52 protein-coding genes and 1 riboswitch (2 of these 53 cut by a window edge) are annotated in these 55979 nt (G+C 72.5%); of the genes, 24 read left to right on the forward strand and 28 right to left on the reverse strand.

Going from position 1 to position 55979, the window contains the following annotated elements:
• Nucleotides 1-311, forward strand: partial view of a carbon-nitrogen family hydrolase gene (locus ACZ66S_RS19065; protein ID WP_469902670.1) — the end only. 463 nt of this gene lie to the left of the window's left edge; only the last 311 of its 774 coding nucleotides appear in the window; its start codon lies beyond the left edge, outside the window; it ends in the stop codon at nucleotides 309-311.
• Nucleotides 312-327: 16 nt separating this feature from the next.
• Here ACZ66S_RS19065 and ACZ66S_RS19070 read toward each other — a convergent pair whose 3' ends face one another.
• Together ACZ66S_RS19070 and ACZ66S_RS19075 are read right to left on the reverse strand one after the other, a co-directional pair.
• Nucleotides 328-825, reverse strand: coding sequence for an LURP-one-related/scramblase family protein (locus ACZ66S_RS19070; protein WP_469902671.1), 498 nt, complete (start codon nucleotides 823-825; stop codon nucleotides 328-330).
• Nucleotides 822-1829, reverse strand: a complete 1008-nt coding sequence (locus tag ACZ66S_RS19075; protein WP_469902672.1) for a GlxA family transcriptional regulator — start codon at nucleotides 1827-1829, stop codon at nucleotides 822-824. The genes ACZ66S_RS19070 and ACZ66S_RS19075 overlap by 4 nt, the downstream gene beginning before the upstream one ends.
• Nucleotides 1830-1881: 52 nt before the next feature.
• On the opposite strand from ACZ66S_RS19075, the gene ACZ66S_RS19080 reads away from it, so the two are divergent.
• Both ACZ66S_RS19080 and ACZ66S_RS19085 read left to right on the forward strand, forming a co-directional pair.
• A complete protein-coding gene (locus ACZ66S_RS19080; RefSeq protein WP_469902673.1) occupies nucleotides 1882-2274 on the forward strand; it encodes a cupin domain-containing protein in 393 nt (130 codons plus the stop codon).
• 29 nt (nucleotides 2275-2303) lie between these two features.
• Nucleotides 2304-4142 (forward strand): NHL domain-containing thioredoxin family protein, encoded by a 1839-nt coding sequence (locus ACZ66S_RS19085; RefSeq protein WP_469902674.1) that lies wholly within the window; start codon nucleotides 2304-2306, stop codon nucleotides 4140-4142.
• Between the two features lie 3 nt (nucleotides 4143-4145).
• On the opposite strand, the gene ACZ66S_RS19090 is transcribed toward ACZ66S_RS19085, so the two are convergent.
• The 6 genes from ACZ66S_RS19090 to ACZ66S_RS19115 form a co-directional block, all read right to left on the reverse strand.
• Nucleotides 4146-4304: a hypothetical protein gene (locus ACZ66S_RS19090; RefSeq protein ID WP_469902675.1), complete on the reverse strand. Its 159-nt coding sequence runs from the start codon at nucleotides 4302-4304 to the stop codon at nucleotides 4146-4148.
• Nucleotides 4305-4347: 43 nt separating this feature from the next.
• Nucleotides 4348-5388 carry a glycosyltransferase family 2 protein gene (locus ACZ66S_RS19095; RefSeq protein WP_469903020.1) on the reverse strand — a complete coding sequence of 347 codons (1041 nt, stop codon included), beginning with the start codon at nucleotides 5386-5388 and terminating at the stop codon, nucleotides 4348-4350.
• A gap of 304 nt (nucleotides 5389-5692) precedes the next feature.
• Entirely contained in the window at nucleotides 5693-5935 is a 243-nt protein-coding gene (locus ACZ66S_RS19100) for a DUF6458 family protein (protein WP_469902676.1), read from the reverse strand.
• 68 nt (nucleotides 5936-6003) lie between these two features.
• Nucleotides 6004-7299: a M18 family aminopeptidase gene (locus ACZ66S_RS19105; protein ID WP_469902677.1), complete on the reverse strand. Its 1296-nt coding sequence runs from the start codon at nucleotides 7297-7299 to the stop codon at nucleotides 6004-6006.
• A gap of 133 nt (nucleotides 7300-7432) precedes the next feature.
• Nucleotides 7433-9259, reverse strand: a complete 1827-nt coding sequence (locus tag ACZ66S_RS19110; protein ID WP_469902678.1) for an acyl-CoA dehydrogenase — start codon at nucleotides 9257-9259, stop codon at nucleotides 7433-7435.
• A gap of 129 nt (nucleotides 9260-9388) precedes the next feature.
• Nucleotides 9389-10180: an intradiol ring-cleavage dioxygenase gene (locus ACZ66S_RS19115; RefSeq protein ID WP_469902679.1), complete on the reverse strand. Its 792-nt coding sequence runs from the start codon at nucleotides 10178-10180 to the stop codon at nucleotides 9389-9391.
• 122 nt (nucleotides 10181-10302) lie between these two features.
• Here ACZ66S_RS19115 and ACZ66S_RS19120 point away from each other — a divergent pair, with 122 nt between their 5' ends.
• From ACZ66S_RS19120 to ACZ66S_RS19130, 3 genes are all read left to right on the forward strand, one after another.
• A complete protein-coding gene (locus ACZ66S_RS19120) occupies nucleotides 10303-10779 on the forward strand; it encodes an SseB family protein (RefSeq protein WP_330265677.1) in 477 nt (158 codons plus the stop codon).
• A gap of 170 nt (nucleotides 10780-10949) precedes the next feature.
• Nucleotides 10950-12896, forward strand: coding sequence for an Ig-like domain repeat protein (locus ACZ66S_RS19125; RefSeq protein ID WP_469902680.1), 1947 nt, complete (start codon nucleotides 10950-10952; stop codon nucleotides 12894-12896).
• 113 nt (nucleotides 12897-13009) lie between these two features.
• Nucleotides 13010-13981, forward strand: a complete 972-nt coding sequence (locus ACZ66S_RS19130; RefSeq protein WP_469902681.1) for a pirin family protein — start codon at nucleotides 13010-13012, stop codon at nucleotides 13979-13981.
• A 16-nt stretch (nucleotides 13982-13997) separates the two neighbouring features.
• Here the strand turns inward: ACZ66S_RS19130 and ACZ66S_RS19135 are convergent, their stop codons facing one another.
• The gene (locus ACZ66S_RS19135) at nucleotides 13998-14723 is read right to left on the reverse strand and encodes a hypothetical protein (protein WP_469902682.1); all 726 of its coding nucleotides are present in this window, start codon (nucleotides 14721-14723) and stop codon (nucleotides 13998-14000) included.
• 176 nt (nucleotides 14724-14899) lie between these two features.
• On the reverse strand, nucleotides 14900-17044 hold the full coding sequence (locus ACZ66S_RS19140; RefSeq protein ID WP_469902683.1) for a SpoIIE family protein phosphatase: 2145 nt from the start codon (nucleotides 17042-17044) through the stop codon (nucleotides 14900-14902).
• 145 nt (nucleotides 17045-17189) lie between these two features.
• Here ACZ66S_RS19140 and aspS point away from each other — a divergent pair, with 145 nt between their 5' ends.
• The 3 genes from aspS to ACZ66S_RS19155 all read left to right on the forward strand — a co-directional run bounded on the left by aspS (nucleotide 17190) and on the right by ACZ66S_RS19155 (nucleotide 20979).
• On the forward strand, nucleotides 17190-18953 hold the full coding sequence (gene aspS, locus ACZ66S_RS19145) for an aspartate--tRNA ligase (RefSeq protein ID WP_469902684.1): 1764 nt from the start codon (nucleotides 17190-17192) through the stop codon (nucleotides 18951-18953).
• Between the two features lie 120 nt (nucleotides 18954-19073).
• Nucleotides 19074-19958 carry an intradiol ring-cleavage dioxygenase gene (locus ACZ66S_RS19150; RefSeq protein WP_469902685.1) on the forward strand — a complete coding sequence of 295 codons (885 nt, stop codon included), beginning with the start codon at nucleotides 19074-19076 and terminating at the stop codon, nucleotides 19956-19958.
• 85 nt (nucleotides 19959-20043) lie between these two features.
• Nucleotides 20044-20979: an intradiol ring-cleavage dioxygenase gene (locus ACZ66S_RS19155; protein ID WP_469902686.1), complete on the forward strand. Its 936-nt coding sequence runs from the start codon at nucleotides 20044-20046 to the stop codon at nucleotides 20977-20979.
• Between the two features lie 75 nt (nucleotides 20980-21054).
• Here ACZ66S_RS19155 and ACZ66S_RS19160 read toward each other — a convergent pair whose 3' ends face one another.
• The 3 genes from ACZ66S_RS19160 to ACZ66S_RS19170 all read right to left on the reverse strand — a co-directional run bounded on the left by ACZ66S_RS19160 (nucleotide 21055) and on the right by ACZ66S_RS19170 (nucleotide 24992).
• Nucleotides 21055-21531, reverse strand: coding sequence for a hypothetical protein (locus tag ACZ66S_RS19160; protein ID WP_469902687.1), 477 nt, complete (start codon nucleotides 21529-21531; stop codon nucleotides 21055-21057).
• A 96-nt stretch (nucleotides 21532-21627) separates the two neighbouring features.
• Nucleotides 21628-23343 carry a methionine--tRNA ligase gene (gene metG, locus ACZ66S_RS19165; protein WP_469902688.1) on the reverse strand — a complete coding sequence of 572 codons (1716 nt, stop codon included), beginning with the start codon at nucleotides 23341-23343 and terminating at the stop codon, nucleotides 21628-21630.
• A gap of 143 nt (nucleotides 23344-23486) precedes the next feature.
• Nucleotides 23487-24992 carry a VWA domain-containing protein gene (locus tag ACZ66S_RS19170; protein WP_469903021.1) on the reverse strand — a complete coding sequence of 502 codons (1506 nt, stop codon included), beginning with the start codon at nucleotides 24990-24992 and terminating at the stop codon, nucleotides 23487-23489.
• Nucleotides 24993-25978: 986 nt separating this feature from the next.
• On the opposite strand from ACZ66S_RS19170, the gene ACZ66S_RS19175 reads away from it, so the two are divergent.
• Nucleotides 25979-28078: a PhoX family protein gene (locus tag ACZ66S_RS19175; RefSeq protein ID WP_469902689.1), complete on the forward strand. Its 2100-nt coding sequence runs from the start codon at nucleotides 25979-25981 to the stop codon at nucleotides 28076-28078.
• Between the two features lie 25 nt (nucleotides 28079-28103).
• Here the strand turns inward: ACZ66S_RS19175 and ACZ66S_RS19180 are convergent, their stop codons facing one another.
• Nucleotides 28104-29054, reverse strand: coding sequence for a LysR family transcriptional regulator (locus ACZ66S_RS19180; protein ID WP_469902690.1), 951 nt, complete (start codon nucleotides 29052-29054; stop codon nucleotides 28104-28106).
• A 148-nt stretch (nucleotides 29055-29202) separates the two neighbouring features.
• On the opposite strand from ACZ66S_RS19180, the gene snpA reads away from it, so the two are divergent.
• Nucleotides 29203-29865, forward strand: coding sequence for a snapalysin (gene snpA / locus ACZ66S_RS19185; protein WP_469902691.1), 663 nt, complete (start codon nucleotides 29203-29205; stop codon nucleotides 29863-29865).
• A gap of 74 nt (nucleotides 29866-29939) precedes the next feature.
• Here snpA and ACZ66S_RS19190 read toward each other — a convergent pair whose 3' ends face one another.
• Genes ACZ66S_RS19190 through ACZ66S_RS19200 form a run of 3 tightly spaced genes read right to left on the reverse strand, consistent with a single transcriptional unit; the run spans nucleotide 29940 to nucleotide 33595 of the window.
• Complete coding sequence (locus ACZ66S_RS19190; RefSeq protein WP_469902692.1) at nucleotides 29940-31865, reverse strand: FUSC family protein; 1926 nt, start codon at nucleotides 31863-31865, stop codon at nucleotides 29940-29942.
• Between the two features lie 22 nt (nucleotides 31866-31887).
• On the reverse strand, nucleotides 31888-32838 hold the full coding sequence (locus tag ACZ66S_RS19195; protein WP_469902693.1) for an endonuclease/exonuclease/phosphatase family protein: 951 nt from the start codon (nucleotides 32836-32838) through the stop codon (nucleotides 31888-31890).
• 10 nt (nucleotides 32839-32848) lie between these two features.
• Complete coding sequence (locus tag ACZ66S_RS19200; RefSeq protein ID WP_469902694.1) at nucleotides 32849-33595, reverse strand: alpha/beta fold hydrolase; 747 nt, start codon at nucleotides 33593-33595, stop codon at nucleotides 32849-32851.
• A gap of 103 nt (nucleotides 33596-33698) precedes the next feature.
• Between ACZ66S_RS19200 and ACZ66S_RS19205 the strand changes: the two genes are divergently transcribed.
• Complete coding sequence (locus ACZ66S_RS19205; RefSeq protein WP_469903022.1) at nucleotides 33699-35027, forward strand: aminotransferase-like domain-containing protein; 1329 nt, start codon at nucleotides 33699-33701, stop codon at nucleotides 35025-35027.
• On the opposite strand, the gene ACZ66S_RS19210 is transcribed toward ACZ66S_RS19205, so the two are convergent.
• Nucleotides 34936-35766, reverse strand: a complete 831-nt coding sequence (locus ACZ66S_RS19210) for a hypothetical protein (RefSeq protein WP_469902695.1) — start codon at nucleotides 35764-35766, stop codon at nucleotides 34936-34938. The two genes, ACZ66S_RS19205 and ACZ66S_RS19210, sit on opposite strands and share 92 nt — an antisense overlap.
• Before the next feature lie 127 nt (nucleotides 35767-35893).
• A complete protein-coding gene (locus tag ACZ66S_RS19215; RefSeq protein WP_469902696.1) occupies nucleotides 35894-36322 on the reverse strand; it encodes a hypothetical protein in 429 nt (142 codons plus the stop codon).
• A gap of 113 nt (nucleotides 36323-36435) precedes the next feature.
• Between ACZ66S_RS19215 and ACZ66S_RS19220 the strand changes: the two genes are divergently transcribed.
• A complete protein-coding gene (locus tag ACZ66S_RS19220) occupies nucleotides 36436-37581 on the forward strand; it encodes a PP2C family protein-serine/threonine phosphatase (protein WP_469902697.1) in 1146 nt (381 codons plus the stop codon).
• Nucleotides 37582-37651: 70 nt separating this feature from the next.
• On the forward strand, nucleotides 37652-38920 hold the full coding sequence (locus tag ACZ66S_RS19225) for a hypothetical protein (protein ID WP_469902698.1): 1269 nt from the start codon (nucleotides 37652-37654) through the stop codon (nucleotides 38918-38920).
• On the opposite strand, the gene ACZ66S_RS19230 is transcribed toward ACZ66S_RS19225, so the two are convergent.
• Nucleotides 38917-40152 carry an amidohydrolase gene (locus ACZ66S_RS19230; protein ID WP_469902699.1) on the reverse strand — a complete coding sequence of 412 codons (1236 nt, stop codon included), beginning with the start codon at nucleotides 40150-40152 and terminating at the stop codon, nucleotides 38917-38919. The two genes, ACZ66S_RS19225 and ACZ66S_RS19230, sit on opposite strands and share 4 nt — an antisense overlap.
• Nucleotides 40153-40280: 128 nt before the next feature.
• Here ACZ66S_RS19230 and ACZ66S_RS19235 point away from each other — a divergent pair, with 128 nt between their 5' ends.
• Entirely contained in the window at nucleotides 40281-40832 is a 552-nt protein-coding gene (locus tag ACZ66S_RS19235; RefSeq protein WP_469902700.1) for a tellurite resistance TerB family protein, read from the forward strand.
• Between the two features lie 26 nt (nucleotides 40833-40858).
• On the opposite strand, the gene ACZ66S_RS19240 is transcribed toward ACZ66S_RS19235, so the two are convergent.
• Nucleotides 40859-41029, reverse strand: coding sequence for a hypothetical protein (locus ACZ66S_RS19240; RefSeq protein ID WP_469902701.1), 171 nt, complete (start codon nucleotides 41027-41029; stop codon nucleotides 40859-40861).
• A 124-nt stretch (nucleotides 41030-41153) separates the two neighbouring features.
• On the opposite strand from ACZ66S_RS19240, the gene ACZ66S_RS19245 reads away from it, so the two are divergent.
• The 4 genes from ACZ66S_RS19245 (at nucleotide 41154) to ACZ66S_RS19260 (ending at nucleotide 45811) form a co-directional block, all read left to right on the forward strand.
• Entirely contained in the window at nucleotides 41154-42500 is a 1347-nt protein-coding gene (locus ACZ66S_RS19245) for a helix-turn-helix domain-containing protein (protein WP_469902702.1), read from the forward strand.
• Between the two features lie 71 nt (nucleotides 42501-42571).
• Nucleotides 42572-43615 (forward strand): permease, encoded by a 1044-nt coding sequence (locus ACZ66S_RS19250; RefSeq protein WP_469902703.1) that lies wholly within the window; start codon nucleotides 42572-42574, stop codon nucleotides 43613-43615.
• Nucleotides 43612-44370: a TIGR03943 family putative permease subunit gene (locus tag ACZ66S_RS19255; protein ID WP_469903023.1), complete on the forward strand. Its 759-nt coding sequence runs from the start codon at nucleotides 43612-43614 to the stop codon at nucleotides 44368-44370. The genes ACZ66S_RS19250 and ACZ66S_RS19255 overlap by 4 nt, the downstream gene beginning before the upstream one ends.
• Nucleotides 44371-44851: 481 nt before the next feature.
• Complete coding sequence (locus ACZ66S_RS19260) at nucleotides 44852-45811, forward strand: GAF and ANTAR domain-containing protein (protein ID WP_469902704.1); 960 nt, start codon at nucleotides 44852-44854, stop codon at nucleotides 45809-45811.
• A gap of 26 nt (nucleotides 45812-45837) precedes the next feature.
• On the opposite strand, the gene ACZ66S_RS19265 is transcribed toward ACZ66S_RS19260, so the two are convergent.
• Both ACZ66S_RS19265 and ACZ66S_RS19270 read right to left on the reverse strand, forming a co-directional pair.
• The gene (locus ACZ66S_RS19265) at nucleotides 45838-46623 is read right to left on the reverse strand and encodes a hypothetical protein (RefSeq protein WP_469902705.1); all 786 of its coding nucleotides are present in this window, start codon (nucleotides 46621-46623) and stop codon (nucleotides 45838-45840) included.
• A gap of 70 nt (nucleotides 46624-46693) precedes the next feature.
• Nucleotides 46694-47041, reverse strand: a complete 348-nt coding sequence (locus ACZ66S_RS19270) for an ArsR/SmtB family transcription factor (protein WP_469902706.1) — start codon at nucleotides 47039-47041, stop codon at nucleotides 46694-46696.
• An 81-nt stretch (nucleotides 47042-47122) separates the two neighbouring features.
• Nucleotides 47123-47328, forward strand: a riboswitch (cobalamin riboswitch).
• A gap of 29 nt (nucleotides 47329-47357) precedes the next feature.
• On the opposite strand from ACZ66S_RS19270, the gene nicT reads away from it, so the two are divergent.
• Nucleotides 47358-48449 carry a Nickel transporter NicT gene (gene nicT, locus ACZ66S_RS19275; RefSeq protein WP_469902707.1) on the forward strand — a complete coding sequence of 364 codons (1092 nt, stop codon included), beginning with the start codon at nucleotides 47358-47360 and terminating at the stop codon, nucleotides 48447-48449.
• On the opposite strand, the gene ACZ66S_RS19280 is transcribed toward nicT, so the two are convergent.
• The 5 genes from ACZ66S_RS19280 to ACZ66S_RS19300 all read right to left on the reverse strand — a co-directional run bounded on the left by ACZ66S_RS19280 (nucleotide 48436) and on the right by ACZ66S_RS19300 (nucleotide 53462).
• On the reverse strand, nucleotides 48436-48927 hold the full coding sequence (locus ACZ66S_RS19280) for a hypothetical protein (protein WP_469902708.1): 492 nt from the start codon (nucleotides 48925-48927) through the stop codon (nucleotides 48436-48438). The genes nicT and ACZ66S_RS19280 overlap by 14 nt on opposite strands.
• A gap of 92 nt (nucleotides 48928-49019) precedes the next feature.
• A complete protein-coding gene (locus ACZ66S_RS19285) occupies nucleotides 49020-50012 on the reverse strand; it encodes an ArsR/SmtB family transcription factor (RefSeq protein WP_469902709.1) in 993 nt (330 codons plus the stop codon).
• Between the two features lie 106 nt (nucleotides 50013-50118).
• Entirely contained in the window at nucleotides 50119-51081 is a 963-nt protein-coding gene (locus tag ACZ66S_RS19290; RefSeq protein ID WP_469902710.1) for a nucleoside hydrolase, read from the reverse strand.
• A gap of 38 nt (nucleotides 51082-51119) precedes the next feature.
• The gene (gene thrS, locus ACZ66S_RS19295) at nucleotides 51120-52346 is read right to left on the reverse strand and encodes a threonine--tRNA ligase (RefSeq protein ID WP_469902711.1); all 1227 of its coding nucleotides are present in this window, start codon (nucleotides 52344-52346) and stop codon (nucleotides 51120-51122) included.
• 222 nt (nucleotides 52347-52568) lie between these two features.
• Nucleotides 52569-53462, reverse strand: a complete 894-nt coding sequence (locus tag ACZ66S_RS19300) for a DMT family transporter (protein ID WP_469903024.1) — start codon at nucleotides 53460-53462, stop codon at nucleotides 52569-52571.
• Between the two features lie 114 nt (nucleotides 53463-53576).
• Here ACZ66S_RS19300 and ACZ66S_RS19305 point away from each other — a divergent pair, with 114 nt between their 5' ends.
• From ACZ66S_RS19305 to ACZ66S_RS19320, 4 genes are all read left to right on the forward strand, one after another.
• On the forward strand, nucleotides 53577-54113 hold the full coding sequence (locus ACZ66S_RS19305) for a TetR/AcrR family transcriptional regulator (protein WP_469903025.1): 537 nt from the start codon (nucleotides 53577-53579) through the stop codon (nucleotides 54111-54113).
• Nucleotides 54114-54209: 96 nt separating this feature from the next.
• Nucleotides 54210-54794 carry an ECF RNA polymerase sigma factor SigK gene (gene sigK, locus ACZ66S_RS19310; RefSeq protein ID WP_469902712.1) on the forward strand — a complete coding sequence of 195 codons (585 nt, stop codon included), beginning with the start codon at nucleotides 54210-54212 and terminating at the stop codon, nucleotides 54792-54794.
• Nucleotides 54791-55543: an anti-sigma factor gene (locus ACZ66S_RS19315; RefSeq protein ID WP_469902713.1), complete on the forward strand. Its 753-nt coding sequence runs from the start codon at nucleotides 54791-54793 to the stop codon at nucleotides 55541-55543. The genes sigK and ACZ66S_RS19315 overlap by 4 nt, the downstream gene beginning before the upstream one ends.
• A gap of 71 nt (nucleotides 55544-55614) precedes the next feature.
• Nucleotides 55615-55979 carry the beginning of a molybdopterin-dependent oxidoreductase gene (locus ACZ66S_RS19320; protein ID WP_469902714.1) on the forward strand. The gene runs 1651 nt beyond the window's last position, so the window shows 365 of its 2016 coding nt (coding positions 1-365); it begins with the start codon at nucleotides 55615-55617; the stop codon falls past the right edge of the window.

Here is a 55979-nt window from a genome sequence, read left to right on the forward strand (position 1 = left end):
TCCGCGGCCTCGTCGACGCCGGCGCCGAGACCCTGGTGATCCCGGCGGGCTGGCCGGAGCGCCGCCGCGACCACTGGACGCTGCTGGCCCGCGCACGGGCGGTCGAGAACCAGGCGTTCGTGCTCGCTTGTGGAACGGCCGGGACACACGCCCGGGTTCCGCAGGCGGGTCACTCGATCGTGGTGGATCCCTGGGGCCAGGTCCTCGCCGAGGCGGGCGCCGGCGAGGAGGTCCTCACGGTGGAGTTCGACCCCGGCAAGGTGGCCCTGACGAGGGAGCAGTTCCCGGCGCTCAAGGACCGCGTGCTCTGAGCCGCCGGACGCCCCGTCAGTCGTCCTCGCGGTCCTTCTCGGCGAGATGGATCACGCACACCGCCACCGCGATGAGCAGCGCCGGATCCGCGTCCTCCCGGACGATGTCGACGCCGTAGGTCTCCCGGACGTGCAGCCAACGCCGTGAGACCACCGCGAGCAGCTCACCGTCGTACTCGACGGCGAACTCCCGGTCGAGGATCTTGCCGCTGACGTCGAGTTCGGTGCTGCGGTCGGCGAGGGACACCCGGTAGTGGTTGCGCAGCAGCGACAGGCGTTTCCGCCTGATCGTCGCCAGCGGTTCGCCGTCCCGCTCGATCACCATCGTGTCGCGCAGGGCGAACATCTTCTGGTGGATGTCGATCAGGACGCGTCCGTGGGTGTCCTTCAGCTCGAAGGTGTCCCGGACCCGCATGGCCTTGCCGTCGACGAGGAAGACCTTGTTGCCCTGGTCGTCCTCGATCCAGTAGTCGTCACCGAAGCCGAGCAGCCGGTCGCGTACGAGGAATCTCATGCCGTTACCGCTTCCCCGGCGCCCGCTCCGAAACGCCGCCGGTAGGCCGACGGGCTGAGTCCCGTCTCGCGCCGCACCCGCGCGCGGAGGTTCGCGGCCGACCCCAGCCCGCTCCGCGCGGCCACCACGTCCAGCCGCTCCTCACCGCGCTCGATGAGCCGGCACGCCAGGGCCACCCGCTCGCCCGTCAACCAGGCCAGCGGGGTCGTGCCGAGCTGCGCCTGGAAACGGCGGTGCAGGGTCGCGGGGGAGACCGCCGCGCGGGCCGCCAGGTCGGCGACGGTCAGCGGCTCCCCCAGCCGTTCCTGCGCCCACGCGAGCAGCGGGCCCAGCGACTCGTCCCGTACGTCGGGCACGGGCCGCTCCACGAACTGCCGCTGCCCGCCGTCGCGATGGGCGGCGAAGACGAGCCTGCGGGACACCGCGTTGGCCACCTCGGCGCCGTGGTCGCGCCGGACCAGGTACAGCCCGAGATCCAGCGCGGCCGCACTGCCCGCCGCCGTCAGGACGTCACCCTCGTCGACGAACAGCACGTCCGGCTCCAGCCGCACCCGCGGGTGCAGCGCGCGGAAGGCGTCGGCCCACATCCAGTGCGTGGTGGCCCGCCGCCCGTCCAGCAGCCCGGCCTCGGCGAGCGCGAAGCTGCCGGTGCACAGGCTGACCACCCGGGCGCCACGCGCGTGCGTGCGGCGGATCGCCTCGCGTACGGCCGCCCCGCGCGGGACGACGTTGTCCGGCCGTCCGGGCACGACGAGGGTGTCGGCGTCGTCCACGGCGTCCAGCCCGGGCACCCCGGTCAGCGTGAAGAAGCCGTGGTTCATCCGGATCTCGGGAGCGGGCGCGCACAGCGTCACCTCGTACAGCGGCCCCGGCCGCCCCAGCTCGGGCCGCGGCAGCCCGAACAGCTCGGTGGCGACGCCCACCTCGAAGGGGTTGGTGCCCTCGTCGACGATCACCGCGACCTGGTGCGGACGGGGACGCGGCTGAGAGGATTCTTGCGGCATACGCGATTCCTAGCACTCGCGGGCCGTCCCGGCCACCCCGCACGATGACGCCATGGCAACCGAACCCGTCTCCCTGCCCAGCGCCCTGGCCTCCTTCACCGACCGCTGGAGCCCCCGCATCGTCACCGCCGTCAACGACTACGACGTCCGCGTCACGCACGTCGAGGGCGAGCACCTGTGGCACGTGCACGACGACACCGACGAGTTCTTCCTGGTCCTCGACGGCGAACTGCACATCTCCCTGCGCGAGCCGGCCGGCGAACGCACGGTCGTCCTGCCCCGGCTGTCCGTCTTCACCGTCCCGCGAGGCGTCGAGCACAAGCCGTACGCCCCCGTCCCCACCGACATCCTGCTCCTCGAACCCACCGGCACCTCCACGGTCGGCGACCGGCACGAGGAGATCCCGGCCCATGTGGACGTGACGACGGGACGGGCGCTGGGGTGACTGTCGGTGCCGGGTGGCACCCTTGATCCATGACCGATTCCGCACCCCGTCGCGTCCGGGTCCGCGCCCCCGAGCTGATCGGCAAGGGCGGCTGGCTGAACACGGGCGAGAAGCAGTACACCCTCGCCGACCTGCGGGGTCGCATCGTCATCCTCGACTTCTGGACCTTCTGCTGTGTGAACTGCCTGCACGTCATCGACGAGCTCAGGGAGTTGGAGGAGAAGCACTCCGACACCGTCGTGGTGGTCGGGGTGCATTCGCCGAAGTTCGTGCACGAGGCCGAGCACGGAGCGGTCGCCGACGCGGTCGAGCGGTACGGGGTCGCGCATCCCGTCCTCGACGACCCGGAGCTCGCGACCTGGAAGCAGTACGCGGTGCGTGCCTGGCCGACGCTCGTCGTCATCGACCCGGAGGGCTACGTGGTCGCGCAGCACGCCGGTGAGGGGCACGTGCACGCGATCGAGCGGCTGGTGACGGAGCTGGAGGCCGAGCACGGGGCCAAGGGCACCCTGCGGCGCGGCGACGGGCCGTACGTGGCGCCCGAGCCCGAGCCGACCACCCTGCGCTTCCCGGGCAAGGCGCTCCTGCTGCCGTCCGGGAACCTCCTGGTCAGCGACACCACCCGGCACCGGCTCGTGGAGTTCACCGCGGACGGGGAGAGCGTCGTACGGCGGATCGGCTCCGGTGTGCGGGGCTTCGCCGACGGTCCGGCGGAGTCGGCCGCGTTCAACGAGCCGCAGGGGCTGGCCCTGCTCGACGAGGGCGCCGTGATCGTCGCCGACACCGTCAACCACGCCCTGCGCCGCCTCGACCTGGCCACCGGCGAGGTCAGCACGCCGGCCGGCACCGGACGCCAGTGGTGGCGGGGCTCCCCCACCGCGGGCCCCGCGCGCGGGACCGACCTGTCCTCCCCGTGGGACGTCGCGGTGTGGCACGGCCTGGTGTGGATCGCGATGGCGGGCGTCCACCAACTGTGGGCGTACGACCCGGGCGACAGCACGGTCGCGGCCGTGGCCGGCACCGGCAACGAGGGACTGGTCGACGGGCCGGGCGCCGAGGCCTGGTTCGCCCAGCCCTCCGGCCTCGCCGTGTCGGCGGACGGCGAGCGCCTGTGGGTCGCCGACTCAGAGACCTCCGCCCTGCGCTGGGTGGATCTCGACGGAACCGTCCACACCGCGGTCGGCACCGGCCTCTTCGACTTCGGGCACCGCGACGGCACCGCCGACCAGGCCCTGCTCCAGCACCCCTTGGGGGTCACCGCGCTGCCCGACGGCTCGGTCGCGGTCAGCGACACCTACAACCACGCGCTGCGCCGCTACGACCCGGCGACCGGCGAGGTCACCACCCTCGCCACGGATCTGCGGGAGCCCAGCGACGCGGTCCTGGTCGGTGCGGAGATCGTGGTCGTCGAGTCGGCCCGGCACCGCCTGACCCGGCTCAAGCTGCCCGAGGAGGCCGTACGCGTCGAGTCGACGGCTCACCGCACGCGGCGCGAGGTCCTCGAAGTGGCGCCCGGCGGGCTCCGGTTGGAGGTGGTCTTCCAGGCCCCGGCGGGCCAGAAACCGGACACCAGGTACGGCCCGTCGACACGGCTGCTGGTCTCCGCCACCCCGCCCGAGCTGCTGACGGACGGCGAGGGTGCGGGAACAGATCTGTCCCGCACCCTCGAACTGAACCCCGCGATCGAGCAGGGCGTCCTGCATGTCTCGGCCATGGCCGCGTCCTGCGACGCACCGTCCGAGGACGGCTCCGCCGCGTTCCCGGCCTGTCACGTCCACCAGCAGGACTGGGGAGTTCCGGTCCGCCTGACCCGGACCGGAACGGACCGGCTGCCGCTGATCCTCGCCGGGACGGCCGAGGACGCGTAGGTCCTACCGCCGGCGCGGGACCAGCTTGAACACCGCGACCCCCGCGGCGACCAGCGTCGTCGCGGTCACCAGCATGGCCATGCTGTTCAGCCACAGCCCGGTCGCGGCCAGCGTGGCGCCTCCGGCCCCGGTCGTGCCGGCGCCGATCACTCTTCCGTACATGCGCTTTTCTCCTATGCGGGATGGAATCCGAGGGTTTCGAGGGTTACGTCGCCACCCACTTCTCCTCGCTGCGGCGCAACAGGCCCCACAGCGAGGTGAAGTAGACGGCGTGCTGGAAAAGGTCGTAGAGCATCTCCGGCACCATGAGCGCCGCCACCAGTACGGCGCGCGGTCCCGCCCGGCGCACGGAGACCGTCTTCTCGACCACGAAGAGGAGTCCGATCGCGGTCCAGAAGGGCGAGAAGCCGGGCCAGCCGTACAGCGTGGTGTAGGTGACCATGTAGGTCAGGTAGACCAGGAAGGACAGGGCGCCGAAGCCCATGAGGAACTGCTGCACGAAGTAACGGGCGGTGACACGTGTCCAGCCGTAGTCGCGCAGGTTCTCCAGGGCGCCGCGCTGCCAGCGCAGCCGCTGGTGCCACAGCTTGCCGAGGGTGGGCATGACCTCGGTGGTGACCTCGCAGCCGGCCGGGGACATGGCCCGGTAGCCGAGGGTCTTGACCGCCTTGGTCATCTCGTCGTCCTCGGTGAGGGAGGCGAGGCTGTAGTAGGCGTGGCCGCCGCCGATCAGTCCGTCGCGGCGGGCGGCGCGCACCTCGCGCAGGACGCGGGCGCGGAACATGGTGCCGGTGCCGGTGAGCACCTGGGCCTTGCCGCCGGTGCGTTCCAGTTCCCAGGCGTAGCGGTGGAACTCCATGCGCTGGAGGAGGCCGAGCAGGCCGCCGCCGGCCTCGCCGTAGAAGACGCCGCCGACGGCGCCGACCTTGCGGTTGAAGGTGCCGATCGCCGTCTCGCTGAACCAGGGGTTGAGCACGGTGTCGGCGTCCTGCACCAACAGCAGGTCGCGGTCCTCGAGATGGGGCAGGACCCAGGCGATGGCCTGGTTGAGGGCGCCGGCCTTCTTGTGCGTGTTGCCCTCGGTGGCGAAGACCTGGGCGCCGTGCGCGACGGCGATCTCGGCGGTGGCGTCGGTGCAGTTGTCGGCGACCACGACGATCAGGTCGGGGCGCCGGGTCTGCCGCCACAGCCCCTGGATCGCGTCGGCGATGCGGTCCTGTTCGTTGTGGGCCGGTATCAGCGCCACCAGGCGCGGCGGGCCGTCGAGTTCGTCGGGGGCGGCGTGGGCGCGCCGGGCGGCGTGCCGGTGCGGACGCGCCGGTTCCGGATCGGGCTGCGGGCGTGGCGGCGCGTCGAGGGTGGTGGTGGAGTGGAGCACGGGGAGCCCCCGGGTGTGCTGGTGGTTCACGCCCGGCACTGCTGACCCCCCGGGCTCTCAAGGAACCCGAGTTTTCACTATTTCCACACAAGCGGACAAGACAACCCTGATTACGGATTGCTCACGGTTGTCTGTGCTCGCCCTGAGCGTCCTTCGATCTGCTCGATGTCCCTTACACGCCGTATCCGTCGGAGTATCCGTCGTGGCGTCGCTCCTCGACGACCGTCGACGTGGTGGGCGGTACCACCACACGCCGGCGCCGGGCGATGCTGCTGAACGTCGTCACGCCGATCAGTCCCACGATCATCAGGATCACACCGACCAGGTCGAGGTTGACCCCCTGCATGTGCCAGTCGGTGGCGAACGTGAGGATTGCTCCCGCGGCGATGAGGATGATGCACCCGCCGAGGCCCATGAGTGTCGCCTCCCTGTCCGGTCCGGTCGTTCCGGTCCGGACTTCCGGGTACCCCCACTTCCCGCGAACTACCCCTCCAGGAACGCCACCAGAGCGTTCGCCAGCAGATGCGGGTCGTCCGTGCCGCACAACTCCCGGACGCTGTGCATCGAAAGGATCGCCACCCCGATGTCTACGGTCTTGATGCCGTGCCGGGCCGCGGTGATCGGTCCGATCGTCGTGCCGCAGGGCATGGAGTTGTTGGAGACGAACGACTGGAACGGCACGTCCGCCCGCTCGCAGGCGGCGGCCCACACCGCGCGGCCCGAACCGTCGGTGGCATAGCGGTTGTTGACGTTGACCTTGAGGATCGGGCCGCCGTTGACGCGCGGGTGGTGCGTCGGGTCGTGCCGCTCCGCGTAGTTGGGGTGCACCGCGTGCCCGGTGTCCGAGGACAGGCAGACCGTGCCCGCGAAGGCCCGCGCCCGGTCCTCGTACGACCCGCCGCGCGCGAACACCGAGCGCTCCAGCACCCCGCCGAGCAGCGGCCCGTCCGCGCCGGTGTCCGACTGCGAACCGTTCTCCTCGTGGTCGAACGCGGCGAGGACCGGGATGTACGACGGCCCGGAGCCGCCCGAGACCGCGGTCAGGGCGGCCACCCCGGCGTGCACGGACAGCAGGTTGTCCATCCGCGGTCCGGCCAGCAGCTCCTTGTCCCGGCCCAGGTAGGCGGGTGCCTCCACGGAGTGCGTCATCAGGTCCCAGCCGGTCACCTCGCCCGCGCCGAGCCCGAGTTCCTCCTCCAGGAAGGCGATCAGGTCGCCGTCGCGCACGTCGTTGCCCAGACCCCAGATGGGCTGGAGGTGCCGCTGCTTGTCGAGCTTGAGGCCGTCCGAGGAGACCGCGCGGTCCAGGTGGATGGCGAGCTGGGGCACCCTCAGCAGCGGCCGGTCCACGTTCACCAGGCGCGTCGAGCCGTCCCGCAGGGTCAGCCGGCCGGCCAGCCCCAGGTCGCGGTCCAGCCAGGAGTTCATCAGCGGACCGCCGTAGATCTCCACGGCGACCTGGCGCCAGCCGTGCGCCCCGGTGTCCGGCAGCGGCTTGACCCGCAGGTTGGGGGAGTCGGTGTGCGCGCCGACGATGCGGTACGGCGTGTGGGGCGCCGCGTCCTCGGGGACGTACCAGGCGATGATCGCGCCGCCGCGCAGCACGTACTTGCCGCCGCTCGTCCCGTCCCAGGCGTCCGTCTCCGAGACCTGGCGGAAGCCTGCCTTCTCCAGCCTCTCGGCGGCGTTCGCCACCGCGTGGTACGGCGTGGGGCTCGCCGCCAGGAAGGTCATGAGGTCGTCGGTGTGGCCGCGGTCGAAGCGGTGGGGTGCGCTCATGGGGTTCACCTTAACGACGTACGAGAGCCCGCTCCCGGGGATGGGGAGCGGGCTCTGGTGAGGAGGGTGTGTAGCTGTACAGGTGTGTCCTAGAACGCGGCTTCGCCGGGACCGGGACGCGACCCCGCCGGGACTAGAACGCGGCCTCGTCCAGCTCCATGAGGTCGAGCTCGACGCCCTCGGCGACCTTGCGGGCCAGGGTCACACCGGGCAGGACGTCGGCCGCGAAGAACTTCGCTGCGGCGATCTTGCCGGTGTAGAAGGCCTTGTCCTTGGCGGAGGCTGTCTCCAGCTTCTCGGCGGCGATCGCGGCGCCCTTGAGGAGCAGGTAGCCGACGACGACGTCACCGGAGGCCATCAGCAGGCGGGTGGTGTTCAGGCCCACCTTGTAGATGTTCTTGACGTCCTGCTCGGTGGCCGCGAGGTCGGTCAGCATCAGGCCGACGATCGCCTCCAGCTCGACGGCCGCCTTGGCCAGGTGCTCACGGGCGCCCGCGAGCTCCTCGCCGCCGGTGCCGAGCGCCAGGAACTTCTTGATGTCCTCGGCGAGGGAGTTGAGGGCGGCGCCCTGGTTGCGGACGATCTTCCGGAAGAAGAAGTCCTGGCCCTGGATCGCGGTGGTGCCCTCGTACAGGGTGTCGATCTTGGCGTCGCGGATGTACTGCTCGATCGGGTACTCCTGCAGGAAGCCGGAGCCGCCGAAGGTCTGCAGCGACTGGGCGAGCTGCTCGTAGCCCTTCTCGGAGCCGTAGCCCTTGACGATCGGCAGGAGCAGGTCGTTCAGCGCCTCCAGTGCCTTGACGTCCTCGCCCGCCGCCTCCTTGACCTGGATCTCGTCCTGGATGGAGGCCGTGTACAGCACCAGGGCGCGCATGCCCTCCGCGTACGCCTTCTGCGTGATCAGCGCGCGGCGCACGTCGGGGTGGTGGGTGATGGTGACCTTGGGGGCGGTCTTGTCCATGAAGTTCGCCAGGTCGGGGCCCTGGACGCGCTCCTTGGCGTACTCCAGCGCGTTCAGGTAACCCGTCGACAGCGTGGAGATCGCCTTCGTGCCGACCATCATCCGCGCGAACTCGATGATGCGGAACATCTGGCGGATGCCGTCGTGCTTGTCACCGATCAGCCAGCCCTTGGCGGGGTGGCGGTCGCCGAAGGTCATCTCGCAGGTGTTGGAGGCCTTCAGGCCCATCTTGTGCTCGACGTTGGTGGCGTAAACGCCGTTGCGCTCGCCCAGCTCGCCGGTCTCGAAGTCGAAGAGGTACTTCGGGACCAGGAAGAGGGACAGGCCCTTGGTGCCCGGACCGGCGCCCTCGGGGCGCGCGAGGACGTAGTGGAGGATGTTCTCCTCCATGTCGTGCTCACCCGAGGTGATGAAGCGCTTGACGCCCTCGATGTGCCAGGAGCCGTCCTCCTGCTGGACCGCCTTGGTGCGGCCGGCGCCGACGTCGGAGCCCGCGTCGGGCTCGGTGAGGACCATCGTGGAGCCCCACCGCTTCTCCACGGCGACCTTGGCGATGTGCTTCTGGACCTCGTTGCCCTCCTCGAAGAGGATGCCGGCGAACGCGGGGCCCGAGGAGTACATCCAGACGGCCGGGTTGGCGCCCAGGATCAGCTCGGCGAAGGCCCAGATCAGGGAGCGGGGAGAGGTGGTGCCGCCGATCTCCTCGGGCAGGCCCAGCCGCCAGTACTCGGAGTCCATGAAGGCCTTGTAGCTCTTCTTGAAGGACGCCGGGACCGGCGCGGTGTTCGTCTCGGGGTCGAAGACCGGCGGGTTGCGGTCGGCGTCCGCGAAGGACTCCGCCAGCTCGTTCTCCGAGAGGCGGGTCAGCTCCTCCAGGATGCTCTTCGCGGTCTCCACGTCCATCTCGGCGAAGGGCCCGGTGCCGTACAGCTTGTCGCGGCCGAGTACTTCGAAGAGGTTGAACTCGATGTCGCGCAGATTCGACTTGTAGTGCCCCATGGCGACGGCTCCGTTAAGAGTTCGGCGAGGCACTTGGTTCCTCGCGCTAGTTCACGTACCAACAAGTAGCTACGATGATGCTACCCGTCGGTAATAAGCCGCAACCCCGATCCGGCCATCTGTGACGGTTCACACCGCCACGGTCAGCGTGGCGGTGAACCCCGTCTCGGAGCTGCCCTCCACCGTGGCGAGCTGCTGGTCGTGGCCGTCCCGGAAGACGCTGTCCGACTCCAGGGAGAGCTCTCGGAGATTCGCCACGCTTTGCTCGTACCCCTCGGTGGCGTACACCGTGGCGCACACGTCCTCGGGGAACGCGAGCTGCGAGGTGCCGGTGATCGCGGTGGCGCCCGTCGCGTCCCGGAGGCTGCCGTAGACCTCGAAGTGGACGTGCGGCCAGCGGCCGGTGTAGCAGCCGGGGAAGACGCTGGTGAACGTCACCCGCCCCCGCGCGTCGGTCTCCTGGACGCCCCGCAGGTAGTTCTCGTCGGTGACGCCCTCGGTGTAGAGGGAGTAGCCGCCCTCGCGGTCGCAGTGCCAGACGTAGACGGCTGCGCCCTTGCGCGGGGTCCCGCAGCCGGAGTCGGCGTCCACGACCGTGAGTGTCAGGGTCAGGGGGACACCCTCGGCGGTCCCGCCCGCGGAATCGCCGAAACTGCGCGTGATGTCACTGCGGACGACCCCGCTCTCCTTCAGGACGTTCACCCCGTTCGAGCCGTCCCCGGGATAGGGGCCCGCCGTCTCCTCCGGAACGGCGGCACAGTCCGCCGCGGAAGAGGAGCCGTCCTCGGAGGTGCAGCCCGCCAGCGGCACGAGCGCCGCCCCCGCCAGCAGCCGGATCATCCGCCGGCGGGCGAGTACGGGCAGGTCGTGGGAGAGCCCCCGGTCGTGCTCGTGGACCTCGTCGTCACCGTGTCTGCGCATGCCCCCGACGCTACGAGCGCGGGCCGCCCGGAACACCGGGCAGGACGCTGTCGGGTCGCTGTCGGTTTCGCGGTTGCCGGTAGCCGTCCACCGCCCCCGCCCCCCTCGGTACGCTTACGCCCATGTACGGCTACGACCAGAACGCTGGTGCCCAGCAGCAGTACGGCGTCCCGCCGCAGCAGCCCATGGCCGGCGGTGTGGGCGGGTACGGCCAGCAGCCGCCGCTGTACCCCGAGCCGTCCCCGCCCTCGCTCGCGGACGCGGTGCGTGCCTTCACCACCGGGCAGATGGCGGCGGAGGACTTCCAGCAGGTCTTCGCCACGTCCAAGGTCTACTGCCCGCGCGGTGACAACCCCGGCTTCCTCGCCCTGCACAACACCCAGCAGCCGGTGATCCCCATGTTCACCACGCTCAAGGAGCTGCGGCGGTACGCGGGCAAGGAGTCCAAGTACTTCGTCATCACCGGCGCGGAGGTCCTCGACCTGCTGCCCACGGGCTACGGCTTCGTCCTCGACATGGAGGGCGAGCACCGCATCGTCTTCGACGCGAAGGCCGTGGAGCAGATGGTCGAGTTCGCGATGCGCAGGATGTACGGGTAGCCGTCGCCGGCGCCTGATTCCTGCTCGGTTGTCACAGCCATGCCATAGAGTTCCCCTGGCAGCCGCGCCCCGCACGTCACCGCCCTTCGGCGGTCCGCGTCCGGGTGCCGCGCGGCGCTCTCATCTCCCGGCAACTCCGGGATCTTCTGTGGGGGTTCATCACTGTGCGCATGCGCAGCACCTCGGCCGCGACGGCACTCGCGGTCATGTTCAGCTCGGTGGCGCTCGGCGTCGCCGCGGCCGGCACCGCTTCGGCCGCCTCCGCCGTGGTCACCAGCCCCGGCGGCCTCGTCGTGGACGACGCCCTCCGGCGGGTCTTCGTCAGCGACAAGGCCGACGGCCAGATCCTGGCCGCCGACTACAACGGCACCCTCGTCGCCCAGGCCACCGGCCTCGACAACGTGGGCGACCTCACCGTGTCCGACGACGGCGCCACCCTCTACGCGGCCCTGCCCACCAGCCACGAGATCGTCGCACTGAACGCGGCCGACCTCCAGGTCAAGGCCCGCTACCCGGTCGCCACCGGCACCGGCCCACGCCAGGTGGCCTTCGCCGGGGGCAAGGTCTGGTTCAGCTACGGCGACCAATGGGACGGCGACCTGGGCTCGGTCGACCCGGCGGTGGACCCGGCGACCGGTGCCGACCCGGTGGCGCTGGCCCAGCTCCCGACCGAGGGCACGGGCAGCGGGCTGTGGGGGCAGGCCCTGCTCGACACCGACCCGCTGCGGCCGGGCCTGCTGGCCGTCGGTGAGACCGGGGACTCCACGGGCACCGAGGGCGTCCTCGACGTGTCCGGCGGCACGCCCGAGGTGATCGCCTGGAACGACACCTCGTACGCCCTGAACGACGGTCTCGGCGACATCGACCTCGTCGCGGGCGACGACCAGGTGCTCGTCAACGGCACCGACCGGCACGCCTACGCGAACGGCACCCTCACCAAGGCCGGCGCCTACCCCGGCGGGCAAGGGGCGGACGTCGGACGCAGCGGCCTGATCGCCCAGGTCACCGGCACCAAGGTCGCGATCTACCGGCCCAGCGCCACGCAGCCGGTCCGCACCTACAGCACCGGCACCCAGCCCGCGGCCGACGTGGCCTGGGCCGGCGACTCCTCCCGGGTCTTCGCCCTCGTCGCCGGCAGCGGCGGCTGGACGGTCAAGGTGCTCACCGACCCCAACCTCAACGTCCCCGTCCTCACGGTCAACGCGCCCTCCACCGCCACCCGGGCCAAGTCGCTCACCGTCACCGGCAAGCTCTCGGCGACGGTGGCGCTGCCCGCCGGGGCCAAGCTCTCGGTCACCCGTACCGACCTGGAGAGCCCGAACGGCAAGGCGCTGCCGGCCGTCACGGTGAAGGCCGACGGCACGTACTCCTTCGCCAACACCCCGCCGGCCGGCGGCAAGGTGACGTACACGGTGAAGTACGCGGGCGACGCCACGCACACCGCGGTCTCCGCCTCCGACAGCGTCGAGGTCTCCCGCGCCTCCACCTCGCTGAGCCTGAACAACAACGGCAAGCTGTACAACTACGGCACCGACGTCAAGTTCACCGCCCACCTCGGCACGACCTACAAGAACCGCTCGGTCTCGATCTACGCCGACCCCTTCGGCGGCGACAAGGGCAAGAAGCTGATCAAGACCGGCAGCGTCAACGCCGACGGCAACCTCTCCGTCGTGGTGGACATGGCCCGGGACACGAAGGTCACCGCGGTCTTCTCGGGCGACGCCCGGTACAAGCCGAAGACGGTGGCGTCCACCGCGTACGCCCGGGTCAGGGTCTCCACGGCCGTCTCCAAGCACTACAAGACGGCCAAGATCGGCTCGACCTCGTACTACTGGTTCCACAAGAACACCGACCCGCTGCTCACCACGACGATGACCTACTACCCGGGCCGTCAGCAGCGCTTCGACCTCCAGGTCTACTACCAGGGCACCTGGTACTCGGCGGACTCGGAGTACTTCCCGCTCGGCTCGAACGGAAAGTCGGCCGTCACGCTCGGCGCGGCCGGTGAGTCCGGCATCCGGGCGCGGATGCGGTCGGTGTACGTCAACGGCTCGTCCGGCGACACCGTGAACTCGACGACGTACGGGGCATGGAAGTACCTGTACTTCAGCAACTGACGCGGTACGGCCTGTGCGGAGCTGCCCGGAGGGAATGCCCTCCGGGCTTCTTCCGTTAGGGGTGGCAGAAAGTTCAACGCTCAACTAAACTCGAACCACAAGGAGGTACCGACATGCCTGCAGTGACTGTCGACAACCCGCTGACCCTGCCGCGTGTGGCCGCGACGGCGGACGCGGTGGCCCGTCCCGTCCTCGGCGTGACGACCGCGCCGAGTGGCTTCGAGGGCGAGGGATTCCCGGTGCGCAGGGCGTTCGCGGGGATCCATTACCGGCACCTCGATCCGTTCATCATGATGGATCAGATGGGTGAGGTGGAGTACGCGCCCGGCGAGCCCAAGGGGACGCCGTGGCACCCGCACCGCGGCTTCGAGACCGTCACATACATCATCGACGGGATCTTCGACCACCAGGACTCGCAGGGTGGTGGCGGCACCATCACCAACGGCGACACCCAGTGGATGACGGCCGGCTCCGGTCTCCTCCACATCGAGGCGCCGCCGGAGGCGCTCGTCATGTCCGGCGGTCTCTTCCACGGCCTCCAGCTCTGGGTGAACCTGCCGGCCAAGGACAAGATGATGGCGCCGCGCTACCAGGACATCCGGGGCGGCAGCGTGCAACTGCTGTCGACGCCGGACGGCGGCGGCCTGCTCCGCGTCATCGCCGGTGAGCTGGACGGTCACCAGGGCCCCGGTATCACCCACACCCCGATCACCATGATCCACGCGACGGTGGCGCCGGGTGCGGAGATCACCCTCCCCTGGCGCGAGGACTTCAACGGTCTGGCGTACGTGCTGGCCGGTCGCGGTTCGGTGGGCGCCGAGCGCCGCCCGATCCACCTCGGCCAGACCGCGGTCTTCGGCGCCGGCGGCTCCCTGACGGTCCGCGCGGACGAGCAGCAGGACTCCCACACGCCGGACATGGAGGTCGTCCTCCTGGGCGGCCGTCCGATCCGCGAACCGATGGCCCACTACGGCCCGTTCGTCATGAACACCCGCGAGGAGCTCCAGCAGGCGTTCGACGACTTCCAGAAGGGGCGGCTGGGGACGGTCCCGGCGGTCCACGGGATGACCGAGGGCGGGCTGTAGGCCGCCCGCCCGGGCGTCAGGCCGCGCCTTCGGGCTTCTCCCAGGTGGTGACGTCCATCGTGACGGACGTCAGACCGCCGGCGTAGTTCGGGTCGTCCGCCTGCCAGCCGAGGAAGGTGATGGCGGCGACCCGGTTCTCGTCGGTGAGCACGCACGCCGTGAGTCCCCGGCGGATGTTCTTCCGGTCGACGGCCAACCCGAACTGGGTGGCCGCGGCGCAGCTCTCCGCGGTCGCGGGGCCGTCGACGGTGGCGAGCTCGCCGTTGTCGCCGACGATCGCATAGCCGTCGGCGGCGCTCGACGGCAGCGAGAAGATGATGTCGGACTGGCCGTTGGTGAAGTCCAGGTCCACGTTGGACCCCGAGCGCAGGACGACCTTGCGGTGCTCCCGCACCGCCGCCGGCCCCGTGTCGGCCGCCTGCGAGACCTGCGCCGTCGGTGACTGCGACGGCGCGGACCCCTTCGCCGCCGCGGCACCGGCTCCGCCCGAGGTCACACTCGTGCCCGGCGTCACGCTCGTACCGCCCGGGCTGCCCTGGCCCTGACCGGACAGCGACACGTACGCCGCCGCCCCGGCCGCGGTCAGTACGGCGAGGGCCAGGAGAGCCTTCGTTGATCCCTTGAACGAGAATCCGCTCTTGCCCACCGTGATGTGGTTGGCGGGATCGCGTTGGGCGCCTTCGTACGACAGCGAGAACGAGGACCCCTTGGCGCGGTCCTTCGAGGATGCGGGCTTGCCCATGCGACTTCCTTGCCTGCGGTCGGATCTCGGCCAGGGCACACATCGTGCAGGCGGCGCGGGAGCCGTCGTCGCCAGTCGCCGGGTGCTCACCTGAAAGGGTGAGGGAGGGGGATGGAGGTTGACGCTCGGCCCTCTGGCCCGTCCCGGGACCGGTTCCGGGCGGTTCCGAGAGCCTCCTATGCGGAGGCCACGCCCGAGGACTCGTGGAGCTCGAACCAGATGCTCTTGCCCTCGCCGCGGGGGTCCACCCCCCACGCGTCCGCGAGGAGTTCGATCAGCATCAGACCGCGGCCCGAGGAGGCCAGTTCGCCGGGGCGGCGCTTGTGGGGCAGGTCGTCGCTGTTGTCGGTGACCTCGACGCGCATCCGGCGCTCACCGGCCTCGCCGCGGACCTCCGCGAGGAGCAGCGCGTCGGCGTCGGTGTGGACGAGGACGTTGGTCAGCGTCTCGGACAGCAGCAGGACCGCCGAGTCGATCTGGTCGGCGCAGGGCCAGTCGTGGAGCAGTTCGCGGAGCTGCTGGCGGGCCACCCCGACCCGTTCGGGCTCCGCCTGGGCCACCGAGAGCATGGTGCGGCGGACCGCGGGTCGTACGGCGGCCGGGTCCCTGAGCTCTCCCTGCCGGTGCAGCAGCAGGACCGCTATGTCGTCCTCGCGGCGGTCGGCGAGGGGGCCGGTGGTGTGGTGGGAGGACGGACCGTGGACGGCCTGGATCAGGGCGTCGGCGAGTTCCTCCAGGTCGCCGTCGTGGGTCTCCAGGATGGTGCGGATCCGCTTCCAGCCGGTCTCGAAGTCGTGGCCGCCGGTCTCGATCAGCCCGTCGGTGCACAGCATCAGCGTCTCGCCGGGCTCCAGGGTGATCCGGGTCGTGGGGTAGTCGGCGTCCGGGTCGATGCCCAGCGGGAGGCCGCCTTCCGTGCGCCGGGCCAGGACCGTGCCGTCGGCCATGCGGATCGCCGGGTCGGGATGGCCGGCCCGCGCCACCTCCAGGACGCCGGTGACAGGATCGGCCTCGACGTACAGGCAGGTCGCGAAGCGCATGTCGGAGGGGGCGTCGACGCCGTACGTCATGCCGTTGAGGAAGCGTGAGGCGCGGGAGAGGACCGCGTCGGGGCGGTGGCCCTCGGCGGCGTAGGCGCGCAGGGCGATGCGGAGCTGGCCCATCAGGCCCGCCGCCCGTACGTCGTGGCCCTGCACGTCCCCGATGACCAGGGCGAACCGTCCGGTGCCGGACCCGGTCCGGGAGGTGCCGCCGGGCAGCGGGATCATGTCGTACCAGTCGCCGCCGACCTGGAGGCCGCCGCCGGTGGGGACGTACCGGGCGGCGACGGTCATGCCCGGTATCTCCGGGCCGAGGGTGGGGAGCATCGAGCGCTGGAGGCCGTCGGTCAGCTCGCGCTCCGACTCGGCCAGGCCCGCGCGGGACAGGGCCTGGGCCAGCATGCGGGCCACCGTGGTGAGGACCGAGCGCTCGTCCGGGGTGAACGCCACCGGGTAGGCGAAGGCCGCCATCCACGCGCCCATCGTGCGGCCGGCCACCGTCAGCGGCAGGAACGCCCAGGACTGGCGGTCGAAGCGCTGGGCGAGCGGCCAGGTGACCGGGTAGCGGGAGCGGTAGGCCTCGGGGCTGGAGAGGTAGACGGCACGGCCGGTGCGCACGACCTCGGCGGCCGGGTAGTCCGTCTCCAGGGACATGTGGGAGAAGGGGCTCTCGTCACCGGGCTGCTGGCCGTGGTGGCCGATGATCGTCAGCCGGTCGCCCTCGACGCCGAAGACGGCCAGGCCGTCGGGGCTGAACCCCGGCATGGACAGGCCCGCGGCCACCCGCAGCACCTCGGCGGTGGAGCGGGCCTCGGCCAGGGCGCGGCCGGCGTCCAGCAGGAAGGCCTCGCGGGAGCGCCGCCAGTCGCCGGTGACCGCGGTGCGTCCGGCGGGGGTGCCGGGGGTCGGCTCGGTGACCTCCTGGAGCGTGCCGATCAGCCGGAAGGACTTCTTGGCCTTGTCGTAGGACGGCTTGGAGCGGCTGCGTACGGTACGGATCACCCGGCCCCGCTCGTCCATGATCCTGATCCGGACCTCGGCGAGCGTGTGCTCGGCGACGGCGAGCCCGACGACGCTGATGATCTCGTTCCAGTCGACCGGGTGCAGACGGGCCCGTGCCTGGGCCTCGGTGAGGGTGGTCCGCTCGGCGGGCAGCCCGAGCAGCCGGGCGGCCTCCGCGTCGACCGTGACCAGTTCGGTGGCGGTGTCCCAGTGCCACAGGCCGGTCGCGAGGGCGGTGAGGACGTCCCCCACGGCGGGCAGGGGCTCACCAGTGCGCATTGCCCCACTTTAAGAACAGGAGATCGAGAAGTGCCACTGTTGGCCGAGTCGTAATGGTGGGGAGGCGATCTTGGGGGCCCCGGTAGGCTGGGACCTGTTTCACGTGAAACACGCCCCTCGATCCGCGAAGACTGGATGAACGACGATGCATCGGTACAGGTCCCACACCTGCGGCGAGCTCCGCTCCTCTGACGTCGGTACCGACGTCCGGCTGAGTGGCTGGCTGCACAATCGGCGCGACCTGGGCGGCATCCTCTTCATCGATCTGCGCGATCACTACGGCATCACGCAGTTGGTCGCCCGTCCCGGCACGCCCGCGTACGAGGCCCTCGACAAGCTGACCAAGGAGTCCACGGTCCGCGTCGACGGCAAGGTCGTCTCCCGCGGCACCGAGAACGTCAACCCGGACCTGCCCACCGGTGAGGTCGAGGTCGAGGTCGGCGAGGTCGAGCTGCTCGGCGCGGCCGCCCCGCTGCCGTTCACGATCAACACCGAGGACGGGGTCAACGAGGAGCGGCGCCTGGAGTACCGCTTCCTCGACCTGCGCCGCGAGCGCATGCACAAGAACATCATGCTGCGGTCGTCGGTGATCGCCTCGATCCGCTCGAAGATGGTCGCCCTCGGCTTCAACGAGATGGCGACCCCGATCCTGTCGGCGACCTCTCCCGAGGGCGCCCGTGACTTCGTGGTCCCCTCCCGTCTGAACCCGGGCAAGTTCTATGCCCTGCCGCAGGCGCCGCAGCAATTCAAGCAGTTGCTGATGATCTCCGGCTTCGACCGGTACTTCCAGATCGCGCCCTGCTTCCGTGACGAGGACGCGCGCGCGGACCGTTCGCCGGGCGAGTTCTACCAGCTCGACGTCGAGATGAGCTTCGTCGAGCAGGAGGACGTCTTCCAGCCGATCGAGCAGCTCATGACCGAGCTGTTCACGGAGTTCGGCGGCGGCCGCGAGGTCACCTCGCCGTTCCCGCGGATCCCGTTCCGCGAGGCGATGCTGAAGTACGGCTCCGACAAGCCGGACCTGCGCGCCAAGCTGGAGCTCGTCGACATCACCGATGTCTTCGAGGGCTCGGAGTTCAAGGCGTTCGCCGGCAAGCACGTGCGGGCGCTGGCGGTGCCGGACGTCTCCGCGCAGCCGCGGAAGTTCTTCGACCAGCTCGGTGACTTCGCGGTCTCGCAGGGTGCCAAGGGCCTGGCCTGGGTGCGGGTGGCCGAGGACGGTTCGCTGTCCGGCCCGATCGCGAAGTTCCTCACCGAGGAGAACGTCGCCGAGCTGACCAAGCGCCTGTCGCTGGCCGCCGGTCACGCGGTGTTCTTCGGCGCGGGCGAGTTCGACGAGGTCTCGAAGATCATGGGCGCGGTCCGCGTCGAGGCCGCCAAGCGTGCCGGGCACTTCGAGGAGGGCGTCTTCCGGTTCTGCTGGATCGTCGACTTCCCGATGTACGAGAAGGACGAGGAGACCGGCGCGATCGACTTCTCGCACAACCCGTTCTCCATGCCGCAGGGCGGTCTGGAGGCCCTGGAGAACCAGGACCCGCTGGACATCCTGGGCTGGCAGTACGACATCGTCTGCAACGGCGTGGAGCTGTCCTCCGGCGCGATCCGGAACCACGAGCCCGAGATCATGCTCAAGGCCTTCGAGATCGCGGGCTACGACCGGGAGACCGTCGAGGAGAAGTTCGCCGGCATGCTGCGCGCGTTCCGCTTCGGCGCCCCGCCGCACGGCGGCATCGCCCCGGGTGTCGACCGCATCGTGATGCTCCTCGCGGACGAGCCCAACATCCGCGAGACCATCGCCTTCCCGCTCAACGGCAACGCCCAGGACCTGATGATGGGCGCGCCGACGGAGCTGGAGGAGGCCCGGCTGAGGGAGCTGCACCTGACGGTGCGCAAGCCGCAGCCGAAGTAGGTCCTTGCGACCGTAGGTGGCTTCAGGTGGCTCGGAACCGACGTCGGTTCCGAGCCACTTCGCTATTCACAGCTCTTTCCGATGTTCCTGCCAGGATTCCCGCCCCTACGGTCCCTGGCCATGACGGAAAACCAGAGCGCCGAAGAGACAGGGAAGCTGAAACGCCGTACGGTCCTGGCGGCCGGTGGCGTGACCGCGCTCGCCGTGGGCGTGGGTGCCGCCTTCACGGTGGACGCGGCCGCCGGCGGGGAGACGGCCGCCCAGGCCGAGGCCTGCTACCTGCTGACCTCGGAGATGGTCGAGGGCCCGTACTACATCGACGCGGACAGGATCCGAAGAGACGTCACCGAGGACCGGGAGGGCATCCCGCTCGTCCTGGGGCTCAAGGTGATCGACGCCGGGACGTGCAGGCCGATCGCGAACGCGGCCGTCGACATCTGGCACTGCGACGCCGTGGGCGTCTACTCGGGCTACGAGGACATGGGCAGCGGGGGCGGAGGCGGCCCGATGCCGACGGGGAGCCCCACCGGCACGCCCACCGGCATGCCGACGGACGTACCGACCGGGCCGCCGCCGGGCGGGGGCGGCGGGCACCAGGAGCCCACCGACGACACCCGCTACCTGCGCGGCACCTGGCGCACCGACCGGCACGGTCACGTCACCTTCAGGACGGTGTTCCCCGGCTGGTACCGGGGCCGCTGCGTGCACATCCACACCAAGGTGCACGTGGACGGCGAGTGGACCGACGCCGGTTACGAGGGCGGACGCACCTGCCACACCGGCCAGTTCTTCTTCGCCGAGGAGGCCGTGCTGGCATCCGCCGAGGTCGAGCCGTACGCCTCCAACACGACCGAGCGGACCACGCTCGACGAGGACACGATCTACGACGGCAACGGCACCCAGGGCGGTCTGCTGAGGCTGCGCTACCGCGAGGACGACATCGCGCGGGGCGTGAGCGCGTCGCTCACGGTCGGCGTGGATCCGGACGCCACGCACGACGGGTGAGGCAAGGCGTGCCGACCGCTTCCTTTGAAGGGGTCATAGTCCGCACCCACGCTCCTGACAGTCTCCTTACCTAGCTTCCCTGCCCATGACGGGAAACCAGAACAGTGAGCCGAAACACAAGCAGGACCTGACGCGGCGCAAGGTCGTCGTGGCCGGGGCGGGCGCCGCCGTGGCGGTGGGTGCGGCGGGCACCCTCGCCGCGTCGGGGGCCTTCGCGGGCGAGACCGGCACGACGGCCACCGCGAGCGGCAGCTCCACCGCGTCGGAGGCCTGCTACAGGCTCACCTCGGAGACCACCGAGGGGCCGTACTACATCGACGCGGACAAGATCCGCCAGGACATCACCGAGGACAAGGAGGGCATCCCGCTCACCCTCAGGCTCAAGGTGGTCGACTCCGAGACCTGCAAGCCGATCGCGAACGCGGCCGTCGACATCTGGCACTGCGACGCGCTCGGCATCTACTCGGGCTACGAGGCCTCGTCGACCGGCGGCGGTGGCGGCGGCGCCCCGACCGACGCCCCCTCGGGCACGCCGAGCGGTACGCCGACGGGGGCACCGCCGTCGGGCGCGCCGAGCGGCGGCACCGGCGGCGGGGTCCACCAGGAGCCCACCGACGACGAGCGCTACCTGCGCGGCACCTGGAGGACCGACCGGCACGGCCAGGTCACCTTCAAGACGATCTTCCCGGGCTGGTACCAGGGCCGCTGCGTGCACGTCCACACCAAGGTGCACGTCAACGGCGAGTGGACGGACGCCGGTTACGAGGGCGGCAACACCTGCCACACCGGCCAGTTCTTCTTCGCCGAGGAGTCCGTGCTCGCCTCCGCCGAGGTCCCGCCGTACTCCACCAGCACCACCGAGCGCACCACGCTCACCGAGGACACGATCTACGACCAGAGCGGCACCACCGGCGGGCTGCTCAAGCTGAAGTACAACAAGAAGAACATCGCCAAGGGCGTCACCGGTTCGATCACGATGGGCGTCGACCCGGACGCGACGAACGACAACACCACGATGTGAGGCCATGACCCCGTAGGAGGGCGCCCGGGACCACGACGGCCCCGGGCGCCGGAGTCCTCTCCTGGCCGACAGGGCTCACGTGTCGTAGGTCCCGTCCCAGGGCTCCGCGAAGGCGAGGCGGTCCGGGTAGAGCTCCGCCCACTGCTCGCCCTCGTCCTCGCGGATCACCAGGCCGAAGCGGACGCCCTCGTGGGTGATGCTGAAGGGACGGATCGCGATGTCCGTGTACGAGCGGCGGGGGAGGCTGCGGAGCAGGGTCGCGCGGTGGACCTGCGCACGGGTGAGGGGCGAGGCCTCGCCCTCTGGCTCGCGCTGCTGCTCCGCCCAGGTCCCGGCGCACCAGATGTCCGAGTCGCGGTAATTGCCCTCGGTGTCGAAGGTGTGCAGGACCGCGAACAGGCGTTTCTGATCTTCCCAGCCCTCCTCGAGGCGGAACCCCTCAGGGAAGGCATATGTGATCGACGCCAGGAACTGACCCTCCGCATACCGCCCGATCGTCTCGGTGCGGTGCTTCGGCTCGTACGCGACAGGAATGACCCCGGGCACTGCCATGGCGCAAACCATACGGCTTGGCGCGGACACGGCGATGCCCGGGTCGGTATCCGGACAGTCCCCTGCCGGTCCGGGACCGCGGGAAGCGGCCCCGGCCTATTCGGGGGCGCCGCCGAAGCGCTCCTTGTACGTCTCCAGGTCCTCGTCCGTCAGCTTGGCGAACAGGACCGGGGGGACCGTGAAGGGGACGCCGGGGGTGAGGGCGGTCAGGGCGCGGGCCTCGTCGGCGGTGACCCAGGTGGCGGTGTCGGAGGGCAGGGCGAAGGCCTGGCGCATGGCGGCCGAGGTCGCCGGGATGAACGGCTCCGAGACCACCGCGTACAGGTGGATCAGGTTCATCGCCGTGCGCAGCGTCAGGGCCGCGGCGTCCTTGTCCGTCTTGATCTCCAGCCAGGGGGCCTTCTCCTCCAGGTAGGAGTTGCCCGCCGACCACAGGGCGCGCAGCGCCGCCGCCGCCTTGCGGAACTGGAGCGCCTCCATCTGGGACTCGTACTCCGCGAGGAGACGGGCGATCTCCTCGCCCAGCTTGGCCTCCGCCTCGCCCGGCGCACCGCCGGCCGGGACCTCCTCGCCGAAGCGCTTCTTGGAGAAGGACAGGACGCGGTTGACGAAGTTGCCGAGGGTGTCGGCGAGGTCCTTGTTGACGGTCGCCGTGAAGTGCTCCCAGGTGAAGGACGAGTCGTCCGACTCCGGGGCGTTGGCGATCAGGAAGTAGCGCCAGTAGTCGGCGGGGAGGATGTCGAGGGCCTGGTCGGTGAAGACGCCCCGCTTCTGGGACGTGGAGAACTTCCCGCCGTAGTACGTCAGCCAGTTGAAGGCCTTGACGTAGTCGACCTTCTTCCACGGCTCGCGCACACCCAGCTCGGTGGCCGGGAACATCACCGTGTGGAACGGGACGTTGTCCTTCGCCATGAACTCGGTGTAGCGGACGTCGGTGTCGACGTCGTACCACCACGACTTCCAGTCCCGGTTCTCCGGGTCCAGGTCCGCCCACTCCTTGGTCGCGCCGATGTACTCGATCGGGGCGTCGAACCAGACGTAGAAGACCTTGCCCTCCGCCGCCAGCTCCGGCCAGGTGTCGGCCGGGACCGGCACGCCCCAGTCCAGGTCACGGGTGATCGCGCGGTCGTGCAGGCCCTCGGTCAGCCACTTGCGGGCGATGGAGGAGGCCAACTGCGGCCAGTCGTCCTCGTGCCGGGAGACCCACTCCTCGACCTCGTGCTGGAGCTTGGACTGGAGGAGGAAGAGGTGCTTGGTCTCGCGGACCTCCAGGTCGGTGGAGCCGGAGATCGCCGAGCGCGGGTTGATGAGATCCGTGGGGTCCAGGACCCGGGTGCAGTTCTCGCACTGGTCGCCGCGGGCCTTGTCGTAGCCGCAGTGGGGGCAGGTGCCCTCGACATAGCGGTCCGGGAGGAAGCGGCCGTCGGTCGGGGAGTAGACCTGGCGGATCGCCCGCTCCTCGATGAAGCCGTTCTCGTTGAGGCGGCGGGCGAAGTGCTGGGTGATCTCGACGTTCTGCTGCGAGGAGCTGCGGCCGAAGTAGTCGAAGGCCAGCGCGAAGCCGTCGTAGACCGCCTTCTGCGCGTCGTGCGCCTGCGCGCAGAACTCGTCGACGGGCAGGCCCCGCTCCTTGGCCGCGAGCTCGGCGGGCGTGCCGTGCTCGTCCGTCGCGCAGATGTAGAGGACCTCGTGGCCGCGCTGGCGCAGGTAACGGGAGTAGACGTCCGCCGGGAGCATGGACCCCACCATGTTGCCCAGGTGCTTGATCCCGTTGATGTACGGAAGGGCGCTGGTGATGAGGTGTCGAGCCATCGGGGGCTGCTCCCAGGTCGGGTCGTTTGTTGGTGCTTGCGAACCTTGAAATCGTAGCCGACACGGGTGGGCCGCCCGCTTCCCGTTTTACGGGGTGGGAAGGGGCGGCCGCTCGTCTCCGACGGTGGTGCGGTGCTACGGCGTCACGGGCGCCACTTCGCCAGGACGCCCTCGTAGATCTCCGCGTCCGTGAGCTCCTTCGGGGTCTCCCCCGCGAGGAAGTGGGACGTGTTCGCGAGCTTGAGCTTGCGGAGGTAGTCGAAGGCCTTGTTCTCCGGGTCACCGAAGGCGACGAAGGAGAAGAAGACGGCGGGGTGGGACTTCGCCGCCTCCGTGAACGCCTGGGTGGCGGGGGTCTTCGCGTCCGGGGCGCCGTCGGTCTGGAAGACGACCAGGGCGGGGGTGTCGGGAGCGTTCTTGGTGTGCTGCGCCAGCACCTCCTCGACGGCCGCGTGATAGCTGGTACGGCCCATGCGGCCGAGCCCGGCGTGCAGGTCGTCGATCCTGTTCTCGTGGTCGGTGAGGGTGAGCTCGCCGGTGCCGTCCAGTTCGGTGGAGAAGAAGACGACGTGCACCTTGGACTCGGGGTCCAGGTGGGCGGCGAGCGCCAGCGTCTGCTCCCCGAGCGCCTGCGCGGAGCCGTCCTTGTAGTACGGCCGCATGCTCGCCGAGCGGTCCAGGACCAGGTACGTCTTCGCCGTGGTGCCGGTGAGGCCGTGGGCGGCGAGGGTGCGGGCGGCGGCGTCGTACGCGCTGCGGAGCCCGGCCGGCACGGAGCCCGACGCGGCCGGCTCCTGAGCGGGGTTCTCCTTAGCGCCGGCCTCTTCGGCGACGGGCTCGCTGGAGGGTGCCTGCTCGGGGGCGGGCTCTTCGGCGGCCAGGACCTCGGCGGGGGTTGCGTCAGCGGTGACCGGCTCGACGACGGGCTCGCTGGGGGAGGGCTGCTCGGAAGCGGTGCTCTCGGCGGCCGACTCCTCGGAAGCAGCCTCCTCGGCGGAAGCCGTCTCGGCGGTGGGCTCCTGGGCGCCGGGCTCGGTGACCGGGGTCCCTTCCGCGGCGGAGGACTTCTCGGCGACCGGCTCGCCGGCCGGGGTGCTCTGGGAGGCGGTCTCTTCGGAGGTGGTGCTCTTGGCGGCCGGCTTCCTGGGCGCCTTCTTCGCGGCGGGAGCCTTCTGGGTGGCGGGCTCCTCGGACGCGGTCTCGGCGACCGGTTCCTCGGCGGAGGGCTCGTCGGCCGGGGTGTTCTCGGAGGGGGTCTCGTCGGAGGTGGCGCTCTCGGCGGCCGACTTCTGGGGAGCCTTCCCCTCGGCGGGAGCCGCCTTGGCGGCGGGCTCCTCGGACGCGGCTTCGGACGTCTTCTCCTCGGCCGGAGCCTTCTCCGTGGCCGGTTCCTCGGCGGTGGGCTCGTCGGCCGGGGTGCTCTCGGAGGGGGTCTCTTCGGAGGTGGTGCTCTTGGCGGCCGGCTTCCTGGGCGCCTTCTTCGCGGCGGGAGCCTTCCGGGTGGCGGGCTCCTCGGATGCGGTTTCGGTGGCCGGTTCCTCGGCGGTGGGCTCGTCGGCGGGGGTGCTCTCGGAGGGGGGCTCCTCGGAGGTGGCGCCCTCGGCGGCCGGTTCCTCGGGCGCCTTCTCCTCGGTCGCGGCTTCGGCGATCGGTTCCGCGGCCGGGGTGCTCTCGGAGGGGGTCTCCTCCGAGGCGGTGCCCTCTGCGGGCTGGTCCTCGGGCGCCTGCTCCTTCGCGGACGCCTCGGCCTCTGCCGCCGGCTCCTCGGAGATCTCCGCGGTGGCCTGCGGCTTCTCGGCCGGGGTCGCCTCGGAGACCGGCCTTCCCGCGGTGGCCTGCGGCTCCTCCGTCGGGGTCGCCTCGGCGACCGGCTTCCTGGAGGCAGCCGGAGACTCCTCCGTGGACGCGTCCCGCGTCGACGGCTCAGCGGTGGCCGGTTCCGTCGCCGCGCTCTCAGCGGGCGCCTCGTCGGACGACTTGGTCTCGGCCGACACCTTCTCCGTCCGAGCCGCCGGTTCCTCGGTAGCTTCAGTCGTCTCCGCCCCCTGCGCCTCAACGGCCGGTGTCGCGGCAGACGTCGGCCCGTCCTTCCCCGCACCCCCCGCCGGAGGCGCCTGCGTGGGGACCGACACGTTGTCGAAGGCCGCCGAGACCAGTTCGTGCTCGGAGTCGGTGGAGAGTGTGGCGGAACGCGGCTCGGGGACCTTGGCGGTCGCCGCGGTCGCCGGGGTCGGCTCGGTCGCGGGGGACGGGAGCTTCGGTTCCGTCGCCTCCTGCGAAGGAACCGCACCCTCTGCCTCGGTGGCAGCGCCCTTGCGTGATCGGCCGCCGAACGCGTTCCGCAGGAGAGTGAGAATGCCCATGTGCGCAACCCTTCGCATGAGTTGAAGCCCGTCAATCCCTGGCCAGGACGGACACGTAAGGTTAGCGGCCCCGCATGGCGATCTTGGGCAGGGGCAGGTGGCCGGGGCCCGAGGCGTCAAGACCTGCTTCCAGCCTTCACTCGTGCGTGACGTCAACTCCGCTACGTCCACCCCGGGTTCATTCGCCGTTCACCGCCCCGCCCCGCTCTCGCACAGACGCGCGCCTACCGTCCGTCACGCGAGCTTCAAGGGGAAGCAAGGGGAGAGTAAAAGTGCGCACACAGTTGCCGTTGATCAGCACCACCCATGGGCCGAACGCGTCGCATCCCGGTGGGCGGTCCGCCCTGACCTGCCGTTTCCGGTGTGGTGATGCCTGTTTCCACCCGGCGCCCAACACCTCCTCCAACCCGTACGTCGGCGATGTCATCGCCACCGCGCTCAGCCGCCGCTCGATGATGCGCGCCGCCGCCGTCGTGACCGTCGCCGCCGCGGCCGGCACCGCGGGCGGGGTCCTCGCCGCTCCCTCGGCCGAAGCCGCCCCGCAGACCGAAGCCGCCCCGCAGGCGGGGGCCGGGCGGAAACCCCGGGGCAGGGCCGCCCGCGGACTCCGGTTCACCCCCGTCGCGCCCAACACCGACGACAGAGTGACCGTCCCGGCCGGCCACTCCCAGAACGTCGTCGTCCGCTGGGGCGAGCCCATCCTGCGCGGCGCCCCCGCCTTCGACCCGGAGAAGCAGACCGCCGCCGCCCAGGCCGGCCAGTTCGGGTACAACAACGACTTCCTCGCGCTGCTGCCCCTGCCGGGCGAGCGCGGCCGGCAGGTGCTCGTCGCCAACCACGAGTACACCGACGAGATCCTGATGTTCCGCGGCTACGACGCCGCCGCCCCCACTCGTGAGCAGGTCGAGATCGCCTGGGCCGCGCACGGGCTGTCCGCCGTGGTCGTGGAGGAGAACAGGAGGAACGGCGCGCTCACCGTCGTACCCCGGCACCACCTGAACCGGCGCGTCACCGCCACGACCGAGTTCCGGCTGACCGGGCCCGCCGCGGGCTCCGACCTGTTGAGGACCTCCGCCGACCCGACCGGCCGTAAGGTGCTCGGCACGCTCAACAACTGCTCCGGCGGCACCACCCCGTGGGGCACCACCCTCCACGGCGAGGAGAACTTCAACCAGTACTTCGCGGGCGCGAGCCGGGCGACGGACAAGCGGTACGGGATCGGGACGGGCGCCAGCGAGCGCAAGTGGGAGCAGTTCGACAAGCGCTTCGACGTCGCCCAGGAGCCCAACGAGGTCCACCGCTTCGGATACGTCGTCGAGCTCGACCCGTACGACCCGACCTCCGTGCCCCGCAAGCACACCGCGCTCGGCCGGTTCAAGCACGAGGGCGCGACCGTGCGGCTCACGCACGACGGCCGTCCGGTCGTGTACTCCGGGGACGACGAGCGGTTCGACTACTTCTACAAGTTCGTCGGCAGCAAGCGGATGAGGCACGGGACCTCGCGGGCCGTGCGCGAGCACAATCTCTCCCTGCTCGACGAGGGGACGCTGTACGTCGCCCGGCTCACCGGTGACTCCCCCGCCATCGAGATCGACGGCGCCGGGAAGCTGCCCGCCGACGGGGAGTTCGACGGCAGCGGGGAGTGGATCCCGCTGGCCACCGCCACGGCGAAGGGAGCCGTGTCGCACGTCGAGGGCATGAGCGCCGACGAGGTGTTCGTCTTCACGCGGCTCGCCGGTGACAAGGTGGGGGCGACCAAGATGGACCGGCCCGAGGACATCGAGCCCAACCCGCGCACCGGCAAGGTGTACGTGGCCCTGACGAACAACACCAACCGGGGCGTGGGCGCGAACGCCCCGGCCGACGAGGCCAACCCGCGCAACGCCAACAAGCACGGGCACATCCTGGAGCTCACCGAGCGCTGGAACCGGGCCGACAGCACGAGGTTCGCCTGGACGCTGTTCCTCGTCGCCGGTGACCCGGAGGACCCCGCGACCTACTTCGCGGGCTTCCCGAAGGACGACGTCAGCCCCATCTCCTGCCCGGACAACGTGGCCTTCGACCCGCACGGCAACCTGTGGATCTCCACCGACGGGAACCAGCTCGGCTCGCACGACGGGCTGTTCGGCGTGGCCACCGCGGGCGAGCGGCGCGGTGAGCTCAAGCAGTTCCTGACGGTGCCGACGGGGGCCGAGACCTGCGGTCCGCTGGTGCAGGACCGGCGGGTGCTGGTCGCGGTGCAGCATCCGGGCGAGATCAGCGGGGCGACGGTGGAGAAGCCGGCGAGCACCTGGCCCGACGGGCCCGGAAGGATCGTGCGGCCGGCCGTCGTCGCGGTGTGGCGCGCGGACGGCGAGGACATCGGCGTCTGAACCCGGGGCGGCTGCCCGTCCTCGGTCAGGGAATGGCCGGAACCGCCGGTCGCCGCTCCCGGCGGCCGTCCTCTTCCAGCCATTCCCGGTACGCCGGCGCCTGTCGCGCGCTCTCCCAGTACGCCTCCTCCAGCGCGGGACGGACCCCGTCCAGGTCCGTCTCGGTGCGGGCCGCGAGCAGGAGCCGTACCCCGAGCGGGTCGCCGTGCAGCCGCCGTACCGCCATGTCGGGGCGGGGCACCCGGGTCGGCTGGCAGACGGTGACGACCTCGCCGGTGGCGACCAGGGCGTCGGCCGTGTGGTAATCGCCGTACAGGACCACGGGGTTGACGCCGGCCGCGCGGAACATGCGCTGCACCGCGTCCCATTCGCCGTCGACCGTGGGGTCGATCATCCAGCGGTCCTGGGCCAGGTCGGCCAGCGCGACCACGGGTTTCGCGGTCGCCGGATGGTCCGCGGGCAACGACACGAACTGCGGCTCGCGGTCCACCAGGACCCGCAGGCACAGTTCCCGCGGGATGTGCAGCGGGCAGCCCTCCACCTCGTGCACGAACGCCACGTCGAGCTGGCCGTCGGCGACCATGCGCAGCAGGGCGTTGGGGGAGACGTTCATGTGGAGGGTGGGGTCCTGGCCGCGGGCGCGCAGCCGGCGCAGCCAGCCCGACAGGGCCCGGCTCGCGGTGGAACCGACCCGGAGCTGCGGTCCGCCCGTCGCGGCCGCGCGGGCGTCGGCCACCAGGGAGCGCATCTCGGCCACCAGGGGGCGGGCCCGGCTGAGGACCAGCCGCCCCAGCGGGGTGGGGCGGCAGCCGGATCTGGCGCGCACGAACAGCGCACCGCCCAGCGCCTGTTCGATCCGGCGCAACTGGGTGCTCAGCGACGGCTGGGCGACGCCCAGATGACGGGCGGCCCGGTGCAGGCTGCCGGTGTCGGCTATGGCCACCAGCGCGCGGAGGTGTCTGACCTCAAGGTCCATGCGATCGGAGCGTAAGGCGGGGGCAGGGGTTGCACCAGAGGTGCCGAACTCCCGTGATAGGGCCGCGCTATCACCGGTTGGCATCATCACAGCCGCCGCACAGGCACCGACACTCACATCGACGACTCACCCCCACCAAGGAGTCTCGATGCGAAAGCACCTCTGTGCCCTCACCGCGACAGCGGCCGCCCTCGGACTGGCAACGGCCGGTCTGGCCACGGCGGTTCCCGCTGCCGCCGCACCCGCCCCCGCGCCGCAGGCCGGCTACACCGCGGCCACGACGACGGACACCAGCGACGCCTTCTTCCAGGCCGTCCTGAGGTCCGTGGCCGAGAAGCGGGCCGCGAACCCGACCAGTGCCGCCGCCGTCACCGTCGTGTACGACGCCTCCCGGGCGCCCTCGTTCAGCGCCCAGATAAGCCGCAGCGCCCAGATATGGAACAGCTCGGTGTCCAACGTCAGACTCCAGTCGGGGTCGGCGTCGAGCGCCGACTTCTCGTACCGCGAGGGCAACGACTCGCGCGGTTCGTACGCCTCGACCGACGGTCACGGCAGCGGCTACATCTTCCTGGACTACCGGCAGAACCAGCAGTACGACTCCACCCGGGTCACCGCCCACGAGACCGGGCACGTGCTCGGTCTGCCCGACCACTACTCCGGTCCGTGCAGCGAGCTGATGTCGGGCGGCGGTCCCGGCCCGTCCTGCACCAACGCCATCCCGAACTCGACCGAGCGCAGCCGGGTGAACCGGCTCTGGGCGAACGGTCTGGCCGCGGCGATGGACAAGGCCCTGCAGAAGTCCGCCCGTTAGCCGACAGCCGCCACCCCCCACCCCGGTGCGGGCCGCCCACCACGAGAGGGCGGCCCGCACCGGCATGCCGCAGGTCAGCGCGGTGACGTGACGGCCCGCGCCGCCGCCACTTCCTGGCGGACCGGCTCCAGCACACTGCCCGCGGGTCCGGTGAGGTCGGTGCGGACCTCGTAGAGGGTCTCCGCCTCCCGCAATCCCTCCGCCAACTCCCTGAGCTGAAGCGTCACCTGGGCGATCTCGGCCGGGGACGGGGGCTGCGCTCCGTGCCGTACGCGGACCCGTGCCGCGGTCGTCGCGTCCACGATGCGTTCCACCGCGACGACCAGCGGCCACCAGGCCGCGGCCCGGCGTCCGGTGGGCGGGGGTTCGGTCAGCGCGCGCTGGAACTCGGTGCGGATGGCGGAGAGGTCGCGGTAGAGGCGGCGGCGCATGCGGGCCCGGGCCGAGGGTTCCGTGCCGGCGAGGAAGGCCGACTCCACATAGGTCGCGGTGTCGGCCACCGCGTCCGCCAGGCGGTCGCCCACCCGGGTGTGCCAGCTCTCCGGCCACAGCAGATAGCCCGCGACCAGGGCGATCGCGCAGCCCATCAGGGAGTCCAGCAGCCGGGGCATCAGCAGGGCCGTGCCCTGGTGGTTGAGGATGTCCGACAGGAGCAGGATCACCGGGGTGATGGCGGCCGTCTGGTAGCCGTAGCCCCGCGGGGTGAGCGCCGGGATCAGCGGGGCCAGCAGCAGCATCACCGGCACGTCCCACCAGCCGCGCGGCACCTGCGAGAGCACCGCCGCCGCGACCACCAGTCCGGCCACCGTGCCCAGCGCCCGCAGCAGGGCCCGCGAGAAGACCGAGCCGAAGTCCGGTTTCAGTACGAAGGTGATCGTCAGGGCCACCCAGTAGGAGCGCGGCACGGGGATGATCGACACCAGCGCCTGGGCCAGCCCGATGCACAGGGCCAGCCGCAGGCCGTACCGCCACGACACCCCCGACAGGGCCACGTTCCGGGCCGCGCGGGCGGCCCGGACGCCGAGCGCGGCGGGGCGGCCCAGGCGGTCGTCGATGCCACGCGGGTCCACGTCCGGCACGGCGACGACCTCGGCCGCGTGCCGCAGGGCGTGGTCGACGGCCCGGGCCGTCTCGGAGGTCGGGACGGGCAGGCTCGGGGCCGCCGCCTCCGTGGTGCCGGTCTCCACCGACCGGGCCAGACGGCGGACCGCCTCCGGGATCTCGGGGGCCAGTGGGATGCCGGACAGATGGGCCGCGGGGGCCGCCTCCACCACCGGGGTGATGGCGTTCAACTGCGCCAGCAGCCGGGTGAGTTCGGGGCTGCGGCCGTGGTGGCGGGCGCGCCGGGCGAGCACGAGGTCGTACGACTGGTTCAGGGACTGGGTGACGGCGTGCCGTGCCTCGTCGTACCGCGAGCGCCCGCAGGCCTCCATGAGGGCGGCCACGGTCCGGTAGGTGTCCGCGACCGCCGTCCGCTCCGGCACCCCGGACCTGAGCGGCCAGGCGAGCAGGGCCAGCAGCAGGACGAGCAGTCCGCCGCCGGTCATCAGCAGCGGGGCCGTCCACCAGTCGCCCGGCATCGGCAGGCCCGCGCCCACCACGGAGTTCAGCAGCAGGAGCAGGCCCGAGACGGAGGCGACCGCGCCGATCGTGGAGATCATCCCGGAGACCAGGGCGACCCCGGTGACTGCGAGGACCGCGGTCCAGCCGTGGCCGTACACCAGCGATCCGAGGGTGACGCCGACCGCGCCGAAGAGCTGGGGGATCGCGATGTTCAGGATGCGCATGCGGTACGCGTCCGCGGTGTCGCCGATGACCCCGGACAGGGCGCCCATGGAGGCGAGGGCGCCGTACAGGGGCCGGTCCACCGCGAGCCCGATCACCAGGGGCAGGGTCATCGCGATCGCCGCGCGGGCCACGGCGGGCCGGTTGACGGGGGACGGTTGCGATCGGAGGTTCCGGACCAGCCAGTCGGGCGGGGTGAGGCCGATGCGGGACATGGGGTCATTATGAACACCCCGGTCAGCCGGGCCCGTGCAGCGTGACGTCCACCAGCAGGGCGCGGTGGTCGGTGTCGGCCAGGTCCAGGAAGCGGGCATCGCGCGCGGAGAAGTCCGCCGACACCAGCACGTGGTCGATCTGCGCGCCGATCGCCGTGGCGGTGCGGGCCGGCCAGGTCGGGGTGCGGTCCGATCCCGCGAGCCGGGCCGCGTCCCGCAGGCCGGTGTCGAGGATCGCGCGGAAGGCCGCGTGGTCCTGGGAGGCGTTGAAGTCCCCGGCCAGGACGGTGGGCGCCGTGCCCACGGAGGCCGCGAAGTCGCGCAGGAGCCCCAGCTCCCGCCGCCACACGTCCAGTTGTCCCGGCAGCGGCGGCATCGGATGCGCGAGTTGCAGCCGTACGGCGTGACCGCGCACGTCGGCGACGGCCCCCGGCATGCCCATAGTGCCGTCGCGGATGCCGGCGGCGGGCTCCAGGGGGAAGCGGCTGAGGACGACGGACCCGGTCGAGCCGGCGCCCGCCACGGACCGCCGGTACGGATGGCTCGCGGACAGGGACCGCCGCAGGGCGGCCGAGCAGCCGTACTCGCACTCCTCGACGAACACGATGTCCGGCTTCTGCGCGCGGACGGCGGTGACGAGGGCGTCGGTGGCCCGCCCGAACTCGACGTTCGAGGTCATGACGCGAAAGGAGGCGAGCGCCCGCCCGTCCGGTTCGCCGCCCGGTCCGTACGGGGCGATGAACCACGCCAGCAGGCCGAGGACGACGGCCGCCCAGAGCGTCCCGGGCCACCAGCGGGTGAGCAGGGCGAGGGCCAGGCCCGCCCCGGTGGGCGCGAGCAGCCAGGGCAGGAAGGCGAGGAGCTGGGGGACGGGGGTGACGCCGTCCGTGTCGGCGAGCCGGCATCCGAGGACGACGCTCACGGCGGCGAAGAGCAGGGCGGCGGTCCAGGTACCGAGCCTTCGGCGGGTCACCGTCCCGAGCCTACGAGCGGGCGTCGGCCTTCGCCAGGAACGCCCCGAGCACGGCGTTGAACTCCTGCGCCCGTTCCAGGTTGGGCAGGTGCGCCGCCCCCTCGAAGACGTGCAGCTCCGCGTCCGGGAGCGCCGCGTGCATGGCCTCGGCGTCGGCGACCGGCGTGTAGGTGTCGTCGGCGCCCACCAGCACCAGCGCCGGGACCGCGACCCGGGTCAGCAGTTCGCGGTAGTCGGGGCGGGCGGCACGGGCGCGCAGGGCCGCCGCCGCGGAGGCGGGCCGGGTGGCCGTCATCATGCCGTGGACGTGCGCCTTGACCTCGGGGGAGGCGTAGGGCGCGACCATCTTCTCCAGTACCTCGTCGGCGTAGCCGCGCATCCCCTCGCGCTCCAGTCGGTCCGCCATGGCGTGCCGGACCCGTACGCCCTCCGCGGTCTCCGCCGCCGGGAAGGTGTCGGCGAGGACCAGGGCCCGGATCCGCCCGGGGAAGAGCCGGTAGCAGTCCATGACGATCTGGCCGCCCATGGACAGGCCCGCCAGCACGCACTCCGGTACGTCGTGTTCGTCGAGCAGCGCCTCGATGTCCCGGGCGAAGCGCTCGAAGCGGTCGACCTCGGCGGTCGGCCGAGCGGGGCCGTAGCCGCGCAGGTCCGGGGCGAGCACGCGGTGGGAGGCGGCGAACGCCTCGATCTGCGGGCGCCACATCGTGTGGTCGAAGGGGTGGCCGTGCACCAGGACCAAGGGGATCGCCGTCATGCCGCCGACCCTAGGTCGGCCCGGCTTCTCGGTGCAATAAAATCTTTGCCCTCAGTGCAATCGGAGCAGTGCCATCGCAGCAGTGCGCTCACAGGGGGTCCTCGTGCACGACTACCGGCGTATCGCCGACCGCCTAGCCGCCGACATCACCACCGGACGGCTCCGGCCGGGCGAACGCCTGCCCCCGCAGCGGAAGTTCGCCCGCCGACACGGCATCGCCGCGTCCACGGCGGAACGGGCGTACGGCGAACTCGTACGGCGGGGCCTGGTCGTCGGCGAGGTCGGACGCGGCACCTTCGTGAAGGCCACCGCGCCCGGGCCGTCCGGCAGGGGTCTCATCGAGGACGCGGGGACCCCCGTCAACCTGGAGCTCAACTACCCGTCCGCCGAAGGTCAGTCCGAGCTGCTCGCCGACACCCTCGCGCCGCTGCTGCGCCCCGACGTCCTGACCGAGGCCCTCCGCCCGGCGGCCGCCACCGGCACCCCGGCCGTCCGCGCCGCCGTCGCCGCCCTTCTCACCACCCCCGGCTGGCGCCCCGAGCCGTCCCGGATCCTGTTCACGGGCAACGCCCGCCAGTCCGTCGCCGCCGCCCTCGCCTCCCTGGTGCGGCCGGGCGGCCGGGTCGGCGTCGAGGAGCTGACGTATCCCGTGGTCAAGGAGATCGCGGCCCGGCTCGGCATCACCCTGGTGCCGCTGGCCACCGACGAGGACGGCCTGCGCCCCGAGGCGGTGGCCGCCGCCCACCGCACCGCCCCCCTGTCGGCCCTCTACGTGCAGCCGACCCTGCACAACCCGACGTCCGTCACCATGAGCCCCGGGCGCCGGCGCCGGCTCGCGGCCACCGTGACCGACCTCGGTCTTCCCGTCGTGGAGGACCGCATCTGGTCGTTCCTGGCCGAGGCGGACGACCCCTTCGCCGCGCACGCCCCCGCCCTCACCCATGTCGTCGACGGCCTGTCCAAGCGGGTCGCGCCCGGGCTCACCGTCGGCTTGCTCGTCGTACCGGAAGGACGGGCGGACGCGGTGGCCGACGCCGTCCGCTCCGGGGGGTGGAGTGCCGGGCGGTTCGCGCTGGAGGCGGCGGCCCGCTGGACGGTGGACGGGACCGTGGCACGACTGGTCGGGGCGAAGCGGGCCGACGCGGCGTACCGGCAGCGGGTGCTGGCCGAGTGCCTGGCCGGGTTCGCCGTACGGTCCGATCCGCGCGCCTACTACGCCTGGTGGGAGCTGCCGGACCCCTGGCGGGCGGACACCTTCACGGCCGCCGCCGCGGCGCTCGGCATCGCCCTGACGCCCGGGCCCGCCTTCGCCGTCGACCCGAACCGCACCCCGGACGCGGTCAGGCTCGGGCTCGCGTCGGCCGCTGTGCCGGATCTGGAACGGGCCCTGCGGACCCTCGCCGGGCTCGCAGCGAGCCGTACCGGCCGGTGACCCAGCAGGTCAGGGCGACCGCCAGGCCGACGGCCACCAGCAGCCAGGAGACGGTGCGCAGGGTGCCGGTCAGGGCGTCGTAGACGGCCCCCGCGGCCGGGCGGCGCACCGGGTCGGCCAGGTCGGTCAGGGTCAGCCGGCGGCCGACGGCGACGGCGAGGCCGAGGAGCGCGCCGCCGAGTGCGGTGCCGAGGGCGGTCGCGGTGAGGGCACGGCGGCGGCAGGCGGCGACGGCGATGCCGGCGACGGCGAGGGCGGCGGCCGTGACGGGCAGCCAGAAACCGGCGACTTCGAGCACGTCGTAGCCCTTCCGGAGACGGTCGAGTGCGGGCGCCGGGAGCACGGCGACCTCGGTGCGGGGCAGGGTGACCCGGTGCTCCACCCGGGCGGCGATGGGGGCGATGTCGACGGTCACCTCGTGGTGGCCGCCCTCCCGGACGGCCCGCAGCACGGCCTGGTGGACGGCCCTGTTGCCCGCGTCCCACACGGTGCCGAAGGCCGGGGTCGTGGTGAGGGAGCGCACGAAGGGCCGTACCGGTTCGCCGACCTCGCCCGCCACCGCGTCCGCGACGCTGTCCCGTACGGCCGGGTCGGCGGCGAGCGGTGCCATGGCCGTGACGTACCGGCCCGTGTCGGCGAGGCCGTACGCCGCCCAGGCCGCCAGCGCGCCGAAGGGCACGAGGAGACAGGCCAGGGCGATCAGGGCGGCCGACAGGGCGTCGCGCACACGGGAGCTCACCGTTCCAGGCAAAACCGTCGGGGGCGTCCGCGCGAGCCGTGGAGCCGCGCATTCCGCCCCGCCGGTGCCGGGTTCACCCGAACGGGCGCGGACCCCGGTCCGCTGCCGGCCGGGGTCCGCGTCTCCGCTACCTGATCCGGTTCCCCTCGCCGTCCTCGTGCGTGTAGTAGCGGTAGAAGAACACCAGGAAGATCCCCGCGGCCACCGCCAGTCCCAGGGCCGTCGAGCGCAGCACGCTCTCGCCGGTCTGGCTGTACAGGAAGCCGACGGCCGCCCCGGCGAAACCGGACTTCACGGCCGAGTGCAGTTCCCGCTTGAGCAGCGGGGCGAAGGTCGCCACGGCGATGCACAGCACGATGAACGCCAGGGCCGTGACACAGCCGAACAGCACGTTCCAGCCGGTGATCGGCCCGCCGTCGCGGCGGTTGGCGGCCGCCCAGTAGCCGTAGACCAGCCCGAGCACCACCGGGATGCCGTACCTGGCGGCCGTGTGCACCTTGGCGCCGAAGACATCGGGTGTCCGGGCGAACCCGCCCGCGGGTGCCGCGTGAGCCATGAGAGCACTCCTCTCGTTCCACCCCGATACGCCCCCGACTACCAGAGCACACCTGCGCGGGGGCGGGGGCAAGTCGGATGGCGGCGAAAGGTTCCGCGTGTTTCGCTGGCCGCATGAGCGGTGTCGGCCGGGGACAGGTGCTCCGCGTGCGCGGCCGCAGTGTCGCCTGGGTGCCGCCGCTCCTGCTGCTCGTCGCGATCACCGCGATCGACTACCACACGGCCGCCGAGTTCCGGATGATCTCCTGGGTCGTCCTGGTCCCCGGTATCGCGGCCGCCATCTGCGGGGTCCTCGGCACGGCCGTCCTCGCCGTGCTCTCCCTGGTCACCTACGTCCTCGCCGACGGGTCCTGGCCGCACCAGTACCGGTCGGGCCTGCCCGACTTCATCCTGGTCGCCGTCGGTGGCGTTCTCGCCGTCCTGGCCTGTGCGGTACGGCTGCGCGGCGAGCGCAGCATGCTGCACATGCGGGACGTGGCCGACACCACCCGCCGTACCGTGCTGCGCCCGCTTCCCGCGGTGTGGGGCGGTCTGGAGCACGCGGAGGTGTATCTCGCGGCCGACAGCGAGGCCCGCGTCGGCGGCGACTTCTACGACATCCAGCCCGGCCCGCACGGCACCCGCGTGCTCGTCGGGGACGTCCAGGGCAAGGGGCTCGGCGCGGTCGAGGCGGCGGCCGCGCTGCTCGGCACGTTCCGTGAGGCGGCCTACCACGAACCGGACCTCGCGACGGTCGCCGAGCGGCTGGAGGTCCGGGTGCGCCGGCACGGCGGGCACGTCACCGCGCTCGGCCGCGACGACGGCGACCGCTTCGCCACCGCCGTCCTGCTCGGCTTCCCCGAGGCCGACACCGGCCAGGTGGAGGCCGTGGTCTTCGGCCACGAACCGCCGCTGGTGGTCGGCCCGTCGGGGGTACGGCCGCTGCTCGCCGCCGACGGACTCCCGCTCGGCCTCGTCAGCCTGGCCGCCGACGGCCCGCCGCCCGTCCACCGGGTCCCCCTCGGCCCCGGCGAGACCCTCCTGCTGACCAGTGACGGCGTCACCGAGGCCCGCGACGGCGACGGGGAGTTCTACGCCCTCGCCGACGAGGTGGCCCGCGCCCTCGCCGCCGACCCGGGCACCGTCGAACCCCGCCGCCTGGTGGCCCTCGTCCGCGACGGCACCCTCGGGCACTGCGGCGGCCGGCTCCTCGACGACACCACGGTCTTCGCGGTGCGCAGGGTCGACGAGCGGGCAGGAAAGGGACGTTTGCCGTCCTGAGAACTCCCCTTCCCAGCCACAGCGGTTACCGTGCTGCGGTAAGTGATCGACGGGGGATGGGGAGGGACCGATGCCCGGAACCGTGCTGCTGCTCGCCGCCTCGCCTGTGGGCAGGGGCCGCCTGGTGGACGCGGCGTCCGTGCTACCCGTCCTCGCGGCGGTGCCGCCCGCGGTGCTCTCCGGCACCGACACCGCCACCGTCGTCGAGCTCGCCGACCCCCTGGAACCGCAGGCCGTCCTCACCCGCCTGCGGGCGGTCGCGGCCACCCCGGGCCCGCTCACCGTGTTCGTCACCGGCCAGCTCGCCCTGGACCGCCGCCAGCACCTGCCCCATCTGGCGCTGGCCCGCACCACACCGGCGACCGTGCGCTACACGGCGCTGCCGTGGCAGTGGATCCGCGAGGAGTTCCGGCTGCGGTCCCCGGGGTCCACCACCCTCTTCCTCGACCTGCACGCCGACGCCGACACCTGGGCCCGGCTGCGCACCCACCCGCTCGACTCCGGCCGCAACAACGCGGTCTTCGGGCGGATCGCACCACCGCCGTCCCGGCGTACGGTGGCCGTCCCGGCGTACATGAAGACGATCGCGACGATCCTGCGCAGCGGGTGGCGTCCGCCGGTCGAGCAGTTGCATCAGCAGGCCTTCACCAGGCTGGGCCCCGAGGCGTACGGCGACCTGGTGCTGCCCGCGCCCGCGTGGCCGGGCACCCAGGTGCCGGGCGGGCCGGTGGGCGCGGCCCGGTCCCCGCAGCCGGCCGCCGTTCCTCCCCACCGCCCCGAGGCGTACGGGGGCGCGGTGCCGGCCGTGCCGCCGGTGCCGGTGGTCGCGCCCCGGGTGCCGGGCGCCCAGGTGCCGGGCGGGCCGGCGGGTGCGCAGCGGTCCCCGCAGCCGGCGACCGCTCCTCCGCGGCCGCAGGACCCCCACGTCCAGGTGACCGCCGCGGTCCAGGCCGGTCGCCACCAGGAGGCCGACGCGCTCGCCGCGGCGCACGAGCAGGCCGCCGCCCGGGCCCACGGTCCCGCCTCCGAGCAGGCCCTGCACTGGTCCGAAGTCCGGGCCGACCTCGCGATGTTCGCCAGGGACTCGGCACGTAGCTGCCGGATCTGGCTGACGGTGGCCGAGACCCGGCTGGCCGCCGGTCAGGCCCCCGACTCGCCGGGCGTGGAGAAGGCCGTCGACCGGGCCCACCACCAGTGGGGCCAGGTGCGCGACAAGTCCCGGGCCCAGGAACTGGGCACACCGCTCGCCCAGTTGCGCACCCGCGTCCCGGGCCGCCGCCCCGGCGCCCTGGAGAACGTGCGCAGGCAGCTACAGGAGCTCCAGGCCACCCCGTTCTAGCCGAGCATCGCGAGCGCCCCCGACACCAGGGTCCGCACGCCCGGCGCCACCGTCGACAGGTCCGGGGCGAAGTGCGGGCTGTGGTTGCTGGGGACGGCGTCGAACTTCTCCAGCAGGTCCGCGCCCGGCGCCGCGTCCCAGGTGGCGGCCGGGGTGCAGGTCACGAACCAGTAGGAGTAGGGGAGTTCGCCGAGCGCGAGCTTCGAGAAGTCCTCGCTGCCCATCGCCGGGCCGGAGTCGAAGACGGTGTCGGTGCCGAAGACCTCGCGGTGCACGGCGGCGATCCGGTGGTCGGTCTCCGGGTCGTTGACCGTGAGCGGGAACGAACCGCCGACGGTCACCTCCGGCTCGCGCGGGCAGCCGGCCGCCGAGCACTCGCCCTCGGCGATCCGGCGGATCGCGGCGGTCATCCGGTCCCGCACCGTCTCGGACTGGGTGCGCAGGTTGAGGGAGATGCGGGCGGTGGCGGGGATGACGTTCGGGGCGGTGCCCGCCTCGATCCGGCCGACGGTCAGGACGGCCGACTCGCGCGGTGCGATCTCCCGGCTGACGACCGTCTGGAGCCGCGTGACGATGTAGGCGGCCGTGACGACGGGGTCGACCGCCGTCTCGGGGCGGGAACCGTGCCCGCCCCGGCCGTGCACCACGATCTCGACGTCCGTGGTCGCCGACATGATCAGACCCGGCACGTGCGCGTACAGGCCCGCCGGGCCCGGTACCGCGTGCTGGCCCAGCAGCACGTCGGGGCGCGGGACCCGGTCGTAGAGGCCGTCGGCGACCATCGCGGCCGCTCCCCCGCCGGCCTCCTCGGCGGGCTGGCCCACCAGGACCAGCGTGCCGGACCAGGCGTCCCGGCCGTCCGCGAGCGCCTTCGCCGCCCCCGCGAGCCAGGTCACGTGCAGGTCGTGCCCGCAGGCGTGCATCACCCCGGGCGTCCGCGAGGCGTACGGCAGTCCGGTGCGCTCCTCGACGGGCAGCGCGTCCATGTCGGCGCGCAGCAGCACGGTCGGACCGTCGCCGTTGCGCAGGACGCCCGCGACGCCGGTGCCGGCGATGCCCTCGGCGGTCTCGAAACCGGCCGCCTTCAGCCGCTCGGCGAGCCGGGCCGCCGTGCGGTGCTCCTCGAACGACAGCTCGGGGTGGCGGTGCAGGTCCCGGTAGAAGTCCTCCAACTCGGGGACCGGGAGACCGGCGGTGAGGTCCAGCGCGGCACGGGCGGCGACAGAGGTCATGCGGGCAGCGTAGGCGCCGGGGGCGCGGGGCGCAGGGGGACCCGGGCCGGCCTCGCTTGGTGGAACCTTTACCCGGACGTGTCCGTTCACCGGGTGAGAGCACTCAGACGAGTACCGAGGTGACGTCAATGGCACTGTTCGACCGGCTCAAGGACCAGGCCAGGAACCTGCAGCAGCAGGCGCAGGGCGGGCGCGGCACGACGACCGGCGGGCACGGACACGGCAGCGCCCGCGGCGGTTCGCGCGCCCAGCTCGTCGGCGTCCTGAAGACCCAGCTCGGCTCCCTCAAGGCCGAGCTGAAGAGCGGCGCGTACCGGGACGCCAGCATGGCGATGTGCGCCCTGGTCGCGGCCGCGGACGGCCAGGTGGACGCGGCCGAGATCCAGCAGATGGAGTCCCTGATCCTGGGCAACGACGTGCTGCAGAACTTCCCGCCGGAGCAGTTGCGCCAGCGCTTCCACAAGCACGTGGACCAACTGACCCGCAACTTCCCGCAGGGCAAGGCCGAGGCGCTCCAGGAGATCGCCAAGGCCGCCAAGAAGCCCACCGAGGCGCGCGCGGTGATCCAGACCGGCATCGTCATCGCCGGTGCCGACGGCCACTTCTCCCAGGCGGAGCAGGCGGTCCTCAGGGAGGCGTGCACGGCCCTCGGCGTCCCGCCGGCGGAGTTCCAGCTCTGAGGAGCCGCTCCACTCGCCGCTCGTCGTCAGCGGTCCCCGGCCACGTGCTGTGGCTGGGCGGCCCGCTCCTCGGCCGGGTGCGGGCCCTCCGCTTTCGCGGGGCCCGCGTTGGCCGCCAGGACCAGTGTGGCCACGGCCACGACGGCGGCGGCGAAACCCCTCGTGTAGCGCGCGGTGGTGCTGGTGCGTTCGAGCACGGCGACCTCGCAGCGGTGGCGGTGATGTACCCAGGGCGGTGACGGTGTATTAAGCAGGGTTAATACGCCGTTTAACCTAGGGGCTGCGGGAGCCGAACGGCAAGAGGGGCTTGGGGAGTTGGCCATGTCGGAGCGGGACGACCCGGGCGTCATCGGGCGACGGGTGCAGCGGTTGCGGGTCGAACGCGGGCTGACCCAGAAACAGGTGGCCGAACCGGCCTACACACCGGCCTACATCTCCACCCTGGAGTCCGGGCGGGTGCGGCCCTCCGACGACGCGCTGCGGCACCTCGCCGACCGGCTCGGCGTCGGCTTCGAGGAACTGGCCACCGGCCGCCCGGCCCGCCTGGTGACCGACCTGCGGCTGCGCCTCACCGAGGCCCAGCGCACCCTCGCCACCGGGGAGGCCGATGAGTCCGCCGGCCAGTACGCCGCCCTGCTCGCCGAGGCCGACGCGCTCGACCTGCCCGAGGTGCGGGCCGCCGCCCTGCTCGGGCTCGGCGAGTGCGCCGTGGAGACCGGCGAACTCGGTGCCGCCCGCCAGTACTTCGAACAGGCCGAGAAGGCCCTCGGCGCCGACGTCCCGCTGCCCGCCCGGGTGCCCGCCCTGCGCGGACGCGCCCTCGCCCACTACCTCACCGGTGAACTCCGCTACTCGGTCTACCTGCTGGAGTCCACCATCGACGAGCTCAACCGCGGCGGTCTGCACGACCCGGACGCCCTGCTCCTGCTGTACGCGAGCGTCATCGGCCCCTACATGGACATGGGCGCCCACGCGCGCGCCGCCCAGGCCGCCGAACTTGCCCTCGCCCTCGCCCCGAGCTCCGGCGACCCCGCCCTCGTCGCCCGGATGCACCGGTCCGTCGCCCGCACCCTGCTCGCCGAGGGCCGCCTCGCCGAGGCCGACGCCTCCCTCGCCAAGGCCGCCGAGCTGTACCGGCAGCTCCAGCTCCGCACCGAACTCGCCAACTGCCACTGGATGCGCGGCTACGTCTACGCGCAGAACGGCGAACTGGAGCGCGCCGAGGACGAGTTGCGGCAGGCCCTCGCCATGCTCTCCGCCAAGCGGGCCGCCCTCTACTCCAGCCAGGCCGCCGTAGAGCTCGCCGACGTGCTGCACCGGCGCGGCAAGTCCGACGAGGCCGCCGCCCTGCTCCAGGAGGTGCTCAGCGACCTCAGTTCCGAGCGCGGGGCGCTGCACTCCGCCGCCGCCCACCGCCTCCTCGGGATCATCGCCGAGGACGCCCGGGACACCGAGGCCGCCGAGGAGCACTACGTCCGTGCCCTGAGCCTCCTGGAGCGGGCCGGCGCCGCCGGTGACCTGGCCGACCTGTGCCGGCTGCTGGGCGATCTGCTCCGCCGTACGGGACGTGTGGAGGCGGCCCTGGACGCGTACCGGACCGGCCTCGGACACCGGACGGCCCCCGGCACCACCACCCTGGGACCCGCACCCGCACAGCCGCCTCTATGACCCTTCCGGGCCTGTGCACAGGGGCGTCCGGTTAGCCTGCCCGGGACGGACGAGCGGGTGGGGCACAGCGCGTGGAAGACCAGAGGACGGTGACCGGACGGACCGGGGCCGGACGGACCGTGGCCGAGGGGCTGCGGTTCGTCGCGCTCGGCGTGCGCGTGCTGGTCCACGTCACGCTCGGCGGCGCGGCGCTGCTCGCCGTGGCCACCGTCGCCTCGGTCCTCGGACCCACCCTCGCCCTGGACCTCTACACTCCGCCCGTGGCCGCCTGGTGGACCGTGTTCACCGCGGTCGCGGTCCAGGGCGTGCCCTTCCTCCTGCTCGGCACCGTCGTCTCCGCCGCGATCGGCGCGTTCGTGCCGGAGCGGGTCTTCACCCGGCTCCTGCCGCGCAACCAGGCCCTCGCGGTGCCGGTGGCGGGCGCGGCCGGGGTCGTGCTGCCGGGCTGCGAGTGCGCCTCGGTGCCGGTGGCCGGGAGCCTCATGCGGCGTGGGGTGGCCCCGGCGGCGGCGCTCGCCTTCCTGCTGTCCGCGCCCGCGATCAACCCCGTGGTGCTGGTCGCGACCTCCATCGCGTTCCCCGGGCAGCCCGGGATGGTGCTCGGCCGGCTGGTCGCCTCGCTCACCACGGCCGTGGTGATGGGCTGGCTGTGGGCGAGGTTCGGGCGCGAGGAGTGGCTGCGGCTGCCGAAACGATCAACCGGGGCGTCCCCCCGGGGGCTGCGGGCCTTCGGCACCGGGCTCCAGCACGACTTCCTGCACGCGGGCGGCTTCCTGGTGCTCGGCGCGGCGGCCGCGGCGACCTTCAACATCGCGGTCCCGCGCTCGGTGCTCGACCTCTTCACCGGCTCGGCCTGGCTGTCGGTGCTGCTGCTCGCCGTCCTCGCGGTGGTGCTGTGCGTGTGCAGCGAGGCGGACGCGTTCGTGGCCGCCTCGCTCAGCGGCTTCTCGCCGACCGCGAAGCTGGCCTTCATGGTCGTGGGACCGATGGTCGACCTCAAGCTGATCGCCCTCCAGGCGGGCACCTTCGGGCGGGCCTTCGCCGTCCGCTTCTCCTCCGTCACCTGGGCGGTGGCCCTGCTGAGCAGCGTGCTCGTCGGGTGGTGGCTGCTGTGAGGCGCTACGGCCCCTGTCTGCTGCTCGTCCTCGTCGGCGCGGCGGTCCTGCGGATCTCGCTCCTGAGCGAGCTGTACCTGCGGTACGTGCAGGCGGGGCTGCGGCCCTACCTGGTGGTGTCCGGCGTGGCGCTGGTGCTGCTGGGCGCGTGGACGGCGGTCGTACGGCGGACCGGGCACGCGACGGAGGAGGCGGAGGAGGACGAAGGGGCGGCCGACGGTCACGAAGCCGGTCACGGTCACGCACACGGTGCCGCCGGTCCCCGGGTCGCCTGGCTGCTCACCCTGCCCGCCCTCGCCCTGCTGCTCTTCCCGCCGCCCGCGCTCGGCTCCTACAGCGCCGAGCGCGAGGCGGCACAGCGCGCGGCCCAGGGCGTGGGGACCTTCCCGGCCCTGCCCGCCGGGGACCCGGTCGAGCTCACCCTGGGGGAGTTCTCCTCGCGGGCGATATACGACAGCGGGCACTCCCTGAAGGGCCGTACGGTCCGGATGACCGGGTTCGTGACCCACGGCGACGACGGGACCTGGTACCTCACCCGGCTCTCCGTCACCTGCTGCGCGGCCGACGCCACCACCAGCAAGGTCGAGGTGCGCGGCGCCGCGGACGGGGCCCCGCCGGTCGACACCTGGATCACCCTCACCGGCACCTGGCACCCCGAGGGCGCCCTCGGCACCGACAGCGCCTGGCCGCCCGTCGTGGACGCGAGCGCGGTGCGGCGGGTGCGGGAGCCGGCCGATCCGTACGAGAAGCGCTGACCGGATGCCGGGCGGTCGCCGACCTCCTGGGGGACGGCGACCGCCACGGTGGGGACACACGCCGCCAGGCGCGGTCCTCCGGGAAGGTCCCCGGCCCGCTCGGGACGGCGGGAGGCGCCCCGGTCGGCGTCGCGGAACAGGGACGAGGAGCACGGCCCGGCCCGGTTCGGGGCCGACAGGGCAGGAGGGGGCGGGGCGCGGGGCGGCTCGGGCACGCTTCGACGCGGTGCGGCCGCTCCCTGACCGTCATCGAAGACCGTAATGAATCGGTGTGCGGTCTGTGAAGGGCGCGCGGGGCGACTCGCGTTGCCCGGCGGCCGGGCCCGCCGCCGCTCCGGCTCCGGCGTTTCGCCCCGTGGACGAGGGGTAGCCGGGCGGTGCCCCTGGGCGGGAGGACCACGAGCGGCGCCCCCCGCTCCCGGTGACTCTGCCCGGGGGCCGACGACGGACAGTCCCGCGCTGACCGAAGGAGGCGGTGACCGTGCGGCCCAGGGACGCCCACGGCGACGCCCACGGCGACGAGCCGGGTCGATCCCCCGGGTCGGCGGGCGAGGCCGGCACCTGCGCCACCCCGGGCGACGGCACCGGTTCGTTCGCGCCGCCGGGAGCCGGGCCGCGCCGGGCGGAGCCCGAACGGCAGGGCGGCCGGGAGCCGGGCCGGGGCGGCGGGGGCGAGCGCGAGACCCTGCCGCCGCGTGCGGGCGGCCACGACGGAGCCGGGCCGCGGCCGGTGCGGGACCAGGTGCGGGTCGCCGACGTGATCGCGGCGGGGGTGCGGGGCGCCGAGCCCGCGGAGATCCCGGGCCGGTTGTGCGCGGCCGCCGTCGAACTGCTGCCGGTGGCCGGGGCGAGCGTGTCACTGCGCAGCAACGGCATGCCGGTCCAGCTCAGCTCCAGCAACGACCGGGCCGCACATCTGTCGGACCTTCAGGCCACCCTGGGGGACGGGCCCTGTACGGCCGCGGCGGCGGCCGGCGCCGCCGTGTTCGCCACCGACCTGACCCGCGACCCGGCCGCGGTCCGCTGGCCGGTCTTCGCCCAGCAGGCCACCGCCGCCGGGATACGGGCCGTGTACTCGATGCCGCTCGGCAACGACTCCCTGTGCGTGGGCACCCTCGACCTCTACCGCGACGCCCCCGGCGAGCTCACCCGGCGCGAGCTGCGTGTCGCCGAACTCGTGGCCAGTGTCATGACGGTGGCCCTGATGGCCCTGCCCCGGGGGGACGAGAACGGCCCCGACGGCGACGACCCCTGGCTCAGCGGACTGGCCACCGCGCACGACGAGGTCTACCAGGCCGTCGGCATGATCATGGTGCAGCTCGGCGTCGACTCGGACGAGGCGCTGGCCCGGCTGCGCGCGCACGCCTTCGCGCACAGCCGCAGCGCGCTCGAGGTGGCCCACGACGTCGTCCGGCACCGCAAGCGGTTCGACCGGGACTGACCGCTCACCGTCCGCTCAACGACCGTTCACACCTGCACCCGCCCCTGTCTGCGCACCTCCGCCAGCCGCTCGGCGCCCAGTTGGACGACCGCCTGCGTGGCGTCCGTCTGCACGTCGCCGAAGCCGCCGTTGGTCACGCTGATCGCGTCCTCCCCCACGCGGAGCGCGGCGACGTCCAGGGTGAGGGTCGTCGGCTCGCCGTCCGGCGACTCCCCGGTCAGCAGCACCCGCAGCCCCTGCCGGGCGTCCCCCGCCTCCGGCAGGGACAGCTCGGCGACCTGCACCCCGAGGACCGCCCCCGTGGTCGTGGTGGCCGCGAACTGCGAGCACGTGCGCGGCAGGGTCCTGAGCCAGGCCAGGGTCCGGTCGATCTCCGCCGGGGGGCGCGCGAGCACCTGGTAGCGCATCTGGGCCTGGTTCCACTCGTCGTCCATCCCGACGACCGCGCCGGGCCGGGCGTCGGCGCCGAACAACTCGTCGGCGTACAGGGCGTCGAGCAGCCGCTGGCACTCCCGCCGGTCGGCCTTCGCCTTCAGCACCTCGTCGTGCCAGGTGGCCACCCCCTGGGTCGGTGTCCACGGCTCACCGAGGTCCGCGTCGGTGACGAGCGCGGCCCGCGCCATCGCCTCGGTGAGGGCCGAGGACGGGCCGGAGGACGCCTTCGGGGACGGCGGCGGTGCGCTGCTCGGCGGTGTGATCGACGGCCTCGGGGCGGTCGGCGGCGTGGAGAGCGCGGAACAGGCGGTGGCGGCCAGGAGCCCGGACAGGGCGACCGCGGAGGCGGCGGCGCGGGTGGCGCGGGGCGGGGTCATGCTTCAGGTGATCACCGGGTGCCGGGACGTCACCAGCGGTCCGGGCCGTACGGGTTACGCGGTCACCCCTTCAGGAGACCTGCTGCAACAGCCCGCGCACCGCCTCGTCCACCACCCGGTACCGCACGACCCGGCCCTCCTTCTCCCCGGCCACCACCCCGGCCGCCCGCAGCAGCCGCAGCGCCTGGGAGACGGCGGGGTCGTTCATGCCGGTCGCGATCGCGAGGTCGGAGACGGCCAGCGGGCCGGTGCGGTGCAGGGCGAGCAGCAGGGACAGCCGGTTGGGGTCGGCGAGCAGGGCGAAGCGGTCGGACCAGGTGCGGACGTGTCCCGGGTCGCCGATCGCGGCGATGGCGTCGCACACCCGGTGTCCGTCGATGGTGCGGCGGTCGGCTCGGTCGGCCGGGACGAGGTGCATGGCGCACATCCTCGCAGGCGGCCATGTGTGATCTTCCATACCTGCGCAGGTGTGCAGCTATGCAGGAACCCCCGGCCCCGCCTACGGTGGGCGGGCCGTGGTGCTCGGGAAACCGGTGACGACCCCTCAAAGGTCCATACCGGTGCGGCCCTCGCCACTGTGATCGGGGAGTCTCCCTCCCACGTCCCTCGCGGGACAGCCACTGGCCGTGACCATCAGGCCGGGAAGGCGGGCCGGGAGACGTACGACCCGTAAGCCAGGAGACCGGCCACGGCAGCTCACGCGTTCATCCACGAGGTGCTGGAGTGACCACCGTATGACCGACCCTGCCCTGCCCAAGGTCTCCGCCTCGTTCCGCTGGCGGCGCGAGGACACCGTGAAGACGGCCGGTCTGATGGCCGCGATAGCCGCGCTGCACGTCCTCGCCTTCGGCATCCTGTTCCTGCTCGTCGTCCCCGGCCACTACGAGGTCGGCGACAAGGCCTTCGGCATCGGGCTCGGCATCACGGCCTACACCCTCGGGATGCGGCACGCCTTCGACGCGGACCACATCGCCGCGATCGACAACACCACCCGCAAGCTGATGGCGGACGGCCAGCGGCCGGTGTCGGTGGGGTTCTGGTTCGCGCTCGGCCACTCCAGTGTGGTGGTCCTGCTCGCCGCGCTCATCGCGGGCGGCACCCAGCTCGCCGGCAAGGTCATGAACGAGGGCTCGGGCACCCACCAGGCCCTGGGCTTTCTCGGTACGACGATCTCCGGCACGTTCCTCTACCTCATCGCCGCCCTCAACCTGGTCGCCCTGGTGGGCATCCTGAGGGTCTTCCGGGCGATGCGGGCGGGGTCCTACGACGAGCGGGAACTGGAGCAGCACCTCGACTCGCGCGGGTTCATGAACCGGGTGCTCGGCCGGCTCACCAGGTCCATCACCCGGCCGGGGCAGATGTACGCGCTGGGCTTCCTGTTCGGGCTCGGCTTCGACACCGCCACCGAGGTCACGCTGATGGTGATGGCCGGCTCGGGCGCGGCCGCCGGACTGCCCTGGTACGCCATCCTCTGCCTGCCGCTGCTGTTCGCCGCCGGCATGAGCCTGTTCGACACCCTCGACGGCACGTTCATGAACTTCGCCTACCAGTGGGCCTTCTCCAACCCCGTCCGCAAGGTCTTCTACAACCTCGCCATCACCGGGCTGTCCATCGCGGTCGCCTTCTTCATCGGCACGATCGAGCTCGTCGGCGTGCTGCACGACAAGCTCGACCTCACCGACGCCCTCACCACCTGGATCGCCGACATCGACCTCGACAACGTCGGCTACGTCATCGTCGGCCTGTTCGTGGTGGTGTGGGCGGCGGCGATCGCCTACTGGCGGCTCGCGAAGGTGGAGCAGCGCTGGGGCGTCAGCAGTTCTTGAGGGACCAGATCGGGCTCCAGTTGTAGGAGTTGCTGCTGCCGCCCGCCGGTACCGAGGTGACGGTGCCACCGTCCTGGCCGTAGAAGCGGGCGGTCGCACCGCCGGTCTGGGAGTTGCGGTAGGAGCCGGTGCCGACCCAGTTGGACAGGGTGTAGGTGTCGCAGTAGTAGAAGTAGTAGACGACGTAGTTGCCCTGCGTGGCGTCCCAGGTCGCGGTGCACAGGTTGCCGCTCTCGCAGGTGATGGACTCGCGGGCGGCCACGTGCAGGATCTTGTTGGGCTTCGGCCAGGCCGTGGGCGGCTCGGCGGCCGCTCCCGCGGGCAGCGCCGAGGCGGGCGGTGCGGCCGGCATGGTCAGGACCTGGCCGAAGTCCCGGTTGTCCGGGGCGGCGCCGGCGGGCCCGGCCGTGAACACGGCCGTCAGCGCCAGGCCCAGGACCCCGAGGCCGGCGAGCAGAGTACGTCGTGTGTCGCGCATGTGGTGTCGAACCCCCTGTGGGAAAAGGACATCCTTCGCGATCACAGGCTGGCTCCGACGCGCCGGTTCCCGCCACACCCTGAAGCCGTGCCTTAAACGGAGCCCGTCCCTTCGAGCAGGGCACGTCCGGCGGGTGTGACGGTGTGCAGCACATGCCGGCCGCGGCGCACGCTCAGCAGCAGTCCCGCCCGGCGCAGGACCGCCGTGTGCTGGCTGGCGGCCGCGCCGGAGATGCCCAGGAGGTGGGCGAGTTCACCGGTCGTCCGGCCCGCGACGACCTCCTCCAGGATCGCCGCGCGGGTCCGGCCGACCAGGGCGGCGAGGTTCCTGCCGGGTGCCGTCCTGCCGGGCGGGCGGGCCCAGCCGAGGGTGGGCTGGATGGGGTAGACGAGGACGGGCGGCAGGTCGGGGGCGGCGAGCGTGACCGGCCGGCGAAGGCAGAACAGCGACGGCTGGAGCAGCAACCCGCGTCCGTCGAGCCGCAGTTCGCGCGCCACGGGGTAGTCGGCCTCCAGCACGGGCGGGCGCCAGCGCAGCACGGGGCCGAAGCTCGCGAGCAGTGCGTCGGTGCCGCCCCTGAGCACCTCCCGGCCACGGGCCGCCCGGTCGGCGTCCACCTGGGCCCGGACCTGCGGCCAGAACGGGGCGAGTGCCGAGCGGTGGTAGCCGCGCAGGGCGGCGCCCAGGCGGCGCAGTGCCGGGGGCTCCCCGTCGGCCAGGGCGCGGGCCTCGGCGGGCAGCGGGCGGGTGCGGCTCGGGGAGGCGGCGAGTCTGCTCAGGTCTCTGCGCAGGGTGGTGCGGGGCGTTCGCAGCACGGTGTCGACCGCGCCCTCCAGGTCGTGGGAGCCGCCGAGGTCGGGGGTGAGGAAGTCCGGGGAGTAGCCGCGCGGCGGGAGCAGCGCGGCGAGCAGGGCGTGCGCCGGGCGCAGCCGTGCGCGCACCAGTCGCCGCCAGTCGCCCAGCAGCAGGGGCGCGTCCTCCCCGGCCAGCGCCTGGAAGCTGTTGGTGATCTCCCACAGGGGGTCGGGTGCGGGGGCCACCCGCACGCGTGCGATGTCGTCGGTCGTGAAGTGCACCCGCAGCATGGGGGGTTCTCCGATGGTGGTCGGTCATCGGGTGGGTGGCGGTGCCCCCTGACAGTGACGTGGCCGCGGGTGCCCGGGCAAGGGGGCATTCGGTCACCCCCGGTCGTCAGACCCCCTCCACCGCCGTCAGCCACAGCTTCACGTACCGCTCCACGTCGACCGCCAACCCCACGTCGACGAGGGTCACTTCGCGCTCGCCCTCGTGGATCTCGGACTCGCCGGGGCGCGCGCGGCGGTCGACGACGGTCTGGCCGCGGGTCGGGCCCGGCGCCAGGCTCACCTCCACCGGCAGCAGCTCGGTGGTCAGTCCCTCCGGGTCGACGACCGCGCACACCGCGCCCGCGTCGCCGAGTCCGCCCATGGGGGTGGGGTCGCCGGAGGTGGCGGGGTCGCGGTGGGCGAGGAGTTCGCCGGCCATCCGCAGGGACGGTTCCGCGCTCGCGCGCAGCCGCTGGACGTCGGCGGCCGGCACCAGGACCTGCTGGAAGACGTCCAGGCCGTACATCGTGATCGGCACCCCGGCGGTGAGCAGGACCGCGGCCGCCTCGGGGTCGTGCCAGACGTTGAACTCGGCGACCGGTGTGGCGTTGCCGGTCGCCACCGCGCCGCCCATGAACACGATCCGCTCGATGTTGCGCACCACTTCGGGGTGGGTGCGCAGGAGCAGCGCGATGTTGGTGAGCGGGGCGGTCGGGACCAGCGTGACGGGGGTGGGCGAGGCGAGGATCTCCCGCCGGAGCAGTGTCACCGCGTCCACGTCCACCGCGACCCGGGTCGGCGCGGGCAGCCCGAGGTCGCCCATGCCGTCCAGCCCGTGCACGTGCTGTGCGGTGCGCACGGGTTCCAGCAGCGGCCGCGCGGCGCCCCGGGCGACCGGGACGTCCCCGGCACCGGCCTGCTCCAGCACGGTCAGCGTGTTGCGGACGACGCCGTCGACGTCGGTGTTCCCGGCGACACAGGTGACCGCGCGCAGGTCGATGCCGGGATGCCGGACGGCGAACAGCAGGGCCAGGGCGTCGTCGACGCCGGTGTCGCAGTCGATGATCACCGGGATGGGCTGACCGGTCACGGCGGGGGTCCTTTCGTCACTGGCGTACGGGACCGACCTTACGCAGCCGCCCACAGTTCGGCCCCGCGGTCCCGGTCGCGGGCGCCGACCCGGTCCAGCAGGGCGTCGACCGGCACGGTTCCCGGCCTGCGCCCGTCCCGCAGCCGTACCGCCGCAGCGTCGGCGCCGGCCTCCCGCTCGCCGATCACCGCCTGGTACGGCACGAGGCGGGCGGCGCGGACGCGGGCGCCGAGGGTGCCGTGGCCGGGGCCGGAGAGCTCGGCCCGGATGCCGCGCGCGAGAGCCCGCCGTACGACGTCGCCGGCCCGTTCCTCCTGGGCCTCGCCCACCGGCAGGACCACGAGCTGCACGGGGGCGAGCCACACCGGGAAGGCGCCGCCGTGCGCCTCGACGAGATGGGCGACCGCCCGTTCCACGCTGCCGATGACACTGCGGTGGACCATCACCGGGCGGTGCCTTCCGCCGTCGGGGCCGGTGTAGCGGAGGTCGAAGCGTTCCGGCTGGTGGAAGTCGATCTGGACGGTGGACAGGGTGGACTCGCGGCCGGCGGCGTCGGTGACCTGGACGTCGATCTTGGGGCCGTAGAAGGCGGCCTCGCCCTCGGCGGACTCGTACGCGACGCCGTCCAGGGCCTCTTCGAGGAGGGCGGTGGCGCGGCGCCAGAGCGCGGGGTCGGCGACGTACTTGCCGGAGCCGCCCGGCAGGGACAGCCGGTACCTGGTCGCCCGGATGCCTAGGTCGTCGTGGGCGCGCCGGACGAGGTCGAGGGCGCCGCGGGCCTCCGCCACGGCCTGCTCGGGGGTGCAGAAGATGTGGGCGTCGTTGAGCTGGATGGCGCGGACCCGGGTGAGGCCACCGAGGACGCCGGAGAACTCGGAGCGGTACATCCCGCCCAACTCTGCGATCCTGAGGGGCAGTTCGCGGTAGCTGTGGGACCGCGACCGGTAGATGAGGGCGTGGTGCGGGCAGAGGCTGGGCCGCAGCACGACCTCCTCGCCGCCCAGCCGCATCGGCGGGAACATGTCGTCGCCGTAGTGCGACCAGTGCCCGGAGATCTCGTACAGCTCCCGCTTGCCGAGCACGGGCGAGTACACGTGCCGGTACCCGGCGGCCCGCTCGGCGTCCCGGACGTACTCCTCCAGGACGTGCCGTACGACGGCCCCGTCGGGCAGCCAGTACGGCAGCCCCGCGCCCATCAGCGGATCGGTGTCGAACAGGCCGAGCTCACGGCCGAGCCGGCGGTGGTCGTTCGCGTGGTCGTTCACGGGGTCTCCCTCACGGTGGGGGGCGGGAACCGGCGGGAACGACGAAGCCCCGGGGCACTCGCCCCGGGGCTTCGGACTGCTCAACGGTCAGCGCGCCGGGACCTGCTCCGGCGTCGTCGTGCTCGACGGGATGACGTGGGCGCGCTGCATGGGGCGAGGGTAGGCGGCGGCGCGGGGGCGGCGCCACGCATTTCGGCGCCGTGCCGGAGTTTCGGGTCGATGTCAGGAGGCCCGGTCGGGGACGGGCTCACGGGGCTTCGCCGTGTGCACCACCGCCACCGCGGAGAGGGCCACCGCCAGGCCCAGCGCGGTCTGCGCGGTGAAGGGCTCGTCGAACATCACCGCGCCCCAGACGGCGGTGACGGGCGCCATGAGGAACATGAGGGTGTTGACCTCGGTGACTCCGGAGCGCTGGAGGACGAGCCAGTACAGGCCGTAGCCGCCGAAGGTGGAGAGGGTCACGAGCCAGACCGTCGCCAGCCAGAAGGAACCGCTGGCCGGCGGGGTGGCGGTGCCGGTGAACAGGGCGGCGGCCGTGAACACGACGGCGCTGGTGGCGCAGTGGACGGTCATCGACACGGCCGGGGTCACCGGGGTGCGGGAGCGCCGGTCGAGGAAGGTGGCCGCGACCAGCGAGAGCATCCCGGCGAACGGGACGAGGTAGGCCCACCACGCCACCCCCGTCGTGGACGCCGCGTCGGCCACGGTGACCAGGGCGACTCCGCCGAGGCCCAGACCCAGGCCCAGCCACTGCCGGGGCGGGACGTACTGGCGCAGCAGCGGACCGGCGAGCGCGCCCGCGACCAGCGGTTGGGTGCCGTCGATCAGGGCCGTCGTACCGCTGGAGACGCCGAGCTGGATGGCGTGGTAGACGGTGAGCAGGTAGCCGCTCTGCGAGAGCAGCCCGACCACGACCTGCCGGGCGAGGGTGCGAGGCGTCAGGGAGTGCCGGTGCGCCCGGCCCCGGTACCCGGCGAACACCGCGAGGGCCACCGCCAGGGGCAGGAACCGCCACATCAGCAGCGTCGTCGCGCCGGCGTCCTGCGTGCCCAGCTTGGCGCCGACGAACCCGGAGCTCCAGCAGACCACGAAGGCGGCGGAGAGCAGGACGTTCATGCAGGTCACCACCCGAGACTAAACAGATCGGTATACGTCCTTGCCGTGACCACTATACAGATCGGTATAGTCGGCAGGGTGACAGACGGAACGGACCAGGTACGGCGGATCACCATGACCCCGGGCGCGCGGCGGGCCCTCGCGGCGGCGTCCCGGCTGTTCTACGAGCGCGGCATCCACGCGGTCGGCGTGGACCTGATCGCCGCCGAGGCCGGGGTGACCAAGAAGACGCTCTACGACCGGTTCGGCTCCAAGGAGCAGATCGTCGTGGAGTACCTCGCCGACCGGGACGAGCGCTGGCGGGCCCAGCTCCTGGAGCGGCTGGAGACGGCGGGACCCGGGGCCGCCGACCGGGTCCGCGCGGTCTTCGAGGCCTCCCGGGAGTGGATGGACGCCAACAGCCCCAAGGGATGCGGCATGGTCAACGCGCACGCCGAGATCAGCGACCCCGCCCACCCGGCGTACGCCGTCATCACCGGCCAGAAGCAGTGGATGCTCCGGCTCTTCACCGACCTCGCCCCCGACCGGGCCCACGTCCTGATGCTGCTGCACGAGGGCGCCATGGTCGCCCACGGCCTGCACGTCTTCCCCGACCCGATCGGGCAGGCCCGCGACCGGGCGGTGGAACTCCTCGGCGCTCGGGCTTCCTGACGAGGGCGCCCTCCACACCCCTCCCCGGCGCATCCAATCCGCGGTCCGCGCAGAAACGGATTACACCCGGACATGTCCCGACCGCGGAGGCCCTCGGTGAAGGAAGCAGTGCATATCGGAAGAAGTCCATCGGTGGAGCCTGATCTTCAGGAGCTGGTGGGCCGGGTGGCGCTGGGCGACGAGGAGGCGTTCGCCCGGGTCTACGACACCGTGGTGGGCTCGGTGCTCGGCGTGGTGCGTGCCGTGCTGCGCGATCAGGCGCAGTCGGAGGAGGTCGTGCAGGAAGTCCTCGTGGAGGTGTGGCGGACCGCCCCCCGCTACCGCCCCGACCTCGGTACGGCCATCAACTGGATCCTCACCCTGGCGCACCGCCGGGCGGTGGACCGCATCCGCTCGGCGGACGCCGCCGCCGCCCGCGACCACAAGGCCGCGCTGCTGGACCGGCTGCCCGAGTACGACGAGGTCGCCGAGCACGTCGAGGCCCGCCTGGAACGGGAACAGGTACGGCGCTGTCTGCGCACCCTGACCGAGATCCAGCACCAGGCCGTGACCCTCGCCTACTACCGGGGACTGACCTACCGTCAGGTGGCGGAGGCGCTGGCGCTTCCGCTCGGCACCGTGAAGACCCGGCTGCGCGACGGACTCATCCGGCTGCGCGACTGCCTGGGGGTGACCGCGTGACCGCCGTCGACCTGCACCGGATGACCGGCGCCTACGCCCTGCACGCCCTGTCCGAGGAGGAGAACGCCGCGTTCGAGCGCCACCTCCCGGGCTGCGAGCCGTGCGCCCAGGAGACCGCCGAACTGCGCGCCACCGCCGCCCGGTTGGGGCTCGCCGCCACCACGGCACCCCCCGTGGCCCTGCGCGCACAGGTGCTGCGCCGGATCACCGCCGTCCGCCAGGTGCCGCCCGGTCCGCCGGCCGGGGCGCTCACCGTGCGGACCGGGTGGCGCACCCGGGCCCTGTCCCGGTGGGCGCTGGCGGCCTGTCTCGCGGCGGCCACGGCGCTCGGCGGCACGACCGTGTGGCAGTACCAGCGGGCCGAGGACGCCCGCAGTCGGGCCGGACAGGCGGTACGGACGACGGACGAGATCGCCGCCGTGCTGTCCGCGCCGGACGCCCGGACGCGGGCCGCCGAGCTGGCGGACGGCGGCACCGGCACCGTCGTCGTCTCGCGCGGTCTGGACCGGGCCGTCTTCGCCGTCTCCGGCATGGCCCGGCCCCCCGGCGGCAAGGTCTACCAGCTCTGGTTCGACGAGGACGGCACCATGCGCTCCGCCGGTCTGATGGACCCCGGCCGCAGCGACCAGACGGTCCTCATGCGGGGCGCGGTCGACGGGGCGTCAGGCATGGGCGTCACCGTCGAACCCGCGGGCGGCTCGGCGCGTCCCACCTCCGCCCCGGTCGCCCTGATGAGCTTCCCGGGCTGACGAGTTCAGGAAATTTCATCAGATCGTGGGGGACGACCAATCCGCCCGGCTTCCGGATCCGGATTCCCCACGTGACCGAGAACGAGAAGGAACCGAGGGGCAGGAGCGGCCTGTTGAGGCTGCTGCCCGGCGCGCTCAGCGGCGTGCTGGCGGGTTGCGCCGCGCTCGCGGTCGCCGAGGCGGTGGCCGGCGCGGTACGCCCGCAGTCCGGCCCCGTGGTCGCGGTGGGCGGGGCGGCCATCGACCGTACGCCCGCCGCGGTGAAGGACTGGGCGATCCGGCAGTTCGGCACCGACGACAAACTCGTCCTCCGGCTCGGGATCCTCGCGGTGCTGGCCTTTTTCGCCCTGGCCCTGGGAATCACCGCGCTGCGGTTCCGGCGCACCGGCGCGGCGGGCGTGCTGCTGTTCGGCGCCGTCGGCGCGGTCGCGGCGGT

The sequence above is a fragment of the Streptomyces sp. NPDC107471 genome, assembly GCF_055582845.1.

Coding starts and splice junctions, on each gene's coding strand:
- ACZ66S_RS19135 (WP_469902682.1), bottom strand. CDS start 14,723: ATGGGCAAGCCCGCATCCTCGAAGGACCGCGCCAAGGGGTCCTCGTTC.
- ACZ66S_RS19270 (WP_469902706.1), bottom strand. CDS start 47,041: ATGCACCTCGTCCCGGCCGACCGAGCCGACCGCCGCACCATCGACGGA.
- ACZ66S_RS19150 (WP_469902685.1), top strand. CDS start 19,074: ATGACGGAAAACCAGAGCGCCGAAGAGACAGGGAAGCTGAAACGCCGT.
- ACZ66S_RS19305 (WP_469903025.1), top strand. CDS start 53,577: ATGACCCCGGGCGCGCGGCGGGCCCTCGCGGCGGCGTCCCGGCTGTTC.
- ACZ66S_RS19085 (WP_469902674.1), top strand. CDS start 2,304: ATGACCGATTCCGCACCCCGTCGCGTCCGGGTCCGCGCCCCCGAGCTG.
- ACZ66S_RS19245 (WP_469902702.1), top strand. CDS start 41,154: ATGTCGGAGCGGGACGACCCGGGCGTCATCGGGCGACGGGTGCAGCGG.
- ACZ66S_RS19070 (WP_469902671.1), bottom strand. CDS start 825: ATGAGATTCCTCGTACGCGACCGGCTGCTCGGCTTCGGTGACGACTAC.
- ACZ66S_RS19120 (WP_330265677.1), top strand. CDS start 10,303: ATGTACGGCTACGACCAGAACGCTGGTGCCCAGCAGCAGTACGGCGTC.
- ACZ66S_RS19230 (WP_469902699.1), bottom strand. CDS start 40,152: ATGACCTCTGTCGCCGCCCGTGCCGCGCTGGACCTCACCGCCGGTCTC.
- aspS (WP_469902684.1), top strand. CDS start 17,190: ATGCATCGGTACAGGTCCCACACCTGCGGCGAGCTCCGCTCCTCTGAC.
- ACZ66S_RS19285 (WP_469902709.1), bottom strand. CDS start 50,012: ATGCTGCGGGTGCACTTCACGACCGACGACATCGCACGCGTGCGGGTG.
- ACZ66S_RS19220 (WP_469902697.1), top strand. CDS start 36,436: ATGAGCGGTGTCGGCCGGGGACAGGTGCTCCGCGTGCGCGGCCGCAGT.
- ACZ66S_RS19125 (WP_469902680.1), top strand. CDS start 10,950: ATGCGCAGCACCTCGGCCGCGACGGCACTCGCGGTCATGTTCAGCTCG.
- ACZ66S_RS19160 (WP_469902687.1), bottom strand. CDS start 21,531: ATGGCAGTGCCCGGGGTCATTCCTGTCGCGTACGAGCCGAAGCACCGC.
- ACZ66S_RS19100 (WP_469902676.1), bottom strand. CDS start 5,935: ATGGGCCTCGGCGGGTGCATCATCCTCATCGCCGCGGGAGCAATCCTC.
- ACZ66S_RS19200 (WP_469902694.1), bottom strand. CDS start 33,595: ATGACGGCGATCCCCTTGGTCCTGGTGCACGGCCACCCCTTCGACCAC.
- ACZ66S_RS19225 (WP_469902698.1), top strand. CDS start 37,652: ATGCCCGGAACCGTGCTGCTGCTCGCCGCCTCGCCTGTGGGCAGGGGC.
- metG (WP_469902688.1), bottom strand. CDS start 23,343: ATGGCTCGACACCTCATCACCAGCGCCCTTCCGTACATCAACGGGATC.
- ACZ66S_RS19110 (WP_469902678.1), bottom strand. CDS start 9,259: ATGGGGCACTACAAGTCGAATCTGCGCGACATCGAGTTCAACCTCTTC.
- snpA (WP_469902691.1), top strand. CDS start 29,203: ATGCGAAAGCACCTCTGTGCCCTCACCGCGACAGCGGCCGCCCTCGGA.
- ACZ66S_RS19105 (WP_469902677.1), bottom strand. CDS start 7,299: ATGAGCGCACCCCACCGCTTCGACCGCGGCCACACCGACGACCTCATG.
- ACZ66S_RS19265 (WP_469902705.1), bottom strand. CDS start 46,623: ATGACCCCGCCCCGCGCCACCCGCGCCGCCGCCTCCGCGGTCGCCCTG.
- ACZ66S_RS19235 (WP_469902700.1), top strand. CDS start 40,281: ATGGCACTGTTCGACCGGCTCAAGGACCAGGCCAGGAACCTGCAGCAG.
- ACZ66S_RS19140 (WP_469902683.1), bottom strand. CDS start 17,044: ATGCGCACTGGTGAGCCCCTGCCCGCCGTGGGGGACGTCCTCACCGCC.
- ACZ66S_RS19115 (WP_469902679.1), bottom strand. CDS start 10,180: ATGCGCAGACACGGTGACGACGAGGTCCACGAGCACGACCGGGGGCTC.
- ACZ66S_RS19080 (WP_469902673.1), top strand. CDS start 1,882: ATGGCAACCGAACCCGTCTCCCTGCCCAGCGCCCTGGCCTCCTTCACC.
- ACZ66S_RS19155 (WP_469902686.1), top strand. CDS start 20,044: ATGACGGGAAACCAGAACAGTGAGCCGAAACACAAGCAGGACCTGACG.
- ACZ66S_RS19190 (WP_469902692.1), bottom strand. CDS start 31,865: ATGTCCCGCATCGGCCTCACCCCGCCCGACTGGCTGGTCCGGAACCTC.
- nicT (WP_469902707.1), top strand. CDS start 47,358: ATGACCGACCCTGCCCTGCCCAAGGTCTCCGCCTCGTTCCGCTGGCGG.
- ACZ66S_RS19075 (WP_469902672.1), bottom strand. CDS start 1,829: ATGCCGCAAGAATCCTCTCAGCCGCGTCCCCGTCCGCACCAGGTCGCG.
- ACZ66S_RS19280 (WP_469902708.1), bottom strand. CDS start 48,927: ATGCGCGACACACGACGTACTCTGCTCGCCGGCCTCGGGGTCCTGGGC.
- ACZ66S_RS19180 (WP_469902690.1), bottom strand. CDS start 29,054: ATGGACCTTGAGGTCAGACACCTCCGCGCGCTGGTGGCCATAGCCGAC.
- ACZ66S_RS19090 (WP_469902675.1), bottom strand. CDS start 4,304: ATGTACGGAAGAGTGATCGGCGCCGGCACGACCGGGGCCGGAGGCGCC.
- ACZ66S_RS19215 (WP_469902696.1), bottom strand. CDS start 36,322: ATGGCTCACGCGGCACCCGCGGGCGGGTTCGCCCGGACACCCGATGTC.
- ACZ66S_RS19130 (WP_469902681.1), top strand. CDS start 13,010: ATGCCTGCAGTGACTGTCGACAACCCGCTGACCCTGCCGCGTGTGGCC.
- ACZ66S_RS19300 (WP_469903024.1), bottom strand. CDS start 53,462: ATGAACGTCCTGCTCTCCGCCGCCTTCGTGGTCTGCTGGAGCTCCGGG.